The sequence below is a fragment of the Cohnella zeiphila genome (genome assembly GCF_014212055.1).
Lineage (GTDB): Bacteria > Bacillota > Bacilli > Paenibacillales > Paenibacillaceae > Cohnella > Cohnella zeiphila.
Genome location: NZ_JACJVO010000012.1, coordinates 55,452 through 111,221, shown reverse-complemented (window position 1 = coordinate 111,221; position 55,770 = coordinate 55,452). Strand labels below are relative to the sequence as shown.

Below are 55,770 nucleotides of genomic sequence, written 5' to 3'. Positions count from 1 at the left end.
CCGGACTTGCCGCGGTCGTTCTTCTCGGCGCCTTCTTCCATATCGCGCGCAAGGAATACCGGGAGATCGGCGTGAATCTCATCTTCCTGGCATTGGCTGTTTTCGTTGCGATCGGTCGTTTTTAGAAAAAGCAGGCCCGAACCGGAAACCCTAATCTCTGCCGGTCAACAGCCGTCTCCCGAACTGCAGCCGCGCTTCGAGCTCGATCCGGCTTTTGCAATCTTCGCAAAGATGCATTCCTTTCCGATCTCGTTTGATGCGGGCGTAGGCTTGCGTTCCTTCGAAAGCCTCAAACTCTCTTTTGCAACTATAACAGGTTGAATGCTGACGAAATCCGCCGTTAAAGCTCTGCACCGTAATCCCCTCCGTTCGTCACGGCAAGCCCCGATTCTCTTGACGCGACCATCGTGACGCGTTATAACGGAATCAAATCGAAATCGCACACTGTGCTATTTATTTTAATTCAGTGTGCTAAATAAAACAAGGGGCGTTTGCCGTTGCCGAAAATCGTGGACCACGAGCAAATGAGAAAGCGGATCGCCGAATCGGCATGGAGCATTATTGAAGCCAAAGGGATCGAGCATGCGTCCATCCGTGCTGTCGCCGCTGCCGCCGGGCTGTCGCCCGGCGCCTTGCGGCATTATTTTCAAACGCAGGACGAGCTGCTGCTCTTTATCGTGGATTATTATTTAACGAGAGAAGCAGCAGCCAGGGCGGAGGGGCTGGAAATCAGTCCGATTCCGATGAAGGCTGCGAAGGAAGTTCTTTTGGAGCTGCTCCCTATGACGAGGGAGAAACGAACGGGAGTCGGCGTCTGGTGGATCTTCGCCATCCGTTCCCTCACGAGTTCGGCGTTGCAGGCCAAGAAAGACGAGCTCACGGACGGGCTTCACGGCCTGACGAGAGCCGTCCTCGATATTTTGGCCAAGGCGGAGCTTCTTCCCGCTTCGGTAGACGTTGAACTCGAGACGTATCGATTGGCCGCGGTAGTCGAAGGTCTGACGATCCTCGCGTTGCTTCGGTCGGAGATCTACACGACGGAGAACATCGAGCGGATCGTGACCCTCCATATCCGGGAGCTTTGCGCGCGCCAGGGCTGAATACGAAGCGGAGGCGCTTGCTTGCCGCCTCCGCCTCCCGCCGCTTATTCGTATTCCCGCCGCTCCACTAAAAAGAACATATAATCGGTCGGAACCCCGGCATACCCTTGCTGCCTCAGGATCGCGGTTATATGGCCCCGGTGATACGTCCCGTGGTTGACCACATGCCGCAGAATGTCGGAGAAGCGCGTATCGAGACGGCCATACTGCGGGTGCTCGATCGTCATCGCCTTGTCCGGATCGGGCGTACGCCGCAGCAAATCGCGGAACTGGTCGGCTACGCCGGCGAACAGCCGCCGCATCTCGTCCACCGTTCTGCCCTTCGGTTCCTCCTCCCAACCCGGAAGCTTCGGAAAAATGTCCTCGTTCGGAATTTTCGCGAGCACATGCATAAAGAGCTGTTCGAACTTATACATATGCCCGAACGTTTGCGCCACGGACGGGAACACGCTCGTTACCTCCGCATGGAACGCTTCGTTCGGAAGCTGCTCCAGATGCGCGAACAGACGGTCGTTGGCCCAAACGTGATAGTCGTACAACGGATGCGATTGCTGAAGCATGAATCTCACCTTTCCTTCGTCGTCGTATTCCGGCTGCCGCAGCCTTGTCGCTATCGTATACCGGGTTTGTTGACAAACGTTGTCAGGAAAGATCAATCGGGATCGTCTTCGTAATGTTTTGCGATTCCGTACGCCATATCCCGGACCCGGCGCTTCAGTTCCGGCGGCTCCAGAATCCGAACGGCGGTGCCGAACGACATCAGGTAAATCGGAAGGTACTTGTTCATCGTCGGGATGTCCAGCCGAAACCGCGCCTCCCGGTCGGTCCGTTCCGTCAAATAGTGACGCAGGTGCCAATGGCCGCAAACCGCACTCAGCGTGTCGGGCTCCCCCTCCAGGCGGATGACCGTCATCGGCCCGTCCGCCTCCCGTTCCCGCTCGGACTGGTTGCGAAAATAGACGGACGCGGAGAACCCCTCCGGCTGCCGGAACCGCGCTTCGGTCGGCTCCAGCCGGGCGATGCGGTCCACGCGGAACGTCCGCACCGCCTGCGACCGGCGGCAGAACGCGACAGCGTACCATTCGCCGCGGTCATAAGCCAACCCGTACGGATCGACTTCCCGTTCGTCGGGCTGCTCCGCATTCGCTTTGCGATAGGCAATGCGGACCGTTCGCCCGTTCTTCGCCGCCTCCTCCAGGTCTCTGAGCAACGGAACGACCGCGGGCGAGCGCGCCGGAGAGACGACATCCAGGCCGCTCGTCTGGCGGGTCAGATCGCGGCGCTGCTCCTCGTGCAGTCCGTTCTCCACCTTCTTCAACGCGTTCTCCAGCTCCTCCGTATACGGATAACCGGCGCCTTGGGCAAATTTGAACGCGTCCGCCAACGCCCTCAGCTCCACGGAATTGAAGAACAGCGGCGTCTCCTTGAAGCTCTCCAGAATGCGAATCCCGCCGTCATGGCCCGATTCCGCGACGACCGGCACGCCGCTGGCGCATAGGGCGTCGATATACCGATACACGGTCCGGACGCTGATCTCCAAGCTGTCCGCAAGCTGCGCGGCGGTGAGTTTCCTTCCGGATCTCAGCATCCAAAGCATGGACAGCATGTTGTCCCATTTCGCCACCGGGAGCACCTCTTTCCCCGCGAGAATAGAAATGATTTCGTCTTGCACCATTATGTAACCGTATCGGCATCACGTCAAAGAGCGGACACCTTGCGGGTGCCCGCCCGAAGCTCAATGGTTTATTGATTCAAGGAATGCGGTACGTAAAGCTCCTCTAAGCTCGCGACTTCTTCGGGCGCCAATCGGACCGACAGCGCCGATACCGCGTCTTCGAGATGACCGATCTTGGTGGACCCGATAATCGGCGCCGTAACCTCTTCCTTCTGCAGCAGCCATGCAAGAGCAACTTGCGCACGCGGAATGCCCCGTTTCGCGGCGACCTCCGCCACTCTTTCCACCACTTTGCGGACGGCGTCTTCCGTTTTGGCAAAGGCCGCCTTCGCAATCGGATCCTTCTCCGACCGCGCGGTCTTCTCGTCCCAATCCCGGGTTAACCGGCCTGCAGCCATCGGCAGATAGGGAATGACGCCGACTCCTTCGTCTTTGCAAAGGGGGAGCATCTCCCTCTCCTCTTCCCGATAGAGCAGGTTGACCATATTCTGCATGGAGACGAATCGGGTCCAGCCGTTGCGTTCCGCGACGTGCTGAGCTTTCGCGAACTGCCAGGCGAACATGGAGGAGGCTCCGATGTACCGGACCTTGCCGGCCTTGATTAAATCGTGAAGCGTCTCCATCGTCTCTTCGATCGGCGTAGTTTGATCCCAACGGTGGATCTGGTACAGATCGACGTAGTCCGTTCCGAGCCGTCTCAGACTGTTGTCGATTTCGGTCATGATGGCTTTGCGTGACAGTCCCCCGCCGTTCGGACCCGGGCGCATCGGAACGAACACCTTCGTGGCAATGACGACTTCGTCGCGCGGAGCGAAGTCCTTTAACGCGCGTCCGACAATCTCTTCGCTCGTTCCGTCGGAATACATATTGGCGGTATCGAAAAAGTTGATGCCCAATTCAAGCGCCCTTTTAATGATCGGCCTGCTGCTCTCTTCGTTCAGCGACCACGCGAAGAGGCCGCGTTCCGGCACCCCGAAGCTCATGCATCCAAGGCAAAGTTTGGAGACCTCCAAACCCGAACGTCCGAGTTTTACATAATCCATTTGCTGATCACTCCTTTGTATGATGGGAAGGCGCCGAGACCGTTATTACCACGGGAGCGTGCCGAGTGTCGCGTGCGTGAACGCGCCTGTCGGGCCTTCCGGGCCGAGCAGCGCCACGCGCACCGCCTCGCGGGCGCCCTCCTCGACCGTCTCCGTGCCGGCATAGTTGTTAAGGCCCGTCTTGGTGAAGCCCGGGGAGACGGCGTTGACTTTGATTCCCTCCGGCTCCAGCTCGATCGCCATGGCGAGCGTCATCGCGTTGAGAGCCGTCTTGGACGCGGGGTAGACGGGGCCGAAGGTCGAGCGCAAGGGAGCGTCCGGTGCCGCGTTCATCGTCAGCGAGCCGGCGCCGCTCGACACGTTGACGATGCGGGCTCCCCGCGTCTCTCGCAGGAGCGGCAGCATCGCTTGGGTAACGGCGAGAACTCCGAAGACGTTGGTCTCCCAAACCGCGCGTACTTCATCGAGGGACACGTTGCTCGGGCGGGTCAACATCGCATACTCCTCCACGGACATCCCTTGCGAACGTCCGGTATGCGAGATAGCCGCGTTGTTGACGAGTACGTCGAGACGGCCAAGCTCCTGGCGGATGAGCTCCGCCGCGGCGGCGATGGAAGCCGGGTCCGTGACGTCGAGTTGGAGGGCGCGGGCATCCGTTCCGACGCTCTTCGCGGCCTCCTCTCCATTCTCGAAGCTGCGCGACCCGACGAGTACGGTGAAGCCGTGCGCCGCAAGATCCTTCGCGATTTGAAGACCGATTCCTCTGTTGGCTCCGGTGACCAGGGCGACGGGTTTGTCCTGCATCTGAATCCTCTCCTTCTTGCCCGGAAGGGCAGCCTTTATCATAAAGCCTATGGTTGACGTATCAACCTTGGAATCACTTTAACATATTGAAGTTGACACGTCAACCATGTTATGATGCTCCTATGGACAAGAACGAGCTAAACGAAGAGGAAATGCGATTGTGGCATACGTGGAAAGGTTCCTTTCACCGCATCTTCGGGCGCGTCATTAAAGACATGTCCGAGCGGACCGGGCTATCCGAGGGCGATTACGGCATATTGGATCGGCTAGCCCTCTTCGGGAACGGCAGCCTTCGCCAACAGGAATTAGCCGACTCGATGGATTGGGATAAGAGCCGATTGTCGCATCATCTGACGCGGATGGAAAAGCGGGGACTTGTCATGAGGAAGTCACTGGACACGGACCGTGGCGTTCTCGTCATCATCACTTCCGCCGGACAATCGGCCCTGGACGATGCCCGTCCCGTCGCTGCCGCGGCGATACGCAAGCATTTTCTTGATCAATTGACCGATCTGGACGTAGAGTCGATTATGAAGCTGGCGGAAAGAACAAAGGCGAGGCCCGCCGAATAGCGGGACCTCGCCTTTTTCGCCTGCGCGGCGAACCCTTTCGTCATCCGACTTCCGGCGAGCAGGATTCGACACGAAGGTGTCGAATCTTGAACACACGGGCAGAAGGTTAGCTTATGTTGGAAGGCTGGGATGATGATGCCAGGTTCACCGCGCTCTTTGGCCATATCCATGTCCATCGCCGCTGTCGTTCTTCTTCTGGGATATGCGTTCCTGATGACGATCCCTGGACATGGCACCATGTGGGATCTTCCCCGCTTCCACTTTTACGTGATTTCTCCAACGCTCCTCGCCTTGGCCGTCAGCGCCGTTGCAGTTGGCTGGACGGGGATTCGGCTTCGGGATATGAGCGCGCTCATGCTGGCATTGGCGATCTTGTCTTTAAACGGTTTTTTTCTCATTCACGCGCTTTCGACCCCGGGGTTCCTTATTGCGGATCAATACCACTTGGCAGGGGTGGCCTCGCAGGTCGCGATGACAACGTGCGCGTTCTGGATCTTCCTCTCCACCCTGTCATCGGACTCCTCCTTTATTCGCATGGTCTCGAAGTATCGGAGGAGCGTGGTCGTCGGTTGGGTCACCCTGATCATCCTGACGAATGCCATGGCCCTTGCCTACCCTGACATCTCCAACTTCATCCCTCTCGATATTGCGCCATTGAACGGCTTGATGGCGGTTCTCACCGTTCTCCTGTATTTATGGGCGGCCAAGAGGTATTACAAGCAATTTCAAGCCGTCAAATTTCCATTGCAAGCGGCTATCGTATTTGGCTCCGTTCTGCTCTCCATCACCGAATGCGTCATGGTCACAACGATGATGTGGACATTGGCCTGGTGGCTTTATCATGCCGTGCTCGCCGTGTCGGCCTTGATGCTGCTGTTCGGGATCATCGCCCAGTATCGGTCGAACTTATCGGTGACTCAGACCATTCATCAGGCGAAGGGTTATCCGTCTTCGGATCCGCTCCGCATCAGCATCTCCAGCAGCATGCAGCGGCTGATTGCCGCCACGGAAGCCAAAGATGAGTATACGGCCGGCCACAATTACCGCGTCGCCATGTACGGATTGCAGCTGGCCCAAGCCATGGGATTGGACCCCGAACAATTGCGGGCCCTGGCTCGGGGCGGTCTTATTCACGATGTGGGGAAAATACAGACTCCCGGCGAGATCCTGAACAAGCCGGGAAAACTGGATACGCACGAAAGAATCGTGATCGAGCAGCATCCGGTGATCGGTTATGAGATGTGCAAATATATCGGCTTCATGAGCGAAGAGCTGTCCGTCATCCGGCACCATCACGAGAAATGGGACGGAACGGGGTATCCGGATAAGCTGAAAGGCGCCGACATCTCGCTGCTCGCCAGAATTCTTGCCGTTGCGGACGTATACGATGCGTTGACCTCGCGAAGAGCTTATCGCGAGCCCTGGTCTCAAGAACGCGCGCTGCAGGCCATTGCGGAGGGCAGCGGCACCCACTTCGACCCCGATTGCGTCTCCGCCTTTGTTCAGCTTTGTCATCGCGGCGAATTGGCCGTTCCGGAAGCCGGCACGGATGGCTCGACCGGCAGCCAGCGAGCGATTAACGCTGCGCAGGCATAAGATCCGATGATGCCGGCAATGGATGCGGCATAGTCCGATTTATCGACTGGAAGAAGCCGTAAGCAACGGTTGCGAGCGTAACTAGCCCTGAGAGACAATACCAAATCGTATGATTCCGGAAGCTCTCCGGCATTGGAATTCTCCCTGCTATGAACGGCCTCCGTCGGCAGGCTTCGTCATGATTTTGTATACCTTGAAGAACCCGATATTGATATAAAGCAGAATCGGATATTCGATCACGGACCACCAGAGCTTCCATTTGTGGTAATAAAAGTAGCCCGCAAGCAGCGACAAGTATTCAAAGCCGACCAGAAACGCCGTCGCCATTCCGACGTAGAGAACGGAACGTTTCCCATTGTTCCATGGATAAAAGTTGAAAAAAATCAGGATCGCGGATGGAAACAGTCCCAGCATAGGAAGAAGGGAAAGCCAGTCCACCCCTTTCTGGAAGAACCCGTACAGATCATATTTAACATTGACGAACATATCGGTAAGATTTTGAAATACGAGCCCGAACAGAACAACGATAAACATGTCGGTGCGCTTCAAACGCTTCGGCATAAAAAACGCAAAGCCATTGAAAATAACAACGGAACAAAGTAAAAACGCCATCCGCGAATTCACCACCGGCTTACATTTTTACCTGGATCGAGAAATTTATTCGCCGGTCGGCAAATGCATCAATTTATCCGGATTTGCCACGAAATAGAGGTTATCGATTAGCCCATCTTTGATCTTAAAGGAAAGGACCGCCCATCGTTCTCCGTCCTTGTCGATCACGATTCCGGGCACGCCGTTCACCATGGCGATCCGGCAGGCGAAGCTTTCGGGCCATCTGTTGATTAAACCCGCCACGCCGTGGGAGATTCGGACGTGCCCATGAAGAGGCTGCGCGAGCGCCTGGACTTTGCCGCCTCCATCGGTGAAGAGCACCGCGTCGGCCGATAGGAATTTCATGATTTGGGCCGCGCTGCCCGAAGTCAGAGCCGTAATGAATTGTTCGACCAAGCCGGCCGTTTGCCGCGAATCCAAGCCTTCCGAATGACCCGGATCGTCGTTAACGCTTAGGCTTCGCTTGGCCCGATGAAAGATCTGCCGGCAGTTCGCGCTGCTCTTGCCCACGATATCGGCAATCTCTTCATAATCGTACTGCATCGCCTCCCGCAGCAAGAACACGGCCCGCTCCACGTAAGAGAGCTGCTGCAGCAGCAGCAAGTAAGCGGTCGATACCGATTCCTTCTGCAAGTAGGACTGCATCGGATCCGTCTCGTCGCCCGCTGCGGCCACAAGCGGTTCGGGCAGCCAGGTCCCGATGTAGACCTCCCGCTGTTTTTTCGTAGAGCGGAGCAGCTCAAGACACCGGTTGGTGACGATTTTGCACAAATACGCCCTCATATTCTGAACGTGGCCGGAGCCGGATTTGAATACGGTCAGAAAAGCTTCCTGGACAACGTCTTCCGCATCCATGACGCTGCCCAGCATACGATACGCAAGGGAGAACAATAGCGGTTTGTATAAGGAATACAATTGCTCCGTTCTCATGTCTTCCAAGATGACAAACCCCGCTTTCTCCTGTCTTACGCCAGTATGGTCTCCCGCCCGGCCGGACGGGCTGCTTCCAAATCCTTCAACGCGCGCCGCGCCGCGCGTCTTCCGCTTGCCGCCGCGGCATCCGCCAGATTCTCCCCGTGGGTGGCCCATTCTCCCGCCACGTAAAGCCCCGCAATCTCGGGTACGGCCGGTCCCGGAAAACGGTCTTCCCTGCCCAAATTCATAAAGTCGTAAGCTACGGTAATATGAGGGAGGTACTGCCTGGCGACGACTTCCTTCCGCCAGCCCGGTTGAATCAAGTCCAGCGTCTGCTCGAGGAATCGTTCGTCCGCTTTCGCATCCGTTCCGCCGGTACCGTTGCTTTTCGTAATGTTCACCACCGAAGTGCCGTCTTCGCTCAACCGGGTGAACTTGGATTGATTAATGAAGTACACGGGTTGATCCAGACCCAGAACCGCGAAATGATCGGGATTCGAAAGCCGCTTCAGAGAAAGCGTCAAGCTGGCCGCCTCGATGACGCGAGCCTGGTCTCTCCAGCGCAAGACCGAAGGGCAATTCGCATCCCCCAGGAGCCGTGAGGTTACCGCGGGCGGGGTGGCGGCAATCACATGCGCGACGTCCATCTCTTGGCTATCCGTAAATTTGATTTTACGAACGGCTCCATCCTGCTCGATTCCCGCTACGTTTTTTCCTGTGATGATGGAGACGCCCGAGCGCACCGCTTTTTCCTGAAGCTGATCGACCAAGGTTTGCCAGCCGTCCTGAACATAGAGGATGCTGTTCTTCTTGGTCGTGCGCGCGACGGAACGCAGGGCGGGACCGGCCATCTGATGATCGATGGCTTGCGCGTACGAATTAGTCCTAAGCATAGCGTAAATAATATGGCGAGTCATCGGATCGTGGAACTCTTGTTCGACCCAATTCCGCAGACTGATCGGCGGCACGGAATCGGCATCGAATTTGGTCAACGTTTTAAAAAACTTCAGAAACTCCCTCTTGCCGGACCAGCTCAGTTTGCGAGAGAGAATGAACTTAAACATATGGGTGACCTTCTCGTTCCACAGAAAGGATACGTTGGTTCCGGGAGATCCCCCTTCGATTCTGATCCCCAGATCCTGAAAGATCTCGTGCAGGGCCCCACCCTTGATGATGGCATGCGAGCCCAGATCGAAGATCGCCCCGTTTTTCTTGACGGAGACGGCCCGGCCGCCGAGCTGGCCGGACTTCTCGAAGAGGACAATGGATTTCCCTGCCTGCGCCAAGTCAATCGCCGCCACCAATCCCGCGATGCCTCCGCCCACGACTGCCGCATCAAACTTCTTCATCCTCCATACCTTCCTTCGCTGTTTGGTCTCTTCATAAAGTAAGATGGAGGATGCTTGGGATCTGTGACAGGTTTCGTTGAAAACTTTAAAATCTGCTGTTCGAATTCTTCCGTTTCTCTGCCGGCAGGATGGCCTCGATCACGTCCCAATGCTCGGCGATCTTGCCATTCTCCACGCGGAACAGATCGTAGAAAGCGGTATGCCGGCCATCGAAGTGGCCTTCGCTCACCGCAAGCACAAAATCGCCTTGCCCGATAATCCGATGAACATGGGTATATTGAAACTCAACGTTCCGCTCCTTCAGGGCCTGCAAGGCCGCACCGAGACCGGAAAGGCCGTCTGCGATATGCGGACTATGCTGAATGTAGCGATCCCCGTCAAAGTAAGAGGGCAGCAGATCCGGATTCTTGCCACCCAAAATATTCTCGACATAGCTTTGGACATACGCTTTGTTCGCCTCTGTCTTGTCGAGATCCCGAATCGTGTCCGGCCCGTCCGTCATCGTATGATGGCTTGGCGTCCTCTCTACCAGCTCTTGCAGGTTGTCCCAATGCTCGACGATCAGCCCCTGTTCGAAACGGAAAATATCGAAGCCGACTTTGGGGCCGTGAAAATCATAGACGGAATGGAGGGCCACATAATCCCCGTCGAGGAAGGCGCGCTTAACACTTACCTTCGTGCCGATCTCCTTCAAATGATCAAGCGCGCCCAACATAGCCCCGCGGCCGTCGGCCAGCGCCTGGTTGTGCTGAATATACCGATCCGGATGAACATAAGACGTAATCGCTTCGGGATTGCCGCTCTCTAAGCTTTCCAGCACCGCGATTGCCTTTTGGATCAACTCATTTTGATTGTTTCCCGTCATCTGATAATGCCCTCCTCATTTCAAGTTAATGGTCACGAGATAAATAATGAACGTAATGTTGTTTATTTATCTTGCGCTCATTATAATGAGGGCTAATCCCGTGCACAATATTCAATGTTTTTCGATCTGAGGGATATCAGACATCTCGTGACTCTTTGTCGCTTAACGGTTCAAATATCATACGGGGGAACGAAGACCATGAACAAAAAAACCGATTTGAGAGTGCTGCGCACGCAACAATCCATTCGAAAAGCGTTCTATGAGCTGCTTCAGGAAAAGGGCTATGAAGCGATCACGATCCAGGACCTTGCCGATCGGGCGATGATCAATCGCAACACGTTTTATCTTCATCACCAAAGCAAGCCCGACTTATTAAACACATGCATGGACGAGCTGTTGGGCGAAGTAAAGAAGGCGATCGTTCTTTGCCCGATCAACACGAGGCCTTACCGCATTTCGATGCTCGAGACCGTCATGCAAGCGGTGTTGGAGCACGTATCGCGCAACGCCTCTTTTTACCGCGTCATGCTGAATGAGGAGAACCGGATCTATCCGTTTCGGACGAAGCTGGAGACGATCCTCAAAGATAAACTGAATGAGGGACGGAATCCTGCCGAAGAGCCTTCCCCTCCCGAGATATCCAGGGAATTGCTGCTCGAATACCTCGTATCTTCTTTCATGGGAGTCGTCATTTGGTGGGTGAAAAGCGATCTGTCTCTTCCTGCGAGCGACGTCTCGGCCCAGTTTAGCAGAATCGCGGCCTACGGGTATTTGAAGGCTGCCGGCGTCGCCTTAGAGGAAACGCATGCTCTGTAGGCGGAAGGCCGTCGAAGGAATCGGCGGCCTGTTGTTTGTTCATACCCGGGTCAGCTTATCCGGATTTCGCACAACGAAGATCCGGGCAAGCTTTCCGCGTTGGAGTTGGACAAAGAGAGCCCCTACGGCTTCGTCCCCCGAACGGAGAATCAAACCTGTCTCGCCGTTCAGCGGGGCAGCCTCGAAGCGAATATTCTCCCGAACGGTGCTCTTGAACCCGTCGAACAGGAAATGAGCCACGGGAACACGCATATGGACCGGACGAATGGCCGCAATCGCTTTGCCGCCTCCGTCGGAGACGAACATGACGTCTTCGGTCAGCAGGGACAGCATATGATCGACGTTCCCATGCTCGAGGGAGGCGAGGAACCGGCTCACCCATTCTTTATCGACCGCTTCGGCCGCGATCGGCTCCTCCTCGGATATTCCCATCTTGCTCTTGGCCCGGCTCATCAGCTTGCGGCAATTCGCCTCTTGCTTGCCGAGCAATTCGGCGATTTCTGGATAATCGAAATCCAGCGCCTCGCGCAGGACAAACACCGCCCGCTCTGTCGGCGTCAGCCGCTCCATCAGCACGAGCATGCCGTACGACAGCAGATCGCGGCGGACGACCGCCGTCTCGAGCGTATCCGTCTCCTGCGTCCGAATCGGCTCGGGGAGCCAAGGACCGACGTACGTCTCCCTCTTCTTCCGAGCCGACTTCTGCAGATTGAGGCAGTGATTGGTGATCATCTTGCACAAATACGCCTTCGGCTCTTCCAAGCGTTCGGGATGGACGTCGCCCGCCTTCACAAACACGTCCTGTACCGCATCCTCCGCGTCCGCCGCGGATCCCGTCAACTGGTAGGCCAGCGTAAACAGCAGCGCCTTATATTGATCGTACAGTTCCTCCATTGCCGCTTCACCTTTTCTGGGGCGTACTCCGTACCTGTTTCTTTATTTTCCAAAGAAACCCGCATTTACGTCAAGAGCAAGGCGGCCCATTAAGGGGCGGCCCCTCGGTCATGGATCATGACGTTCGGGACAGCCCCTTCTCTCTTAAAGCTTGTTCAATTGATCGATGATTTCCTGAGGCTCCATCCGTATCATGAGGTCCGGAGTCACGTGCGCGCGGCGGACGATCCCTTCTTGATCGATAATAAACGTCCCCGTAATCGGCAGAATCCAGCGGTCGGTTTGGTTGAATTCGGCGAGGTCCATACCAGACTTTGTATAGAGGTTTCGCAGGTAATCCGGCAATTCATACAGCACTCGGTAGCTTTCCGCGACACGGCCGTTCGAGTCGCTCAGCACCTGGAACGTCAGGTTCTCCTTCTCCTTATGGGACAGCGAGTTGTCGGGGCTTTGCAGCGATACGGCCAGCAGTTGGCCGCCAAGCTTCTCGATCTCCGGCAGCAATTGCCGGTAAGCCCGAAGCTGGATATTGCAGAACGGACACCAGCTGCCGCGGTAGAAGGTCAGAACGACCGGTCCTTTCGCAAGCTCGTCATATAGGTTCACTTGCTCTCCGAGCGGGTCGGCCAGCGTAAAATCCGGAGCTTGGTCCCCTTCCTTTAAACCGAACACCATGCCGGACTCCTGCTGCTCCTTGATGTGCCGAAACACCTGCGATTGCACTTCTTCGGGCGCGGTAGCGATAAAGTGTTCCTTCGCTTGATCCAATAACGGTTTGATCGTCATGGTCCAACACTCCCTTTAAGCTGGATTCGTTTACCGCCACTCCACGATCTCGTCGAGAATTTGCCTTGCTTTCGGACGTTTGGGATTGTCTTGCCGATATCCGAAAGCGACCATGCAGGATAAACCGAAATCGTTGCCGTTGATAATCCCTTCACTTTGCAGAATAGCGGTCGCCTGTTTTCTGTCAAAGCCTTCGATGGGACAGGAATCAATGCCGATTTGGGCCGCGGCGGTCATCATGTTCCCCAATGCGATATAGGTTTGTTTGCTGGCCCATTCGAAAAGGAGACGGTCGTTATCTTCGAGGTCCGTTTCGACGAAGGTTTGATAGGAACCCAAAAAATGCGGAATCAACTCTTCCGGGAAATGATGAATGTCGTTCACCATTTTGGCCATATGAGCCGAATCATGCCTTAAGCCTTGTCTGGCCAAGATCACGACAAAGTGGCTGGCGGTAGGCAGCGAACCTTGGGCGCCGGCGGTTACCGGTTTTAATTTTTCGCGAAGCGCCGCATTCTGGATCACGACAAACCTCCAAGGCTCGAGGCCTGCCGAGCTTGGAGACAGTCTTCCTGTCTCCAAGATAAAGCGAAAATCCTCGTCCGAGATCTTTTGGTTAGGGTCGAATGCCCTGCAAGCGTATCTGAACTGATAGGCCTGTAAAATTTCTTGTTTTTTGCTCTCCGTTCCGATCATGCGAAATCAGCCTCCTTATGTGATTTGCACATATAACAAGGCAGGGCTCTGATTTGTGACATCGGAGACGCAAAAAAATTTTGAACGGGCGAATCCGTCAGCCGATGCACTGCCGCGCGCGCAAGAAGGCGATCCGCGCGCGGGCGCGGATCGCCTTCTTTTCCCATCATGCCATTGCGCAAGCCGCTCGCGGCTTCACCCCTTGACCGCTCCGTCCGTAATCCCCTGGATGATCCAGCGCTGGAAGAACGCGAAGATCACGACGATCGGCAGCGACGACAGGATAAGCGAGGCCAGAATGAGCGGCCATTCGCGGCTGTACTTGCCGAAGAACATATTGATCGTCAGCACGAGCGTATAGGCGCGATAGTCGTTGAGCAGCAGCACCGGCAGCAGGAAGTCGTTCCACAGCCAGAGCAGATTGAGCACGACGATCGTAAACGTAATGGGTCCCAGCAGCGGGAAAATAATGAGGAAGAACGCCCTCCACTCGCCGCAGCCGTCCATCAGAGCGGATTCGTCGAGCTCGCGCGGAACGCCCTTGACGAACCCGTGGTAGAGGAAGATCGCCATGTTGACGCCGAGCCCCGCGCAGACGACGCCGAGGCCGAACGGGGAGCCCTGCAGTCCCAGGTCGCGGGCCATCTTCGTCAGCGTGACCATGATCGTCTGGAACGGGATGAGCATCGAGGCGACGAACAGCAGGAAGAGCCCTTGGCTGAGCCGGCCCCGCGTACGGGACAGCTTGTAGCCGGCCAGCGAGCTGAACAGCACGATGCCGACAATGCCGGTCACCGTCACGATGATCGTGTTCAGACCGCTCTTCAGCATATTCGCCTTGCGGAAGGCGTCCGAATAGTTCTCGAAGCGCACGGTCGAAGGCCAGCTCAGCACGGAACGGTAAATCTCGCTTTGGTTTTTAAACGAATTGAGGATCGCCATATAGATCGGAAACAGGAAATAGACGGCCAGCAGCGCGAGAACGAGCCAGGCGGCGGTCGGATAGATTCGTCTGCTCACGCTTCCACCTCGCGTTTCTTCATGACCGTCACTTGAATCATGGTGATGACGAAAATGATCAGAAACAGGATGATCGCCTTCGAGCTGGCGTAGCCATACCGGTTGTTGCCCTGGTAAGCCTCTTCCAGAATGTTCATCGTGATGACCTGCGTTCCCCGGCCGGGCCCTCCGCCCGTTAGCGCATAGACGAGATCGTACACCTTGAACGAGCTGTTCAGCGTCAGGAAAATGCAGATGGTCAGCGCATGGGCGATCAGCGGCATCGTAATATAGCGGAACATGTGAAGAGGCTGGGCCCCGTCGATGATCGCCGCTTCCTTCAGATGCTGGGGAATGCCCTGGATGGCCGACATGTAGATGAGCATCAGCGTCCCGACGCCGCCCCAGACGGAGACGATCAGAAGGGTCCAGAACGAGACGCTCGGTTCTCCCAGCCAGGACAGCCCCAGGAACGACAGTCCCTTATGCTCGGACAGGGCGGGGACGACCTTCGAGAAGACGAACACCCACATGAACGTGCTGATAATGACGCTCAGCATGTTCGGCATGAAGAAGATCGTGCGGAACACGCCTTTCGCCTTCCGTCTGGATTCGATCAGCAGAGCCAGCAGCAGCGCGAGCACATTCTGGAAGACGACGGCGCAGACGACGTACTTGGCCGTGAACCAGATGGCGGAGCGGAAATAATGGTCGTCCCGGATCGCTTCGACGAAATTCCGGAACCCGACGAATCCGTAGGTCTTGTTCAGCCCGTTCCAGTCGGTGAAGCTGTAATACGAGCCCTGCAGCATCGGGATCACCAGGAAAAGAAGGTACAGCGCGAACGCGGGCATCACGAACGACAGCAGCGAGAGGGCGGAACGATAGCGGCGGCTTCTCACGCGGTTAATCATGAAGTTCGCCTCTACTTGTTCGCCGCGTTGGCGTCCTTCCACGTCTTGTCCAGATCCTTGATGACGTCTTCCTTGGACATCTTCTTGTCGTAGTAGGATTGCAGCGCCTTGCCGACTTCGTCCTTGACGGCGGGCGGAATGACGGGATCCTGATACGACAGGCCTTGGTTGATATAGACGTTGGCGTCCTCGACCCACGGGTACGGCTTGAACGTATGATTCTTGGACACCGGGTTGAACTTCAGGCTCTGGTACAGATCGTTCGACGCCTGATCGTCCAGGATGAAGTTGAGCAGATCCGTGGCGACTTCTTTATTCTTGCTGTTCGGCGGAACGGCCAGCGCGGTCGATACCGACACGTCGATCATCGAAGCCTTGGGATCGTCGTTGATCGGCAGCGGGGCGGTGCCGAAATCGGCATCCGGATTCGCCTTCAGGATGGCGTCGGCATCCCAAGTCCCCATGACCCACATCGCCGCCTTGCCGTTGGCGAAGTCTGCCGCTCCGTCGTCGTTGCCGACTTCGAACGCGCGGTCTGTGCCGTTGGCGTTAACCAAATCGATAATGTCGAACATCTCCTGCAGCTCCGAGAAGCTGCCCTGGCCGCTGTTCATCTTGTCGATGAAGTCCGGATGCGACGTGTTGACCAGTCCGCCCACCGTCAGCGGCAGGAACAGCTGCGGAATCCAGTCTTCCTTGTAGCTGAGCAGGAACGGCGTCACTTTATTGTCCTTCAGCTTCTGAACGACGTCCTTCATCTCCGACAGCGTGGAGGGCGGCGTCAGGCCGAGATCGCTGAAAATTTTCTTGTTGTACAGGAATCCCCACGACAGGCTCTCCATCGGCACCGCGAGCACCTTGCCGTCGATCGAGACGAGCGGCTTGATGCCGTCGAGCAGTTTGTCCGCGAACGGCTGATCCGTCATGTCCGTCAGATAGCCGGCTTTATAGAACGAAGGCATATCGTTGACGGCATGCAGGCTGAACACGTCCGGCACGTCGCCCGTCGCAAGGCGCGTCTTCAGAATTTGCGGCGCGTTGTCGGCGCCGGGATATTCGGAGTTGAACGTCACCTCGATGTTCTTGTCCGCCTTCTCCTTCTCCGCGAACTTCTCGAAGTAGCCGTCGAACTGCTCGCGGAACCGGTCGAGCCCGCCCAGAAAAATCTTGAGCTCGACTTTCTTGGGAGCCGCCGAGACGCTCTCTTGGGCGGCCCCGCTCGGGCTGCCGCTCGGACTGCCGCTTGCGCCGCTGCCGGCGCTGTCCGCCGAGCCGCTCGCCTGGTTGCCGTTGTTCCCGCTGCCGCAAGCGGCCGTCAGGCCGAGCGCCGTAATCGCCGCCAGAACGGATAGGGTTTTCTTCATCTTTCGGACCTCCCTTTGATGGTGATAACGCTTACTTCCGAGTATAACGGGAGGCCGGGCGCCGCACATTGGACTGCATTTGCACGTTTTTATGGACAATATTGATATGGACGAGCTTCCGCTCTCCCCTCACTCCTCGCCCGCTTCGCTCTCTCTCGCTTGCGCGGGCGTCATGCCCGTCACTTTTTTGAAGATGCGGTGAAAGTAGGTGAGGTCCGTATAGCCCACCGCCTCCGCCGCTCCCTTGATCGACGCTCCGGACCGGCGCAGAAGCCGCAGCGCTTCCTCGATCCGTCTGGCGATGACGTAATCCATCACCGTCGTCCCCGTCTCCTGCTTGAACGTCCTCGCCAGATGCTCCCTGCTGACGAAGTGGCGGCCCGCGAGCGACTCGAGCGTGATCGGCTCCGCATAGGCACGGTCGATATACTCGCGAATCCGCTCGATATCGATGCGGTTCCTGCTTCTCCGCCACTGCGTCGCCCGCTCCAGAGCGGCGGCGTACGAGAAGGACAGCATGCCGACCCATTCATCCGTCGGCGTGGCATCGGTCACGAAGAAGGTCGCCGCCGTCTCCGGCAGCGCAGGCTCGATATCCGCCTTGGCGGAGAGCTCGTCGAGCAGCAGCATGAAGTGCCGGTAGAGCGAATGGGAGAAGCCCGGGGCCAAGAGGTTCTGCGCGCGCAGCGCCGCCGCCAGCGCCTCGAACCGTTCCCGCACGGCTTCGATCCGCAGCTCCTGGAACGCTCGCGCGATCTGCTCCTTCAAGCCGGTCACGACGCTCATCACGTCCCGGTCCAGCGGCAGCGCGGCATGCAGCCCTCTGGCGGCCCTGAGCTCCGCCACCGCTTTCTCCAGCGCCCGGTTCAGCTCGTCCTTCTGCACCGGCTTCATGATGTACTCGTCCACCTTGGACAGAATCGCCTGCTTCGTGTAGGCAAAGTCGTCGAAGCCGCTGATGACGATCTTGCGGACGAACGGATGGTCTTCGGACAGCCTCCGCAGCAATTCGGCTCCGTCCATGCCGCGCATCTTCATGTCCGTGATGACGATCTCCGGCCGAAGCTCGCCGATGAGCCGAAGACCGCTTAGGCCCTCCTCCGCTTCCTCGATGCGCTCGATGCCGAAGCGCTCCCAATCGGCGAGCCGCTTGATGCTGTCGCGCGTCCAATACTCGTCGTCGATAATGACCGCCTTCATGCCGTAGCCGTCCCCTCCTCGCGCTGCGCCGGCAGCAGCAGCCGGACCGTCGTCCCTGCCTGCTCCGCGCTGGTGACGAACAAACCGTACTCCTCGCCGAGCAGCATCTTGATTCTGGCATTGACGTTGCTCATTCCCATGCCCTCCCCTTCCTTCTCATCGTCCGCTTCCCGGCCGAGCTGCCTGCGAATCTCGCCAAGCCGCGCTTCCCCGATGCCGAACCCGTTGTCCTCGATCTCGATTTGCACTTCGTCCATGACCATCTCCGCCCGAATGACCAGCGACCAGGCGTCCATCTTCCCTTCCAGCCCGTGAATGAAGCAATTCTCCACCAGCGGCTGCAGGGAGAACTTCGGAATCCGGCAGGGAAGACACGCTTCGTCGGCCTCGATGCGGACGGATATCATATGCCCAAATCTCAGCTTCTGGATTTGCAGGTAGCTGCCGACATGCTCCAGTTCGTCCGCCACGGTGACCAGGTCGGATTTCATGCGGATGGCATAGCGGAACAGGTCGCTGATCGCCCGAACGTGATCGTTGATCTCCGGCACGTCCCGAGACAGGGCGATGCCTCCGATCGCCTGGAGGGCGTTATGGAGGAAATGCGGATTGATCTGCGCTTGCATCGCCTTGACCTGCGCCGTCCGCTTCTCGATCTTGGCCTTGTATTCCGTCTGAATGAGATCCTTGATCCGCCCGATCATCGAGTTGAACCGCCGCTCCAGCGTGCCGATCTCGTCGCTGCGCGGCGCCCGCAGGCCGACGTCGAAATTCTGGATCTCGACCGCCTTCATCGACCGCGTCAAGCGGATGATCGGCTTCGTCAGGAAGTACGCCGTCAGGATGGAGGCGGCGATCGCCACAATCGTAAACGCGGCCGCGGTCACCAGGCTGAAGTTCAGCGTCGAGGAGGCGCCCTGCGTCACGTACCGGATCGGAATGAACTTCACGATCCAGACCCGATCCGCCGCCGTCGGCTGGAAGAACAGGAATCCCTTCTTCGAAGCCGCGTAGCCGGAGCCGGCCGGATCGCCGAACGCCGTCTTGAGCGCCTCCGCCTCGATGGTCATGCCGGCGTCGTAAGGACTGTACAGAACGTTCCCGTCCCCGTCCGCCAGAAACACCTCGCTGTTCGATTCCGAATGAATCATTTCGAGCACGCTGTCCATCATCTTCCACCGCACCGTCAGCATGACGCCGCCGAGCACTTCCTGATCCGAGAACCGGTTCATGCTTCGTACGATCGTGAACGTGTTCATCTTGTCGTTCACCAGCCGGTTAATCGTCTGATGTCCGGCCCCGAGCGCCCCCCAGTCGGCGTAAGGCGTCGCGAGCTGCTCCGTCGCGGCGCTCGCATCCTTGTCCGCGTAATACAGGCGGCCTTGAGACTTGAGATACAGCGCCACCCGCGAGATGTTCTTGTTGTTGGCGCTGTAAAGCGACTTCAGCTTGTCGATCGTGTACTGGCTCACGAATTCGGGCGACTCCGGGAGCTGGAGGGCGCCTCCGTTCGCGTTGGGGAACAGATTGCCGTCCAGGAGAAGCGAATACGCGACCGCCTGCAGCTGGTCGATCTTCTCGTCGAAGTATTTGGCCGCCCAATCCATCCGGGATTCGTTCGAACGGACGACCTCGGACGTCAGAGAACGCTTCGTCGTTTGGGTCGCGAACAGCGTGACCAGCGACAGCGGCAGCACCGCGATCAGCACCATAAGCAGCATCAGTTTGTACCTTAGACTCTTCTGAAAAGGGCGCAATAAACCCCGCAACGTTCTCTTGGCCAGCCGCAATGCCATCGCCATATCCCCGCTTCCCCGCGTAATCATATCTCCCTGCCGACAGTTTGAGGCGTCACCCCCCTGGGTGTCAACGCTTTCAAATAAGAAGCGGCGAGAAACGCCGATCTCCTCCACGCGAAATCTTCAAACCCTGAATACGCTCTTTGATGAGCCGATAAAGGGAGAAAATCCGTTTCGCCAAGCGGTTCAAGTAGGGCGGTTGCGTGTTCGGGTGACAGCGGGTGACGGGAAATAGAGGGCGACGGTCGCTAACGAATCCACACGACGCTATTTCGGCAAAATCGAAGGTTGGCCCATTCTAACGAATCTTATAAACTCTTTTTGGCGAAAAAGCGCCTTGCTTCCCGCTCGCTGAGGCAAATAAGGCTTTTCCGGTTCGTTAGAATCCAAATTGGTCTCCACGAAGGCGAATAAGAACGCTACGATTCGTTAGGCCGTCGCCGCAGCCATGCATGCGATCGTCAACTGCCCATTCCCGCGATGCCGCCAGCGCCTCGTTCAAGGCTGCATCCCGCTCCGTCTTTATTAACTGTCAAAAAGAGGCGGGCCGCAGCCGGCCCGCCTCTTTCCTTTGCCGATTCCCCTTACATCCGCGGGGAGAGTCGGCTCTCCATATATCGCTTGATCTCCTGAAGAAGCCCGACGGAAGCGTCGATCTCCACCTTGCGCGTGGAGACACTTTCTACGCTGGACCCGATCGGAATTCCCTTCTCCAGGCCGAATTCGAACAGCTCCTCGAACACCATGCGGGACAGCCGCACGGAATAGTCGAGGATGTCTTGGCAATGAATCAGCTCGTTCTCAAGCCACTTGGGGATGCTGATGCCGAGCCACTTCATGAACGCGAGCGTCTTCTGAGAGCCGCAAGGCGCCAGATTGAACAAGATCGGCGCCATCGGAATGCCGTTCTCGCGGCAATAATAATAATAGTCCGACAGAAAATTTTTGGACGCCTCGACGTCGTAAGTGGCTTGGGAGACGAAGAACGAGCAGCCGCCCTGCTGCTTGGCCGCGACCCGCAGATGTTCGTCTCCCTTGCTCTCGTGCCGTTCGGGAATGACGACGCCGCCGATCTTGAGCCGGCCGTTCAAGGCCATGCCAAGCCGATAGGCATCGGGCAACTTCATCGTCACGGCCTGCTTGCTCGACGATGCCCCCACGAACACCGAGAAGCGATCCTCGTCCGCGTCCGTCCCGATCCACTCCCCGAGCTCTTCCTCGGATTGCTTGCCTACCACCTTGTAAATGATTTTCGGCACTTGCAGCGCGCTTAAGTAATCTTTGCTATATCGGCTCGGATCGATCGTCGACAAATAGGGAAAAGGCCGGTCCTGCTCGGTCCGGTCGGCTTCGTCCTGCACGTCATACAGAATCAAGCCGTCGATCCCGACGTCCTGCAGCCGTTCCACCTGCTTGCCGGCAATCTCGGCGATCTTGTCGGCGGGATAATTTTGCTTCGGAGGCGTCATTCCGTATGTTAAAATGCCGGCTTGCCGATTTGCGATTTTGTGCGTCAGCATGAGCGATGCTCCTTATAACCCCGGGTTGGGATGCGCCCCGGTCCCTTGGAAGGGAACTTGAACTTCATCGCTCATTTTACCACCTTGAACGGATATAGCGCGTATCGAATGTTCTATAGCCGGCTATAGCCTCAGGCTATAACAAAAGATAACCATCAACCATTCGCCGATGGCGATGGCGATGCTGCGGTGTCCGTGGGTGGATCAGGCGCACGGCTCTTGATTGGATGCGGGAGAGGTCGGGTCAGTTTTGTTATATTCGTTTTATTCTTTGAGGCGGTTACGGTGAAAAGTTATGATGTAGCCAAAGACCATTATTTTCTCAGAAGGTCGTGAGGAAATGATCGAGATTACCGTTGAACGGGTACGCCGATTAATCGATAGCCAATTTCCGGAATGGACGAATCTGGAACTAAAGCCCGTGGAAAAGAGCGGCCATGACAACCGCACCTATCGGTTGGGCAACGAGATGACCGTTCGTCTTCCGAGCCATGAACGTTACGCCTCGGCTGTCGAGAAAGAGTTGACGTGGCTTCCTGTTTTCAAGCCACTTCTTTCCTTGCCCATTCCGGTCCCCGTTGCAAAAGGAGAGCCCTCGGACGAATATCCTCTTCCCTGGTCCGTCAACCGGTGGATTGACGGCGACACCGTCACTCCTGACAACATACTCGGCCCAAACGAATTTGCCGAGGAACTTGCGGGATTTTTGAAAGAGTTGGAGGCCATCGACGCAAGCCGCGGCATTCCGGCAGGCGTTCAGAACTTTCACCGAGGGGGAAATCTTGCGGTTTACGATGAGGAGACAAGGTCTGTCATCGAAATGCTATCCAGCCCCTTTGACCAAAAGCTGCTAACGGAAATATGGGGGCTTGCCCTCGCGACAAGATACCAGGCGGCGCCGCTATGGCTGCATGGCGATGTTGCCGTAGGCAATCTGCTCGTGAGGCATGGGCGGCTGTGCGGCGTCATTGATTTCGGAACGATGGGCGTGGGCGACCCTTCGAGCGACCTCGTCATGGCCTGGAACTTTTTTGACGACGAGAGCCGCGAAGTATTCCTGAAACTGATGAATTTCGATGAGGATACCGTTCATCGCGCGCGCGGCTGGGCCTTATGGAAAGCACTCATCACCTATGCTCGAAACAAGAAAGGCTCGGAAGCCTCGAACTGGGGAAAGCGTGTGATCGATACCGTCATCCGAGACTACAAACGCCTTTAAGAGCACTGCGGCATTTGGGATACGGCACACCATACCGGGATACCCCGTTAAATCCGTCTCTAGGCGAAATAGAAAGGCACCCGCGATCGGGTGCCTTCAGATTGTCGAGAAGCCCCGGGCCTGAATCTAGGCCCTATTTCATGATGTCCGCGTTCCCTCGCCAGACGACGACTGCCTCGCCGCAGCTTCGAATCGTTCAGCGGCGGCGTTCTTCACCCGCAGCAGCGTTCCGTCCTCTTGTTCCTCCAACGTATATAGGCCGAACGTGGCCATGTTGTCCCGACGGGGCAGACCGTTCGTGCGGTACGGCCAATCGGCCATATCGAAAAACGGGAACCACGTCACTCCGTATAGTTCCACGCCTTCCCTTACAAGTTCCTCGGAAGCTTGGATCACCTCGTTCAGCCAATCAACGCGTTCCGCCACGGTTCCGTTGTAGCTCGTCTCCGTGATCATGATCGGCTTGCCGTACCGCCGATACAAATCATGAACGATATGCTTCATATCTTCAGCCGTTCCCGGCACGGGAGCGGGAATTTGCTCCTTTAAGATTACACTTTCGTCTATCGAATTCACGGAAAACTGCGGATAGTAGTTTACGCCTATGATATCCGGCTCGATCCGGTTGTCGCGATACCATTCCAAATCCGATTCATGGATATGATGATTCAATGCCCATTCGTATAAAGGATGCCCCGCGGAGATGCGGCCTTGAACGAGCTCCCACATAACGTACCTCAGTTCGTTCCAGAACGCCGCTTCTTTTTCGCATGCAGGTGCGCTCGGCACGAACTTTTTGGACGCTTCGACATGTACCATGACCGATTCCGGCTGCGCCCGCTTCAGCGCCTGAACGGTTCGAACGATGCCCTTGCATAACTGGTTCATCATCAGCGCGAAGCCGAGACGGCCTTGCAGGTAAGGGGGCCAGACGCCGCTCCAGCCGCACCACTCCGCATTGATCCAGGGTTCGTTCAAAGGGGTGTAGAATGGGACGATATGCGCATATCTTGCGGCGAACGCCGCCGCGTAACGGGCCACCAACTCGGGGTAACGGGCGTTCATGAATTCGTTCTTCAGCCACAGAGGCGTACCGTAATGCATCAGATCGACGATCGGTCGCAGCTCCGGGTGGCTTTCGAAATAGGCCATCACCTGATCGGTCCACGACCAATCGTAGACGCCGTCTTCCGGCTCCACGCGATACCAGGGGATTCCATAGCGGATCATGGCCGCGCCCGAATCGCGAACGCGATCCAGATCTTCGCGCCAGAAGCGATAGTGCTGAATCAATTCATATTCGTCAAGCGGCCTTTCGCCGCGAGCGGTCTGACCGATAAACGTATCTTCGATCCCGACCGCCCAGATCCATCGATTGCGGTTAGGCATAGTTGTCTCCTCTCGTCTCCTTACTCCTTAAGCCCTGTGAAGGCCACGCCCTGCACGAAATACTTTTGCGCAAACACGAAAGCGATGACCAACGGAGCGGTCGCGATCGCAGCGCCCGCAGTCAAGATGCCGTACTCGACGACGTGCTGGCCCATGAAGAGCGCCAGTCCCGCCGGGAGTGTCCGCATCCCTTGCGAATTCGTGATAATAAACGGCCACAGCAGATCGTTCCAGTTGTACATGAGGTGGAAGACCGCCAAACTCGCGAGCGCGGGCTTGGCCAGCGGTAGAATGATTTGCGCGTACAGCCGGAATTCGGAGCAGCCGTCCATGCGGGCGGCTTCGTCCAACTCCCTAGGCAAGCCGACGAAAAATTGCCGCAGCATGAAGATTCCGAAAGCATTCGTCGCTCGCGGCACGATCAGCGCGGCGTAGGTGTTGATCCAGCCCCAATCGTTCAGCATGATAAACAGCGGGATCATGGTCACCTGAATCGGAATCATCAGCGCGATGAGCACCAGCACGAAGAGCGAATGGCGTCCGCGGAACTGCAGCCGGGCAAATGCGTAGGCGGCCATCGAATCGAAAAAAAGCGAAATCAGCGTCACGCCGCAGGAGAATAAAACACTGTTTTTAAAAAACAGCAAAAACGGAATTCGATTCCACACGTCGAGATAAGAGGCGAACGTCCAGGTCGATGGAAAAAAGGTTGGCGGAAAGCGCACGATTTCGCTCTCCGGCTTCAATGAAGTCATCAGCATCCAAGCGAAAGGAAACGCGATCGCCACCCCCGCCACGACCAGGAGCAGGTACTGAACGCTTCGCCATGGGGTTACCTTCATGACCTTAGCCCCTCCTAATCGATATCGTTGAAGCGGAACAGCTTAAGCTGCAGCAGCGTAATGAGCAGCACGACGACAAACAGCATCCAGGCGATCGCGGACGCATAGCCCATGTCCAACAGCTCGAAGCCTTGGTGGTAGATGTAGTACACAATCGTCTCCGTGCTGTTCAGCGGCCCTCCGCGCGTCATGACGTATACCTGATCGAATACTTGGAAAGAACCGATGACCGAGATAATGACGACGAACAGCAGCGTCTGGCGCAAGGATGGCAGCGTAATTCGCCAGAATCGCTGCAGCGGGCCGGCTCCGTCCATTCTCGCCGCTTCGTAGAGGGAAGGCGAGATGGATTGCAGCCCCGCCAGCAGAATGACCATATTGAAGCCGACGTTTTTCCAGATCGCCACCATGATGACCGCCGGCATCGCCCATGTCGTGCTTCGCAGCCAATCGTTCGACGGAAGGCCAAGCTCCTTGAACCAATAGGAGAGCAGGCCGATATCGGGATCCAGCAGGAAGCTCCAAATGATCGAGATGATGGCGAACGACGTCAGAACCGGCAAGAAATAAACCGCCTTGAAAGCCCCCATTCCTCTTAGCGGCTCATTGGCGAGAAGCGCAAGTCCAAGCGACAGAACGATACCGAGCGGAACGGAGCCGAGCGTAAAATAAAGCGTCTTGTCTGCCGCGTTCCAGAAACGGCCGTCATGGACCAGCTTGCGATAATTGTCGAGTCCGACGTAGGGATGAGTCGCATCCAATAGGCTCCAGTGATGGAAGCTGAGCCAGAGAGAATTAAGAATCGGCCAGAACACGAACAAAATCAAGATGACCATCGACGGCAACAGAAAAAAGAAGGCCGCCCGCTTCTGCTTGCGGCTGGGTGAGAACCGTCCTTGAACGATATTCATGTTAACCTCCTTGGGGCAGGACTGTAACGCCCGCCCCTTCCTGCAATCATTCGGCTGTTAATCATTACCGTCCAAAATGTCCTGCAGCTGCTTGTTGGCTTGAGCCAGCGCATCCTCCGCCGACGATTTTTGGTTGGTAATCGCCTGAATGGCCGGGATGATGACGTCGGCATCGATTTTGTCGTACTGCTCCAATCCGGGCAGATAGTACTTGGCATTGTTGGATTCGGCCGCGAATTTCGGCACGAACGGATTCTGCTTCAGCCTCTCGTCATCGCCCAGATCGGTTCGCACCGGCGGGAATCCGGTCTCGCCGGACAATTGCGCTTGGGCATCCTTGCTAACCCAGTACTGCATAAACTCGCGGACCGCGTCGATGTGCTTCGTGTTTTTGCCGGCGACAAGCACCGCCGAGCTGGCCAAAGTGACTTCGCCCGCGGGTCCCGCCGGAATCGGCGCCACATCATAGTTGAGTCCCGCGTCCGTATAGCCTGCCGTCGCCCATGGCCCGTTCATCTCCATCGCCGCCTTGCCGGATTGGAACAGCTTGTCGGCTTCGGCCCCGGTCAGGTTGGTTGGCGAGGCGCCTTTGCCGACCACCAGATCGGACCATCTCTTGATCGCCTCCACCGTCTTCGGATCGGTCATCGTGGCGGTCTTGCCATCCGTCGAGACGAAGTCGCCGCCGTTGCCCCATACCAGGATCGGCCACATCGCGATCGTCGCATGATCGGCCAGCGCGATGCCGTACTGCTTGTCGCTGCCGTCCGACTTCGTCGTCTTCTCGATAGCGTCGATCCATTCGTCCCAAGTGGCAGGCGGCTTCTCCGGATCGAGACCCGCCGCCTTGAACAAATCTTTATTATAGTAAAGCAGCAGTGTGGCATTGTTCGCCGGCACCCCAAAGAACTTGCCCTCATACTTCATCACGTTCGCCAACGGTTGCGGGAATATGCCGGGATCGATTCCGTTCCCGTACAGATCGTCCAGCGGCAGGATCAACTGGGACTTGGCGTACTTGGTAATGAGCGACGAATCGAACGCAGCGATATCCGGCCCTTGGCCGGTCGCCAGCGAGGTCGGCAGTTTAGCCAGCAGCGTATCCCACGGAGAAACGTCCATCGTTACCTGAATGTTCGGATGCGTGTCATTGAACTGCTTGACCAGATTCTCGTAGCCCGGACGGTCCGGGCCGGTAAACCCGTTCCAGAACGTCAGGCGAACAGCCTTGCCGTCATCGGATTTGCCGGATGGCGCCTGCGACTGCGACGAATTGGCGCTCTGGCTGTTCTGATCGTTCTGGCCGTTCCCGCCGCATGCCGCCAGCAGCAATGACGCGGCCAGAAGCGAAGCGGATGTTGCGATCCAAGGTTTGCTTGCCATTTGTGCAATCCTCCCTTTATTGAATCGATTCAATTTTTGGGCAAAAAAATTTATTGCGGTTGTCCTCCGCAAGATTCGCGGATAATCAGCCGCGTGGAGACGATGCTGCGCTTCTCCGGCACCTCCCTGTCTTGAAGCACCGCCAGCAGCTTCTCCGCCGCCATCCGGCCGATTTCGCGCATCGGCTGATGAACGGTCGTCAGTTCGGGAGTGACGGCATCGGCCATGTCGATATCGTCGAAGCCGACGACGGACACTTCCTCCGGCACCGCGATGTTCATTCTCTTCAGCTGCTTCAAGGCGCCGATGGCCATCAGATCGTTCCCTGCAAAGATGCCGTCGTACCGAACGTTCGCCGCTCTTAACTCCTCGACCGCGGCGGCACCCGCTTCGCGGGAGAAATCCTTCTCGACGACAAGCGAAGCATCATACAAAATCTGATGATCCGACAAAGCCTGCTTGTAGCCTTCCAGACGATCTACGCTCTCCTGATGATCGAGCGGTCCGGAAATGTGAACGATTCTTCTTCTTCCCAGACCCGCCAAATGGCTGGCCGCCTCGTATGCGCCTCTGAAATCGTCCCGTTCGACGGTCAGCACTTCTTCGTGATGCCATTTGCCCAAGTACACGACCGGAAAGCCGGATTCGACCATACGCAAAATATTGCGATCCTTCAGCGAAGCAGAAGACAGGATGATGCCGTCTACTCTGTTGCTTCTTAAAATTTTGTCATAAGCCTTGGCCTCTTCCTTCTCCGATGGAGTCGTGGAAATCTGCAGGTTGTAGCTATACTCCTCCAACACTTCGGTGATGCCTTCCAGCAGCTTTAGAAAATAGGGATGCGAAAAAACGTGGCTCGACGTATTCGGAATGACGAATGCGATCGTTTCCGTTTTCCTGGATCTCAAGCTGCGACCGACTTCGTTCGGAATATAATTAAGCTTATGCGCCGCCTCCTCTACAAGTTTACGAGTCTTCTCGTTAATCCTCGGATCTCCGGCCAAGGCATACGATACCGTGCCGGTCGAAACCCCGGCCACCTTGGCCACGTCCTTAATCGTAACTTTCCCTTTCCCCATTCCTTGCACCCCGATTCGGCTTGCGGCATTACTCATGTTTTATTATTGAATCGATTCAATTTCATTTCACGGTTTATTATAAAACGTTTCCATTGTCGCGTCAATTCCCTTTTGTTATAGATGAATGGAGAGTAATGGATAGCTTGGGCCGCCTCAGCCGGGTATCGCTTTCTTGCGGAAGCGGCTGGGCGACTCGCCGGCGATTTTTTTGAACACCATGCTGAAATAATTGGAGTTCTCGTAGCCGACCTCGCGGGATATTTCCTGAACCGACAGCCCGGTGGTCAACAGCAGCCGCTTGGCTTCGCCGATGCGCCGCCGGATCATGTAGCTGATCGGGGAATAGCCGGTCTCTTCCTTGAAGATATGCGAGAGATAATGAGGGCTGATATAAAGCTGATTGGCAATCTCGCTTAACGGGATGTCGCGCGTATAGTTCTTGTCGATATATTCCTTGATCCGCAGGCCGATCGAGCCGGGCTTCGGCGCGACCGATCCGCCGCCTCCGCTGTTCGTGATGCGAATGATCAGAATGAGCAGCGAGATCAAGCCGTGCCGGCATACATGCTCGAATCCGAGCACCTGCGAATTCACTTCCTCGAAAATATTGGAGATCAGACTCTCCGCCTGCTTGCTGTACTGCCCCGTTTGAATGACGGGACAAGCGCCTGCCGGCAGAATGCAGCCTTCCTCCACGCCGTGCAAAGCCAAGTCGCCGACGCCGCAAAAATAGGTGACGAGCGGTTTCTCGGGATTGGACCTTTCCTCGTGAACGACGCCCCGGTTATAAATCAACAGATCGCCCTTGCCGGCGATATAGTGATCGTCGCCGATTCGGAAGCTGCCTTCCCCTTCGCTGATGTAAATGATCTCGCTCAAATCGTCATGGGCGTGGCTCGGAAAAATCCAGTCGGGTTCGTTGCTGATCTGTCCGGCGTAATAAAGCAATGGCAGCCGGTCGTCGCGGAAGATCGCCTTCTCCGTGCGCGGAAATTGAATTTGCACCATCGGAACTGGGCCACCTCGCTAGCCGTTTGTAGGTTGCGGGACGGAAAGTTTCGGGGTTGCCGAGCGGCAGCGCCGCCGGCAGGGAAATAGTTGTAAGCGGTTTCTATACGGCGATTTTACCATATGCCTCGCCGTATGTACAGGTAACGCGACGGCCGGGACGGATGGCAAGATAGCTGAGATTTTTCGCAAGATAACCCATTCAGCTAGTCACAAAAGGCGATTATGCTGAATGTAAGCGTTGCATTCAAGCCAACTGTCCTGGAAGGAATGAAGAGCATGTCGGAGCAGACGATCATTCGGGAGACGTTCGAAAAAGGAAAAGGCGTGTTCCGCCTGAAGCCGGTGTTCGTGCCGCGCCGTTTCGGCCGGGCGGGACGGCGGCTCAGGCTGCACCCGGACGATTATTACGCCCTCGGCACGAAGCGCGGCTCGATCAAGGAGCGCTGGTTCTCCTCCGTGATCGCGGCGATGAACGGGCCGCTCGCTTCGCCCGACGAGGGCATGAGCCGCGTGGCCGCCGACGAGGAGGGAACCCGAACGTTCCTGCTGCGCGATGCCGTTCTGGAACTCGGCGCGGCGCTGATCGGGCCCAAGCTGCATGCGCAGTACGGCATGTGGCCGATGTACGCCAAGTTTTTCGATTTCCGTACGCCGCTCTTCCATCATCTCCATCTCGACGAAGCCGCCTCCGCGCTGGTCGGCCGGGCGGGCAAGCCGGAAGCGTACTATTTTCCGCCTCAGCTCAACTCGCATCTCGGCTCGTTCCCGGTAACCTACTTCGGCTACGATCCGGACGTCACGCGAGAGCAGGTTCGGGAACGGCTGCTCGCCTTCGAATGCGGCGACAATCGGATAACGGAGCTGTCGCGGGCCTACCGGATCGAGCTCGGCACAGGCTGGTATACGCCGCCGGGCGTCGTCCATGCGCCGGGCTCGGTGCTGACGTACGAGCCGCAATGGAACAGCGACGTCAATTCGGTCCATGAGAACATCGTCGCGGACGAAGTGTACCCGTATGAATTTCTCGTCGAGAACTGCCCGGAGGAACGCAAGTACGACATCGACTACATCATGAGCCTATTGGACTGGGAAAAGAACGTCGATCCGCATTACAAGCGGCACTACTTCCGGCCGCCGATTGTCTGCCCTCATTCGGACGAACGGCATACGGAGAAGTGGATCGCCTATGGCAACGACTATTTCGGCGCCAAGGAGCTGACGGTCCATCCCGGGCAGACGGTTACGGTCCGCGACGAAGCGGCATACGGGTGCATCGTCGTTCAGGGACACGGCGGCTTCGGCGGTTTTACCGCCGAGTCGGCGGGCATGCTGCGGTTCGGCGCCATGAGCGCGGACGAATTTTTCGTCTCCGAAGAAGCGGCCAAAGCCGGCATCCTCGTGCGGAACGACAGCCGCTGGGAGCCGCTCGTCATGCTGAAGCATTTCGGGCCGAACCATCCTCAGATGCCGAAATCCACCGCGCCCTAAGACGAACCCTACCTACCTGAACGAAAGGACGATGAACGATCGCCATGCAAAATTATGAGCGTAAAAACGAAACGATCCGATCCGCATTTCTGGAGCTGAAGCGGAACCATCCCGAGCGGCTGCGCACCCGTCTGAACCTCTCCTGGAGCAACTGGGGATTCGGCATGGAATCGCTGGAGGACACCGCCAAGCGGCTGAACCGGGCAGGCATTCGCTTTATCGAACTGCACGGCAACCATTACGGACCCGATCTGGGCCACCGGCCCCAAGAGACGATGGAGCTGCTCGCCGCCTACGGCATTCGGGCAGCGGGGGTATGCGGCATGTTTTCCGCGGACAACGACCTGTCCGGCAATCGGGCGGTTCACCGCCAGGCCGCGTTGGACTATCTCCGGAGGGAGATCGAATTCACGGCGGCTGTAGGCGGCTCCTACCTGCTGGTGGTGCCTGCTGCGGTCGGCCGTCCGGGCAAATACGACGACATGGAATTCGACCGCAGCGCGGAGACGCTGCGCCTCGTGGCGGACCGATTCGCGGAGGCGGGCGTTCGGGCGGCGATCGAGCCGATCCGCTCGGCGGAGACTTCCATCGTTCATACGATCGCCGAAGCGAAAGCGTATATCGCCGCTGTCGGTCATCCCGGAATCGCCCACATCAACGGCGACGTCTACCATATGCAGTCGGAAGAGGCGCATATCGGCGAAGCGCTGCTGGAGGCGGGCGACCTGCTCGTGAACCTGCATCTGGCGGACAGCAACCGCGGAGCGCTTGGCGACGGCTCGATGGATCTGGATACGATCATCATGGCGCTGTACGTGCTCGGCTTTAACCGGGAGGGCCGCTATGTGACGCCGGAGCCGCTTGGACCGGGCGGCGACCCGTACCCCGCCATGTACGGCAAACCGGACACGGCAAAGCTGGAGCGTCTGGTGACCCAGTCGGCGAACTATTTTCGGCAAAGGGAAGAAGCGCTGCTCGCCTAAGGCGGGCAATCGCGAAAGGAGGAGATCAGCTTGACGGAATGGAGAAGAAATGTTCACGGCGACATTCATGCGATGGGCAACGGGCGATTGCTCGCATACGCGCGCGGCGCCGATATCGTGCGCGTGTTCGGGCCGCCCTACAGCAGCCCGGCGATGGCCGAGGCAAGCTGGAGCGCCGCAGGCGCGGCGGAGCCTCTCGCCTTCGAGTCGCGCCGGCTTTGCGGCACGAACATCTGGCAGAGCCGCATCCCGGGCGGCGCGGCGGAATGGGAGATGTTCGTCTCGCCGGCGTTGAACGTCTATGCCGTGCGGGCGCGCGCCGACATGCCGTTGCGGCTGGAGCTGCGGCTGCCGAAGCGCTTCGAATGCTGCCCGCTGGCCGGCGTCGGGACCGCGGATGCGGATGCGGCTTATTTGATCGTCAGCCCGATCGATGCCCGGGTGTATACGTATCCGTCGGGCGAGCGGACGTATTTGGCCGTGCTCGGCCGCGGCGTCGTCTCGGCGAGCGTGTCGGAGGACCGGCTGACGCTGGAGTTCGCGCCGGGGGAGATGGAGCTGAGGCTCGTCGGCGGCTCGTCGTATCCCGATCTGGCGGGCGAGACCGAGGCCGCGCAGCGGCTGTCTTATGGGCAGCTGCGGGAATCGGCAAGCGCGTCCGACGCGCTGACGGCGTCGCGCCTGGTGCTGCCGGACGCGTCGCGGACTCCGTTTGCAGACGAGGGCGAACGCATCCGCGAGCTGTGCGAAAGCGTCGCCTTCCTCATCAAAGCCCAGCAGTCGGAGGACGGGGGACTGATGGCCGGGCACAACTACCAGTTGGCCTACGTGCGCGACCAATACGGCACCTGCCGGGGGCTGCTCGCCCTGGGGCTTTACGAGGAAGCAAGGCGCAACCTGGAATTCCGATTCTCCAAATGGCGCCATTTCGGCAATCTGCATAACGCGGAATCGATGGGTCATCACCGCAACCGCCACATTCACGAGAATGACGACGTGGAGCAAACCGCCTATACGATCCTGCAGGCATTCGATTACGCCGAGCAGTCCGGCGATTGGGCGACACTGGAGCGGGTGTTCCCCATGCTCGATTGGTGCTGGAGGGTGCAGCTTCCCCATCTGCATCGCGGAATGCTTCCGTTCAACGGCGACGAGACCTATGTGGCCGGCGGATTTCTGCCCCGCTCCGCGCTGAACGACGGCTCGATGGAAGCGACGCTGCTGTTCCTGGAGGCGGGCCGCCGTCTGCTGCCGCCGGCGCGAAGCCGCGGGCTGTGGAAGCCCGCCGAAGCGGAAGCCTATGAGCGGGTATGGAAGGATACGGCGCTGCGGTTCCGCGGCAACTTTTGGCGAGAAAACGGCTTCATAGCCAATGCGCCGGCGCGGGCGCTGACGGCCGACCTGCCGGCATTCCGGCACGGGGTCTGCGAGGCCAGCCCGCAGGAAGGCTTCTACTTCGGCTGGACGATGCGTACGCCGGAGAACCGCTACCTCTCCCCGGCGCGCGCCGCTTCCATGAAGCTGCCGGCGATGCCGGGCGAACCGCTGCGAATCCATTCGGCCGGCTTGCTGCCAGCCTTCATCGGCTCGAGCGCCGTCGCGGCCGCGGAGCGAGCGGCGGAAGCCCGCTCGGCGCTGGAGCAGTTTGAGCGCCTGGGCTACCTGCCATCGCGCCCCGACAGCAGCCGGTTCGTCGGCTACGACATCGGTCTGCTGCTGTACAATCTGACGGAGCTTGGCCATCCCGCGACGGCGGACGTTCTGCGGCATCTGCTCGATATCGCCGATACGGCAGGCGCTTGGGTCGAGTACTACGACGAGGGGCGGCCGATGGGCACGCGCTGCCGTCCCTGGGAGAGCGGCGTCAATATCGCCGCGATCGCGCATGCCGTGCGAAGCGCCGCGCGCCGGGAAGGGTGACGGCGATGGGGAAGCTGGAGAAGAGAGAAGCGCTGGCCGGCTATCTGTTCATCTTGCCGTGGGTTTGCGGATTTCTTGTCTTCGTTCTGTTCTCTTTGGTGATGGCTTTCTATACGAGTCTGACCGACTGGAACCTGCTGTCGCCGGCGCGCTGGGTCGGCTTCGCCAACTACAACGCGGTGCTGCACGACGATCTGTTCTGGAAATCGCTCCGGGTGACGCTCATTTACGTCTGCACCTCGGTACCGCTTGGCATCGCGCTGGGCTTCTCGATGGCGCTGCTGCTCAATCAGAAGGTGCGGGGATTGTCGTTCTGGCGGCTGGTCTACTATTTCCCGGCGGTGCTCTCGGGCGTGGCCGTCTCGCTGATGTGGATCTGGGTATTCAATCCGGACTTCGGCATTGTCAATCTGGCCCTCTCGCTGTTCGGAATTCCCGGTCCCGGCTGGATCGCCGACACGCATTGGGCGCTTCCCTCCATCGTGGTCATGAGCCTGTGGGGCGCCGGCGGCGGCATGATTATTTATCTGGCCGGCCTGCAGGGCATCCCTACGGAGCTGTACGAGGCGGCGCAGATCGACGGCGCTTCCGTCTGGAAGAAATTCAGCTTTATTACCGTGCCGATGATGACGCCGGTTATTTTCTTCAACCTCATCATGGGCGCGATATCGGGCTTTCAGGTCTTTACCGAGGCGTACGTCATCACCGGCGGCGGCCCGGACAACGCCACGCTCATGTACGGGCTGTACCTCTATATGAACGCATTCAAATACTTCAAGATGGGCTACGCGTCTGCCCTGGCCTGGATCCTGTTCCTGATCATCCTGGCGATCACGTCGCTGCTGTTCGCAACGTCGAGACGATGGGTATTCTACGCGGACGGAGGCGATCGCTCATGACGACGAGCAGGCGCAACCTGTTGTCGCGGATCGTCATCTACGGCATTTTGACCATAGGGGCCGTAATCGTGTGCGCTCCGCTGTGGTGGATGATTACCACCTCGGTCAAACCGCTGGCCGACGTGTTCCTGTTCCCGCCGGAGATCATTCCGTCGCGGTTCCGGTGGGACAATTACGCGGATGTCTTCCGTCTGCTGCCGTTCGGCCGTTATTTTCTGAACACGCTCCTCATTGCCGTCTTCGCCGTCGCGGGCAGCAGCTTCTCGTCCGCGCTGGTCGGCTACGGCTTCGCCAAACTGCGGTTTCCAGGAAGCCAGGCGCTGTTCATGCTGATGCTCGGGACGATCATGATTCCCTATTACACGACTTTGGTACCGCAATTCATCATGTACCGCACGTTCGGCTGGCTCAATACGTACCTGCCGCTGATCGTGCCCTCTTTCTTCGGGACCCCGTTCTACATTTTCCTCTACCGGCAGTTTTTCCGGAACATTCCGAGAGATTACAACGAAGCGGCAATTATCGACGGCTGCGGCTATTGGAGAACGTTCATCCGCGTCATTCTGCCGATGTCGATCCCGGTTGTGAACGTCGTGGCCATCTATGCCTTCAACGGCGTATGGAACGATTTTCTCGGCCCACTCATCTACATCAACTCCGAGAAGCAGCGCACCATCCAGCTCGGCATCAACGCTCTTCGCGGATTGCATACGGTCGAATGGGGGCTGCTGATGGCCGCTTCCGTCATCGCGCTCGTTCCGACCGTGCTGATCTTCTTCTTCCTGCAGCGGAAGATGATTCAAGGCGTCGTCGTCTCGGGCGTCAAAGGCTGACCTGCCGCCGCATGAAGGAGGTGATCGCCCGGCTTGGCAGGGAGGCTGAAGCAGCTTCGCCATAGAAACGGCTTGACCAAACAAACAGGGAGGGTTCTCGGCATGCAAAAGAAAAAAGCGCTTTGGACAGGGTTGGTTCTGCTGCTTGCGGCGGCTTTGACGGCAGCTTGTTCCGACGGCTCCCCTTCGGAGTCGTCCTCCGGCAGCAGCGGCGGCTCCAAGGGGAAGGTGACGATCAGCATGGCGTACACCGGAGATCAGAACGCGCTCGACACGTTGAAAAAGCGGTTGAATCAATATCTGGACCCGTCGCTCAACATCAGCGTCGACGTGACGCTGATTCCGGGCGGCGAATATTGGGATAAAGTATCGACGATGTTCGCTGGAGGAACGCCGCCCGACGTGCTGTTCATGAGCGAACCGTTCAAACAGTACGCGAAGCAAAGCAGCCTGCTGGATTTGACGTCGTATATCGAAGCCAGCCCGACGTTTAACCGGGACGACTTCTATCCGGCCTCCCTAGAATTCTACCAATATAACGGCAAACAATTCGGAGTGCCGCAGGATCTGAACACGTGGGTCATTTTCTATAATGAGGATTTGTTCAAGGAGGCGGGCGTGAAGACGCCTTGGGAGTACTATCAGGAAGGCGACTGGACTTGGGACAATTACCTGGACGTCGCCAAGAAGCTGACCAAGATAAGCGGCGACCGCGTCACCCAATACGGTACCGGCTATCCGGCCATTGCCGGCTGGTCGTACAGCGCCTGGGTATTCGCGGGCGGGGGCAACTACAAGAGCGCCGACGGCAAAACCTCGACGATGTCCGACCCGAAGACGTTGGCCGCGTTCCAATTCACGACCGGGCTGGCGAATCAGTACGAGGTCGCGCCGATGCCGGCGACGGGCGGCGGCACGAACATTACGGGAATGACGTTCGCTACCGGGAAAGTGGCCATGGAAGCGAACGGTTCCTGGAGCATCGGCGGCTACAAGGACATGAAGTTCAAGTGGAACATCGCGCCGATGCCGGTCGTTCCCGGGGTCGATCCGTTGACCAGCTATATTCACAACTCCGGCTTCGCGATCTCCGCCTCGACCAAGCATCCCCAGGAAGCGTGGGCCGTCCTGGAGGCGCTCGTCAAACCGGAATCTTACGCCGACGATGCGGCGTCCAGAGGCATCATTCCGCCGCGCCCGAGCGTGGTCGCATCCGAGAAAATTCTAAACGCCCCCGGCATGCCTTCCAACGCGTCGGTCATTTCCGATATGCTGGCCAAAGGCAAACTGTTCCCGTTTGACGAGACGTACGCCGAGGAAGAGAAAGTGTATACCGACATCGGGAACGAGATTCTGACCAAGAAAGTGACCCCCGAGGACGGCGCGGCGGAGATGGATCGGAAGGTGAACGAGATTCTCGCCAAGCAGTAAGCTGCTCGTGACCGGCGTTCTGGCTTCGAAAGAAGGCTGCCGAGCCGGCAGCCTTCTTCCGGTTATTGGGCGGGAACGCCGGCGGCAACCGGCTGCTGCCAGACTTGAAACTTGTTGCCGTCCGGATCCTTGAAGTTCAGCTGCAGCCCGCAGCCGCCCTCATCGCGAACCGTCTCCTCCGTCCACGCTCCCGACTGCTGCAATAATTGATACATGGAACGAATATCGTCCGTTTCGAAGCAGATCGGAAACATCTCGAACGGCATTCCGTTCTCCGCCCAGCCGGTCGTCATGAAGTGCAACGGATGACCGTTCTCGCAGGGAAGCAGGAACAACCATTGACCGCTGTCCATAATCATGATTGCCCCGCGGCCCGGCTCGATCGGGGAGCGAAGCTTCAATCCGAGCACGCGCTCGTACCATTCCGCCGACGCGGCCACATCTTTCACCGGTAAATATGCACACTCAATGCGCTTTAATAAAGCTTTTTTCGCCATCTTTTCCAGCCTCCTCTTCTTTACGGCACTTTATAAACGAACGGCGTAACCGATTCCATACACGCTCAATAAAAAAAATTCATTCTCTTTCATGCCGATACGACCATAATCAAATTGCCGTCCGGATCCTGGAAGGTAAAATGCACCTTGCCGCCCTCCTGCAGTTGGATTTTCGCGTGCGGATCGATTCATCCCTTGCAACCGGGCCCGTGCCCGCGACAGCCTTATCAAGTTAAATCCATTCCGCGATGGTGATCGTATTCCCGTCCGGGTCGACGACATCGAAATATTTTGAACATGGATCGTTGTCGTACCGCTCGCTCACCTGTACCCCTTCTTCTTTTAATTGGGCATAGAAGGACTCGATATCATCCGTCCTCAATTCAAAAAGGGAGGCCGGCACTCCTTGCCGGGTGAAATGCAACGGAGTCCTTTCCTTTTCTTCATGCAAAAAAACGTTCGGACCTTCATCGCCCAGTTGAATGATCGCATTGGCACCATTCGGGAAACGGATCGGTTCGCGAACTAACTTGCACCCCAAGTGGCTGACATACCACTGTGCCGACACCTTAACGTTTCGGACGGGAAAATTGATGCAAGAGATCCCGACGATTCGTTTGACCACTTTCCGCTCGAAAGCCTCGCCTAATTTTTGTTTGCTCAGCGTCTGCTCCGCCAACTCAAACAACTCCTTTTTTAATTTTTCTTTTGCCCTTCTTAGCCGACTTTCCGCCGCACTGACGGTGAGGTCCAGGAGCTTTGCGATTTCCTTCACGCGAAAGCCGCTCATGAAGTACAGATAAGCGACGACTCTGTATTTCTCGTCAAGTTGCGTTAAAGCCTCCCTAATCTGCCGATCCCGTTCTCTTTGAAAAACTTGTTCTTCCGTGGATTGCTTTGCAAGAAAATGTCCGTCTTCCAGTCTCAGCTCGGGATGTCGCCTGTACCTTCTCCACCAGTCTTCCGCCGTGTTTCGAGTAATGCTCATCAGCCAACTGCCGAATTTCCTTGGCTCCTCAAGCCTGATCAGGTTATACCAAGCTTTAATGAAAACCTCCTGCGCAACGTCCTCGGCATCGTTCGCATGTCCTAACCTGCTTCGAGCAATCGCATAGACGGCATTCGAGTACTTGCCGATCAAGCATCTGAAAGCGTCTATCTCACCTCGCATGGCTTGCAGAATGATCTCTTGGTCATCGTCAGGCATATTCCACCTCGTTCACCTTACAATCAATGGACGTAATTCAATGCGTATTCCGGTCAAAACGATCGAAACTTTTTTACTTCATGATAATAAAAATGGCCTCGCAGCCCAAACACCTTTTTTCCGGATGTTCAGTCTATGAGGCCACGGTTCCCCGCGATGTCTATAACGGCAAGTTACTTTTGAGCATCAAGAACAAACATAGATGCGTCCTGTCCCATGAAGATCTTGCTTCCGGTATAAAAAGTTCGAGATTGAATATCCCGATACCCGATTTTAGTCATCAATCGAGCAAGCTCGACTTGATCGAATCCGTTGTGAACGACCTCCGATACGACGTTTTCGTTTTTGTCGAAATCTACGATGAGTAGATGTCCTCCTTCATTCAGAACGTCGAATAACCTGGATAACACCAATTCAACGTCAGGAAGATGGAGCAGCACCTGAGCCATGAAAATATAGTCGGCGCGTAAATCCGATAAGATTTCCTTTTCAAAATCAAAACATAATGTATCCGCATTTCGAATGTGGGAATCGGTTATTTTTTGCTTGATTTGATTGATCATGTTCGGGGATGTATCCAGAAAAAGCATGGATTGAAACTCGTTTAACAAGTTCATGCCGACCAGACCGGTTCCGCACCCAAAGTCGATCGCATTCTTGCTTTTAGCGTCCGCTACATATTCGCGAATGGCATCCGACGATACCTTGGCAATGTGAATTCTCTCAGGGGTGTCGTACATGCTGGCTATCATTTCGAACTTATCCGTGTTTGCCATTCCGATCTCCCATCTGCCTTATTCAAAAACCAAAACGCTTCAAATCTCTCTTCTTTAGATGCCTCCAAGAAGAGTATCGAGTTGCTCCCAACGCTCCGCAGTGCGAATCATTTCTTCGGCAAAACGGGCAGGGACGATGCTGGACGATTCGAGCGACGGCTGGATCCACCAAAACGATTCGATACACCAGACATACCTGATTGCCCTCAAAAGCGAACCCGGCGGCAGCGGCCGCACACAACGGTAGCCTTCAGCGAAAGCCGCCAGCGCATCCTTACAAAACCCGCTCTCGCCGAGCGCGCCGGACAGGACCGCCCGCCCGAGATCCAGCGCAGGAAACGAGTAGCGTGCCCGGTCGAAATCAACGATGGCTGCCAGAGCGTCTCCTTCAAAAAGCAGGTTATCTGCCCACAGATCGAGGTGGGCCCAACCCGCAGTCAGCGGCGTAAAATCATCGTCTCCAAGCGAATCAACAATTGCCTTCTGTAATCGCAATGCGTTCCGGACGCGCTCGGTCGAATCGCGAGCGGCATCCCAATTTACTTCCCAGGTGCGCTCCATCTCTTCGCGAGACAATCGCCATGCGGGTTCCCCCGGCGGGTCTGCCGCTCCGAGCCCCGATGCCGCCGCGGAATCCCAGACGGTATGCATATCCGCAGCAGCTCGTCCCAGCGAGTGCATCCTACGCTCGCCGATCATGCCGGCCGGCACCATAGCGCCTGGGCAGCAGGTCATGACGGTCATGTACCTTCCGCACGGCAGGATATGCATACAGTGCCCTTCCAGCGTCAACGGCTCGGGACACTGCCCTCCCGACCGATAAAAAAGAAGCTGCAGCTGCAGCGCATTTTCAATCTTGCCGCGAAACTCCGGATCCTGCATCTTATAGCGCCCGGGATGATAGCTTTTGGCGAACAGCCAGCCCTTGTTCGTTTCAACCATCCACTTCTCGTTCTTCAGACCGCGCCTTACACGCTTGGCAGACCTCAATTCAACCGAAAAATGCTTTCTCAGCCATTCCGCGATCTCGTCCAGTAATTGGTCCTCAGTCGTAAACGGCATCTAGAGCCAACCTTTCGGGCGAAATGGAAGGCACCCGTTCGGGTGCCTTCTGAATTCAAGTCGCGACATCGTCGAAATTCCGTAGAAGACGCTGCTCCAACCCTTTTTCGTCTGCTTTCAGCTCTTGCATGATCGGAATGCTCATATCTGTATTGGGGTTGTATTTAAGGCCCCAGTGCATAATGGCGAATATCACCGGAAACAGATCGAGCGCCTTTTGTGTCGGCCGGTACATCGTCTGTGCCCGGTTGGATTCCCCTTCTATTTTAATAAGCAAGCCTGCTTCAACAAGCGATTGGAGCCGCGCGCTCAAAATATTGGTTGAGATGCGCTCTCGCGAAGCAAGAAACTCGCGGTAATGACGCTTGTTATGGATAAGGACGTCACGAAGGATGACCAGGCTCCAGGGATCGCCCCATATGTCTAGCGCATATACAATTGGACAAACGGTGGAAGCTCGTTTTTTCATAACACGATTATACCCTCTGTACTTGCGTTTTGCAATCACTAGCAATCGCAGCCGCATCTTTGTACTTGCATTTCAAAAGTACATGTTCTATACTCTGTGTGGCAGTTAACAGATCCTGGGACGGTGTTTCCTGAATGAATCAAAACTACAGTACTTCTTTTACGGTAGACGAAAGCCCCGAAGAAGTTTTCGCCGCCATCAATAACGTTCGCGGGTGGTGGTCGGAAGAAATCGAGGGCAAGACCGACGAGCTCGGTGAATTTAAGCACCGCTACCAAGACGTTCACCGCTGTACCCTCAACATCACCGAACTTGTTCCGGCTAAGAAGGTTGTTTGGCATGTGACGGACAACTATTTTAGCTTCGTGAAGGACAAGAGCGAGTGGAAGGATACGGACATTGTCTTTGAGATCGCCAAGAAAGGCGACCAAACGGAAGTGCGCTTTACGCACGTAGGCCTCGTCCCCGCGTATGAGTGCTACCAGGTTTGCTCGAACGCCTGGGGTACCCACATCAACGGCAGCCTTCGCGGCTTAATTACCAAAGGAAATGAAAGGAAGATTTCAAATGAACGGAAATCATTTCAGCGTTGTGGAAGCCGGCCTTTTTAGCAATCTGTTGAGCAAATCGAAGGACCCTATCCCGGGCAAGTACTTTCTAAAGGATCGGCTCGGACTAACCGGCATGGAAGTTTCGCTGAACCAACTGCCGGAGGGAGGCTCGATCCCGTTTCACCACACCCATCGCGAGAACGAGGAGCTGTACCTTTTCATTGGCGGCCGCGGCCAGTTTCAAGTCGATGGGCAGATCTTGGAGGTAAAGGAAGGAACGGCTATTCGTGTCTCTCCTGAAGGGGAACGCACGCTTCGCAATAATGGTACCGGCGATTTGTCCTTCGTTGTCATTCAAGCCCAGGCAGGCAGTCTCCGCCAATGGGCGGGGACTGATGGCGTCATACTCGACAAACCGGTCGCCTGGGAGGAATAGGATCGCTTGCCGCAAACGACTTGCGGTGAAATAGAAAGGCACCAATCGGGTGCCTTTCTAGATAAACTACCGACACGTTGTCGACAGTCTGGAGCATCCAAAATCAGCCTTGTTGACGAGAAATCGATACTTTCAGGACCTCTTGAAAACTCATCGGAGGCCGGCCGATCAAATGAGCCAGAGCAGGATCGACTTGCGCGAAGTCACCCTGACGGCTTGCCTGAAACATCCCCATCCGCATATTTACACTCGCTTCCGGCACGCCTTGAGCCCTCATGCGGCCCCGAAACTCTTCGTCCGGCACAACGATTCGACGGATGGTCCGCCCCAAGATCTCGGAAGCGATTGCCGCAATCCCTTCCATGTCAATGGCTTCGGATCCCGTAAGATTGGGAGTCATGCCATCCAATTTCCGATCGCTCAGGATCGCCGCCGCAGCTTCGGCCAAGTCGGAGTGGGCTGTCCAGGCAACCGGACCGTCCTCAGGAGCGATTAATTCCCCTGTTTGCAATGCTCCGCCGATCAACAGGAGTGCCGATTCGGCGTAGTAGCCGTTACGGAGCGACGTGAAGGCAATACCGGAAGCATTCAGCCGTTGTTCGGTAGCCGCATGATGAATCATGGGAGCGAAGGGCGATGTCGGGGAAGAGCCCATGTGACTCGTGTACAGGACCCGACTGGCCCCTGCCTTCTTTGCCGTGTCCATCGCTGTTTGATGCTGCCGAATCCCACGAGGGATATCGGCTTCGCCCAGGATGCCGGTCGAAACGATGAGAACCTGCGACGCCCCCTCAAAAGCGTGGAGCAGACTCTCGGGATCGTCGAAGTCGCCCCGACGCACACGGACTCCGCGCTCCTGCAGATCCTGCGCCTGGCTCGGATCGCGGACGCTGACTCCTATCTGCTCGGCCGGTACACGCTTTAGCAGCTGCTCTGCCACGGCCCGACCCAATTTCCCATTGGCCCCGGTAACGATAATCATGACAACATCTCCTTATCCGCGAACGGGCTTGCCGTTTCTGAATTGCATATTGGGGAAAGAAGCGCCGGCGATCTCGCGTTCCGGTATCGCTGCTTCGATTTCCCCGATCTCGTCTTCCGTCAGATGATGATCAAGCGACTTCAAGGCCTCTTGCAGATGAGCCGGCGATACGGTACCGATGAGCGGGACGATGTCTTCGCCTTTGGATAAAATCCAGGCAAACGCCAGCTGGGACAACGTCATTTGCTTCCTTGCGGCGATCTCGCCCAGTCTCTTGGCCAAGGAAACGTTTTTCTCTATATTCTCTTCAAAAAACAACGGAACGTAGCCGCCTTTGCTCCTTTGGATCCGCTCGTCTGTCCAATGGCCGGCTAGAAGGCCATGAGCCGCCGCCCCAAAAGCAACGACGCCGATCCCTAATTCCCTTGCGGCCGGCAAGATCTCTTTCTCGATGCTCCGGTTAAAAAGCGAATATTCGACTTCCACCAAGCTGATCGGATGCGTGGCATGCGCTCTTCTCAACGTCTCGGCGTCGACCTGGCTGACGCCGATCTGCTTGACATAGCCGGCTTGAACCAGCTCGGCAATGGCGCCGATCGTCTCTTCAACCGGGATCCCCAGATCGATTCTTGCGGGCTGGTAAAGATCGATATAGTCGAGATTGAGCCGTCGGAGCGAATAGGCAAGGTAGTTCTTCACGTGATGGGGAGAGACGTCCAGTCCGTACAAGGACCCGTCCAGCGTATTCAATGCCCCAAACTTCAGCGATATAAAATAATCATCCCTTTTGTACCCCTTCAGCGCTTCGGCGATGACCATCTCGCTTCGGCCTGCACCGTAGAAATCCCCCGTGTTGAGATGATGGACTCCACTCTCGAATGCGGCATGAATGGCGGCAATGCCGGCGCTTTTGACCGCTTCATCGACATTTGACATGTGACCGCAGCCGAGTCCGATTCTGGTAAGCTTCAATCCGTTTTTGGGATCGTTCATCATGACATTCTCCTCCATTTTCTTTCTTAAATTATGTAGCCGTCTACCTATTCGTTTAAAAAAATAAGCAAATGGCACGGCAAAGTTATCGCTTCGACAGCTGATTTTCAACGTTTTCAAATGCGCGGGTCAGCAGAGAAACAAACATCGCTTTTTCGGCATCCGACATCCCTTGAGTGATCAAATCTTCGGATTTCGAGAAGGCATCACTCCTCTCGCTCAGAAATTGTTTGGCTTTGTCCGTAACCTCGATACGGAGGTTGCGGCCGTCGGCAGGGCTGCTGTTGCGCGTGATGAAGCCGGACTTCTCCAGACCGTTCAATAGGTTGGTTACAGACGGACCGCTCAAAGCCATTGTTTTCTCAAGAAACTTTCGGTTGATCTCTTTATGCTCCTCTATGGATTGATGAATATGCGACAGAAGAATCGCTTGCGAGCTGTTCAAGCCATGTTCCTTCAGAAGCTGGTCGATGATTTCCCGAACCTTCTGCGCGATAAGCTTAATGTATAGACTGTAGGGGTACCTATCGAAAATGCTTTGCATAGAGTTCTCCTCAAATTTGTGTAGATGTCTACACTATAGAATCGATCTTTCGTTTTGTCAACTCCGGATGCTTGCGAACATCCCTCGGCTCAAGGGGTATCCTCTTGAACCGGGATATATACGGTAATTTTTAAGTCGGGATAATCCGCGATAGTCAGCGACTGGTGCTCGAACGCGAGTTCGCCGAGCTTGGGGTGATGGAACCTTTTGAGTCCAAGCGGGATGCCCAGCACTTCATGATTTTCCCACCATTCCTTGAACTGTTCGCTCGTCTTCTTAAGCAGGTCGACCAGCTCCTCGAACGCAGGATCGCCGATGTGCTGGCCGTAGCTAGTCCGAAATTGGGCCAGGAGGTTCCGGGCCACGTTCGGCCAATCCGGCAGCAAGCCGGGGTAATCGGGACGGGCGAACATCCGCCACAGACTGTTTCTTTCCAGAACGTTCATCCGGTTAAAGTCGCCGAACAGCTCGCAAGCCGCGTTATTCCAAGCGATCGTGTCCCACCTCGGTCCTCTTACGTAAGCGGGGAAAGGCTCCAATTTATCCAGCATCCGCTGCACGGACGGATCCACGCGATGATCGGGCATCCATTCTTTGACGGGCGGGCGGTGCTCGGCAAGCGTATATAAATGCAGCAGCTCGTACCGGTTCAATTGCAGGGCTTTGCCCAAACTGTCCAGAACCTGGGCAGAGGGCCGGACGTCCCGCCCCTGTTCAAGCCACGTATACCAAATGTTGCTTACCCCGGCCATATCCGCCACTTCTTCGCGGCGAAGCCCTTTGGCCCGGCGACGCGGCGCGCTTTGGATCCCAAGATCGGATGGGGATAAGCGCGATCGGCGCGATTGCAAGAAAGCCCCTAGCTCCTTGCGGCGTTTCAAATCTTCTTCCACTCTCTCTCTCCTCCGATCCAGGTATTATTTTTTATAATCGTATAAACGGTATTCTTACAAAAAAACCTTTCTCGTCTAAGATGGGTCTATAACTTGTCGAGAAGGGTGATTGAAGTGACCAAGACAAATGAAGCGCAGCTTGATCCCCGCAGATGGTGGGCTTTGGCGGTGGTGTTGTCCGCGACATTTATGGCTTTGCTTGATTCTTTTATCGTCAATGTCGCGATTCCCTCCATCCAATCCGATCTAGGGGCAAGCGCCTCGGACATTCAGTTTATTCTTGCGGGCTATACGCTTGCTTATGCCGTTCTGCTGATTACCGGAAGCCGGCTCGGCGATATGTTCGGGCGAAAACGGTTGTTTCTCACGGGGATGTTAGGATTCGTTGTCGCTTCGGCGCTATGCGGCGCCGCTCCCTCCGCGATGTACCTGATTTTGTTTCGCGTGCTTCAGGGCGTAACGTCGGCTGCCATGATGCCGCAAGTGCTCGCCATGATTCAAGTAAGCTTTCCCGACAATGAAAAGGCGAAAGCCATCGGGTTGTACGGTGCGACCATCGGCATCGCCACGGTATCCGGTCAGCTGCTCGGCGGCTACCTGATCAGCCAAAATCTGTTCGGCTTGGGATGGCGCTCCGTGTTTCTCGTGAACGTCCCGATTGGGGCGGCCGCCTTACTCGCCGGTATCCCGCTGCTCCGGGAGTCGCGCAATCCTGCAGCCAGACGCCTGGATCTGACCGGCGCCCTCCTTTTAACGGCAAGTCTGCTGGCGCTTGCATTTCCTCTGGTTCAAGGCCGCGAGGCGGGCTGGCCCTTATGGTCGATCCTCTTGCTTGCCTGCTTCCCGGTATGTTTGACACTGTTTATTATATATGAGCGCAAAATTCTTGAAAATGGAAGACCTCCGCTGCTCGCCCCTTCGCTTTTCCGCGATCGTTCCTTTCGTCTTGGCATATCGCTCATTCTCGTCTTTTATGCGATCGCTTCGGCGCTTTTCTTCACGCTAGCCGTTATGCTGCAGCAGGGCTTCGGTTACTCTGCTTTGACTTCGGGGTTAACCTATTTGCCGCTGGGAATCGGCTTCTTCCTCGCCTCTCTGGCATCGCCAAAGCTCATGAGCAAGTTCGGACCGGCTGTTCTATTCGTCGGAGCCATTCTTACGGCAGGCGGCATAGGCTACACCTTGGAAATTGTCCATCATTACGGCGGTCATCTGGTTTGGAATGCGCTTTGGCCGAGTTTATTCGTCGTCGGCGTCGGGCAAGGCATCTGCGCGGCGCCGCTCATCGGAACCATTCTATCCAAGGTCCGTCAGGAGAATATAGGGGCGGCCTCCGGTGTTCTGACGACCGCGACCCAACTCAGCACCGCGCTTGGCGTATGTTTTGTCGGAATCTTCTTCTATCGGGCTTTGGATATGTCCCATTCGCCTGACGCTCCTGCCCGTTACGCACACGCCTTTACCGTCGCGCTGGAATTTGTACTGATCTTGTCCGCGATCTATGCGTTCCTGCTCGCCTTCTTAATGAGAGCGGGACAGCGGCGGCAACCGGAGAAAGCTGCCCGTGCTTCCGGGCTGAAGGGCTGATTCGTATGGCCGGCTACCTGAATCAAATACGTTTCAATGATATCCCTGTATCGAATCTGGAGTTTTCGCTTGAATGGTATCATTCCTATCTTGGATTTGATGTTCAATATAAGAATGACGAAATCGGAATTCTTAGTTTGGAGCGCGGTCCTGTATTAATCCTAACCGGATCAGATTACAGGTCGTCTTCGGGGAAGCTAAGCATGGAAGGGAAGGCCGTTCCGATCATCGGGTTCGAGACCCAGGAGATTGATAAGCTGTATCGTTGCCTTCGTTCAAAAGGCGTTGCGGTTACCGCCATTCGCGATGAGGACATCGGCCGCTTCTTCGGACTGATGGACCCTGATGGAAACATGTACTCTGTCCTGAATAGTCATTCCGAACGCCTTGCCAGAGCCAGGTGATACGGCACCGCAAGCGGTCTCCCTGCGACAGGATGGCCGCTTGCGGCTGCTTGTATTTTCGTAAATAGGTACTACATGACCGGTCGGATGACCAATTCATTCACATCGACGTCAGCCGGCTGCCCGATGGCATAAGCGATTGCGCGGGCGATGGCCGAAGCGGGCAGCGCAGTGCGCCGGAATTCTTTCATCCGCTCTCTCGCCCCGTTGTCCGTTATGCTGTCGGCCAGCTCGGACTCCGTGACGCCCGGCGAGACGAGGGTTACGCGGATGCCTTGTCCGGCAACCTCTTGCCGCAACCCATCGGTAATAGCCCGCACGGCATACTTGGTCGCGCTATATACGGATGCCATCGGGGATACAGCGTAGGCTGCGATAGACGCTACATTGACGAATTGCCCGAATCCTTGCTCTTTCATGACCGGAAGCCCGGCGGCAATGCCGTGAAGAACGCCGCGGATATTAACGTCGATCATCCGGTCCCATTCTTCGATCTTCAAGGCTGCCAAAGGCGATAGCGGCATGATGCCGGCATTATTCACGATAGCGTCCAGACGTCCGAAACGGTTCATTGCCAATTCAACGATGGTCCGCATCTGAGTGAGTTCCGTCACGTCGAGCTGTTGAACGGCAACGGAACCGCCCTCCTGGCGGATGGCCGATGCCAGAGCCTCAAGCTTTTCCAAGCGCCTGGCCCCGATCACCACGTGCGCCCCCCCGCGCGCGAGTTCACGGGCTGTTGCTTCGCCAATTCCGCTGCTTGCTCCCGTAATGATAACCGTTTTGCCATATCGTGCAGTCATTATGCTTTGCTCCTCCCTCATGGAAAATGGCTCCATACAGCCGATCGGCCGGATTCATCAAGTTGCGAAATAATGCTCCCGATCCAGGTCGGAAAGGAGTGACGGTTGCACAGGCCGCCATCCGAAGCGCTCCCGTGTCAGAGCGCTTGATGCCGGGATGTCCGCCGAAACAAAGTGCGTCAACCAACCGAAGTGGGCGGCTGCCTCCTCGGGCGACTTGCTGCTCACCGGAACACCTAATCGACGGCCGATTACGCCGGCGATCTCGCGGATCGGCACCCCCTCGTCGCCAATCGCATGCAGCCGCGTACCCGCCGGTGCCGCCTCAAGCGCCAGCCGGTAAAGACGTGCGGCATCCAATCGGTGCACGGCAGGCCAGCGGTTAGCGCCGTCGCCCACATAGGCCGAGACGCCCGTGCGGCGGGCGAGATCGATCAACGCCGGAACAAACCAGCGATCGCCATCGCCATGTACCGAGTGCGGAAGTCGCACCACCGACGCTCGCACCCCATGCTGCGCCATTGAAAGTGCTGCCTCTTCCGATGCGGCGCGGTGCTTCACTGCGGAATGAGGATCGGGAGCATCTTCTTCGGTCCCGAGGCGGCCCGGCGCGAGGTGCCCGATTACGGAGGTGACGATGAGGGGGCGGCCGGATTCCGCAAGCGCGGTACCGAGCGTCTCTACCGCGAGCTTGTCTGCCGCACCGGAGGACGCAAGGTTCGAGAAATCGTGAATAAAGGCGGTGTGTATGACACCATCCGAGGCAGCGGCTCCGCTTCTGAGGCTGTCCGGATTATCAAGAGAGCCGCGGTGAACTGCCGCTCCCGCCGCGGCAAGCATCGCTGCGGACTTATCCGAGCGGGCAAGGCCAAGCACCTCATGCCCTGCTTCAATCAGTTCGCGCACGATGGCGGAGCCGACGAACCCGGACGCTCCTGTGACAAAAACACGCATAATGAAGTCCTCCTTAAGCTGTAAAATAGGAGAGCCGGCGAACACCAACGGCGCAAATCCATAATCAACGCCGCCAGCCCTAAGGCTAGACTCATTTTATATTGGATTTCGCCCGGATGTTTGCCTGTTCCGCGTCCTTTCTTGCCTAATCCGCCAAGAGTAAAAACAAAAACCCGCTTCGCCTTATGGCCGCGGGTTACAGTTTGATCCATGCCTTATTTTCTTCAACGTAATCTGGCGATGTCTCTCTTTGGCGGGCTGCCGAAAAAGCGGCTGTAATCCCGGTTAAATTGAGAGGCGCTCACATACCCTACCAGCCGGCATGCGGTGGTCGCATCCGTTGAATCGGAGACCATCAGACGTCTCGCTTCATGAAGGCGCAGCGCTTTCTGGTACTGCAGCGGGCTCATCGATGTGACGGACTTAAAATGCTCGCGGAACGAAGACTCGCTCATGTGCACCAGCTCGGCCAAGTCCGCAATCTTCATCTGCCGGGAGAAGTTGTCGCGAAGCCAAGCAATGGCCTTCGCCATTCGCTGCACGCCGGAATCCGCAATACCCATTTCAGCGGCGTGAACGCCGATCGGGCTGCGCAGTACTCGGATCAAAATCTCTTCCACCACGAGCGGGGCAACCCATTCAGCATCGCCTGGACTCGACAGGCAATCCACCAGCCTCCTCACCGCGTCCATGATGCCGGGGTCGGCGCTCGCGACGTAACCCGAGCTCCGTTGACGAGCCGGCGGCAAGCCCTGGGGATACACTTTCAAGACCAGCTCGGCAATCTTCTGCGGGTTGAGCTCCAGCCTGACGCCGAGGATCGGTTCGGAATAGCTGGCTTGAACGGCCTTTATCGCGATCGGCAGGGCAACGGGAAACAGGAGCATTTGCGACCTGCCGAACGGAAAGATCTCCTGCCCCATCGTGACGGTCTTCGCCCCCTGTGCAGTAATTAATAAAGAAGGCAAGTAAAAGGTCTTGACGTAGTCCGTGTTTGTTCGTGAAAAGCGACTGACATATAAACCGGGGATGCGCTGGCTAAAGACGCCGTCATGCGGAGCATGGGCATAGATCAAGCGTGCCAGCCGGGCTGTTATTGCGTCAAGCGATCCCTCGACGTTCCTGGCCGCCGTTGAAACCTCATGTTCATCAGGCATCCTCATCATTTGAAGACAACCCCCGTGTATTTGTGGATCTTAATCCAATTATAACTTGCATACCGCTGCTAAGCTTGTCGATTCAGCCGGCGACAATCTGCCGTCTTCCATCCGATATACTCTATCGCAATATTCAAGCATCCGCTCATCGTGCGTAACCATAATTGCCGCTTTCCGACGCGACTTTACCTCATGCGCGATCATACTGACCACTTCATGCGCACGCTTAGTATCCAGGCTAGCCGTAGGCTCATCCGCCAAGATGACGTTGGGATTGTTTATTAAAGCTCGCGCGACAGCCGTACGTTGTTTCTCCCCGCCCGACAGTTCTTCCGGGAAGCTCTTCAACTTGGAGCCGAGCCCCAGTTCTTCCAGCAGATTAACGGCAAATGTTTTATCCTCGGCTCTAACCTTTCCCGACATCTTCTTGACTAAGAGCAATTGGTCAAAAACGTTCAAATAGGGGACGAGATTAGACGACTGCATAATAAACCCGATTTCCTTCAATCTTACATTAGAAAGTTCTTTATCGGAAAGCTTAGATAGAAGATGTCCATTTAAGTTGACTTCTCCTTCAGAAGCTTTGAGCAGTGCTCCCGCAATTGATAAAAAAGTGCTCTTACCCGACCCGGATGGTCCGACAACAGCAACAAACTCCCCGAACTCCACCGAGATAGATACTCGTTCAAGCGCGGATATCCGGTTGCTTCCCTCTGCATAATACTTAGTGACGTTGTTGATCTGCAAACCTGTTGGCATTATTCAACCCTCCCGAGCGCCTTCAGCGGATCGATTTTGGTTATTTTTCGAACCGAGACTAATGAACTGAGCACTGCTATGACAAGAAGGATGATCGAATACTCGATAACGAGGTTCGTCTCCAGCTTGAACGGCATCCCCTTCGGCATGACCGCAGCTGTCCCGTAAGTGAGTAAAACGCCGGCAACGATACTCGTTAGCGATAGGACAAGGACTTGAGAGACAATCGCTTTGCTCAAAAAGCCGTTTCTTGCCCCGATTGCTTTCATAATGCCGAATTGATTTGTTTTCTGCATCGTAATGACATAAAAGAAGACACCAAGCACGAATGCGGAAATCGCGAGCAAAAAGGCCAGCATCATCATAATGGAGCCGTTCTCTTCCTTGTACCCCGGCATGCCATGAATCGCTGCTCCGCGTGTCACTGTATCTATATTGGAGAGCTTGCTGCTAATAACGGAAGGATCGATATGCCTGCCTTGCAACATAATCGCGTTTACCGGACCCGCAATTCCCTTATCCGATCCCGGCGCGGCAAAAGCAATCTTCCGCCATTCGGACATCGGAACAAAAACAGCTGTAAGGTGGTTGTAGGTCTGGTTGTCAACGAATCCGATAATCGTCAATGCTTGTGTCGACCCGTCCAATTGAAAAGTGTCCCCGAGTTTAAATCCATCATCCTTCATCGTCTTGTTTACAATAACGCCTGTTGGATTTTCCGAAGATAATCCTTCGCCTTCAATTACGGCAGGCTCTAGGAAGCTGCCGGGGAGAATGCCTAAGACCGCGATATCGACCTTATCTTCATTCTTTGTGTTATTGCCTTTCATGGCCGTAGCCATCGTACTTCCCATAGGCGATGCGGCAGTTACATTTGGCAATTTCTCTGCTTCCGCCACCAATTGGTCAGACAACAAGGACTTGCCCATGGTCGACTGCGACCCTTGTTCGAATATGACATAATCGGCTTTCATGTTCTGGAAGGCTGACGCCGCAAGCGTCGACAAACCATTGCCCAAACCCGACAGAATGAATACTAACCAGGCAACCAAGACAAAAATAATGACGATCATTAAAAATTTCATCTTGCTATGCATTAATTCCTTCAAAGCCAAAAACATGCTCTTCAACTCCTCGCTTCGAAATATGACACTTGTGTCATTTTCGTGATAAGCCATACTTTTGCTCTCCACCTATTAAACAATATATATGACACAAATGTCAAATTGAAAATGGAGGGCACTACCTTTGCGCTCCTCCCATCCACATTTGAAACAATAGTTTACTCCATTGGGGAGTAGGGACGTTTATCATGTTGGGGGTGTTAATGAGGTTGGAAAAGCCACCGACCAGTACGGGAAGCGGGATGTCTTCTCTGATATTTTTTTCCTGTTGCGCTTTTTGGAAGAGACGCGTGAGCTGAACTTTCAGCGTAGTATGAGCTTGCTTGACAAAATCAAGATCCCGACTTGCAGCCGCCGAATTTTTTACATTGATTTTATGAGCATCGCCTAACAGCTGATGCAGCTCGGATTCTTCAACATATACGGTAAGCAGCTCCTGAAGGGCTTGCATCGGGCTGGTCTCATCGATTGCCGAAGCCTTTTCGATGACGCTTGTGATTACGCGCTTCATACAGGCAGCGACGATTTCTTCTTTATTCGCATAATACTGATAAATTGTACTTCGGGCACCGGGTAAATGCTGCGAAAGCAACTTGAGATGAAACCCGTCATACCCATGTTCAAGCACTAACCTTTTGGTTATGTCCAGTAGTTCCGATTCCGTATAGGATTGCTTTCTGCCCATCGCAGCTTCTCCTTTCAGCAGTTCAAGAGAGTATAATAACTTCCGATTTCAGATATCAGTCTAACATATCTATTAGAAATTGCAGCAACAATTACGGTAGCCTCGTCTTCAATGGCCGCAACTCCTGGCGCATCATGGAGCTTACCAGAAATCCGCCCTCACCGCACCGCCGGGATACCCGTAGTTTCGGAGCACGTGGAGAAAAAACGCTCAATCGAACCGGCTTGCCGGGTCGCTTGGGCGTTTAATCGGGTTTGGATAACGCTTTGCGGTTGGCCGCTTGGGGCGGCTGTTCGTACCAATGGTTCTTGATCAATATATTCATTCCGTCTTCGGCGACTTTGGCGTCTCTTGCGATGCAGGCGGCATAGTGAGGGGCAAGATCGCGCCGCATGCCCGTGGCCATCCCCGTTCCGTAGTAAGTCATGGCCGCCGCGATCAAGAATCCTCCGTGGACCATCATCAACTTGTCCGAAAACGGAGCAATCTGAGAATCCGTCACATGAGTATCGTAAGTGACGGCGGAATCCAGATAGTCGTCGTGCAGAACGCCGCTCCATAGCTCGATATGCTTCGCCGCCAAATCGATCGTTCTTGCCATATGCGCACGGACCTCTTGCGATTCCGCCGTTTGGCTAAAGCCGATCGCCAACGTTTTTAACATGATGCTTTTTCTCAGGTTCGCGTAAATGCTCGTTATCTCCATGACATTCAACGGACGCTGTTCTCCGATCCAGCCGGCCAAGTAAGACTGTTTTTCGGCATATTCGAACGTATCCGGGGTCGGGATCTGCGGAAAATGATCGTAGATGCCGAGGTTCTGCATCAGTTCCAATGTTTTATTGTACAAATCGACTGTTAACGTATAAGCGTCTATGTTGAATTGGCGCACCTGCGGGCTTTCCGAAACCGTAAGAGCCAGAGAATAGCCGGATAGACCGTGGATCGTCAAGACATGAAGATAGAACAAGTGATAGTGGTCGGTGAACAACCTTGGCGCATTTAAATTAACGTCATTCTCATTGAAACCGTCCGGAACGGGGAATCGGATCTCTTGAAAAATACGCGCGATTTGCTTCACGTTATGTTCGGATACTTGCAAGGCCAGTTCGTGTACCTTGCGAATATTCGGGTCCTCGATAATTTGCAGGGCATATTTATTCATACAGACCGCCAAGCTATTGCTCATATACGATGTCCACAAATTGGAAACCCCTGCCGACACTAATCGATTGTCTCCGATCAAGTCGCTCGCTCCCGTTCGGCATAGAATTTTTTTCCATAGTATGGTCTCCAAAACCGCCATATCCTATTCAAGCCGTGTCGTTAAACGGTGCGCTGGCAACAAAAGAAGCCACCGGGTAAGGTGGCTTTTCATGCTAGCTTCAATATTCTCCTTTAATGACGAAGAACGAACCTCGGATGGTCCCGGCCAGCTTGGACTTCTGTCTGGCGAATTTGAACTTCTTCTCTTCCAACTCCCGAGGTACTTCCATCCCCTCGGATAGCTTAAATCCGACGGCCCGCTTCTTAGGGTCATCGATCGTATACAAGACATTGACCGAAAGACCATCCTCATAAAAGACGTAGGTCCAATCAATATTATCCACCTGAAAACGCGACGTCTCTAAAGGTTTGGCCGCAAACTCGATCCCGCGTTCTTCCTTCAAAATCCGGTTCACGTAATCCAGTGTTTCCTGGCTATCGCTGGCCGGAACGACCGTAAATTCGTGCTTGTATTTGTTCATGAAGTAACGGGCTTCATTCGCGCGCAACCCAGCCAGCGCTTCTGCTACCGGTGAAGATTCCAGACCAGCCGTAGACACATTTTGAAAATCAACGATCGTTGACATCCTCATTCCTCCTTCTGATCTCGTTTACTTCTCCACAACCGGAATCCACATTTCGCCATATACGAGGCCGTCACGCTGCCCCATCTCAACCGTTGCATTGGGCCCGCCGACATAGGCGTAATGATCGGTTGCCGGCAAGGCTTGACCAAAGGCGATGCCGGTAAGCATACTGCCGAGCTCTTCGGCCGACTTCCCTTCCCCTTTTACGACGAGGTATTGTCCTTTAGGGAATTGGATCACTCTGTGTTCTTCCGGGATCGAAGAATCCGTCATGACGCCGGCGTAATACATCATCTTGTGATTTACCGCTTCGTTTACGGCAAAAATATAGTCGTTCGCAGCGACGGCCTTTAAGGCGTCAAGCCTTCCATCCTGCTCCACGGACCGCCAAAAGCTTTCCTTCTCCTTGTTCATGCCGGCATAATCCGTGTAATCGCTCTTCAGCTCCGTGCCGATCCCAAGAACGATAAAGCTGTCTTTTTCCTCAAAGGTATACGTTGCCATCATCCCAGCTCCTTTTTTTGAATGGATCCATTGATTTGTTTATTTGCTGATGGGTTTATCATAACCACAAACCATGTCAAAATATGATACTGTTTAGAGGGCCCTATGAAAAAAGCGGAACGGAGATAGCGGCAACGACAAGCCTATCATTTCGTTAAGATGTTCAGCAGCCGATCGACTTCCTGCGTCCAGTCGGCTCCTATCGCCTTCGCATCTTGAAGCATAAGTCCAGTCACGACCGAAAGAAATAGAATCAACCGTTTGTAAGGATCGCCCTCTGCGAATTGTCCTTCTTGTTGCCCTTGGACGAATATCGGGATCAACAGTTTGATCGTCTCTTGGGGGGAATACCGCTCGATCGCTTCCTTCGCCCTGTGCGGAACTCCTTCCGACGTCTGCGCTTGTTGAACAAGCAGGAAATAATGCTTGTGGTTCTCATCCAGCATTTGAAGCGTAAATGTCCTCAGTTGCTCTAGAGGCGATCCCGGTAACTGTCGAATATTTCGGATGGCGCCCTGGGATTCCTCGACCGCCTCTTCCACGAGCAAAGCGAAAATCTCGTCCTTGGAATCGAAATAGCGGTACGATAACCCTTGGCTTATACCGGCTTCCTCCGCGATCAT

Annotated in this window: 58 protein-coding genes (2 of these 58 running past the window's edge); 16 read left to right on the top strand and 42 right to left on the bottom strand. The window is 55.9% G+C overall.

Annotated features, from left to right (window positions below; all coding sequences use genetic code 11):
• A protein-coding gene (locus H7C18_RS11270) for a DoxX family protein (RefSeq protein ID WP_185129157.1) crosses the window boundary here: on the top strand, positions 1–125 show its 3' portion. It extends 229 nt beyond the left edge of the window; only the last 125 of its 354 coding nucleotides appear in the window; its start codon lies beyond the left edge, outside the window; the stop codon is at positions 123–125.
• A 372-nt stretch (positions 126–497) separates the two neighbouring features.
• Positions 498–1,100 carry a TetR/AcrR family transcriptional regulator gene (locus H7C18_RS11265; RefSeq protein WP_185129156.1) on the top strand — a complete coding sequence of 201 codons (603 nt, stop codon included), beginning with the start codon at positions 498–500 and terminating at the stop codon, positions 1,098–1,100.
• Positions 1,101–1,144: 44 nt separating this feature from the next.
• Here H7C18_RS11265 and H7C18_RS11260 read toward each other — a convergent pair whose 3' ends face one another.
• The 4 genes from H7C18_RS11260 to H7C18_RS11245 form a co-directional block, all read right to left on the bottom strand.
• Positions 1,145–1,660: a DinB family protein gene (locus H7C18_RS11260; RefSeq protein ID WP_185129155.1), complete on the bottom strand. Its 516-nt coding sequence runs from the start codon at positions 1,658–1,660 to the stop codon at positions 1,145–1,147.
• A 92-nt stretch (positions 1,661–1,752) separates the two neighbouring features.
• Positions 1,753–2,724 (bottom strand): WYL domain-containing protein, encoded by a 972-nt coding sequence (locus H7C18_RS11255; RefSeq protein ID WP_185129154.1) that lies wholly within the window; start codon positions 2,722–2,724, stop codon positions 1,753–1,755.
• A gap of 119 nt (positions 2,725–2,843) precedes the next feature.
• Positions 2,844–3,818, bottom strand: coding sequence for an aldo/keto reductase (locus H7C18_RS11250; RefSeq protein ID WP_185129153.1), 975 nt, complete (start codon positions 3,816–3,818; stop codon positions 2,844–2,846).
• 45 nt (positions 3,819–3,863) lie between these two features.
• A complete protein-coding gene (locus tag H7C18_RS11245) occupies positions 3,864–4,622 on the bottom strand; it encodes an SDR family NAD(P)-dependent oxidoreductase (RefSeq protein ID WP_185129152.1) in 759 nt (252 codons plus the stop codon).
• 152 nt (positions 4,623–4,774) lie between these two features.
• Between H7C18_RS11245 and H7C18_RS11240 the strand changes: the two genes are divergently transcribed.
• Together H7C18_RS11240 and H7C18_RS11235 are read left to right on the top strand one after the other, a co-directional pair.
• Positions 4,775–5,194, top strand: a complete 420-nt coding sequence (locus tag H7C18_RS11240; RefSeq protein ID WP_238357648.1) for a MarR family winged helix-turn-helix transcriptional regulator — start codon at positions 4,775–4,777, stop codon at positions 5,192–5,194.
• 132 nt (positions 5,195–5,326) lie between these two features.
• Positions 5,327–6,790, top strand: a complete 1,464-nt coding sequence (locus H7C18_RS11235; RefSeq protein ID WP_185129150.1) for an HD-GYP domain-containing protein — start codon at positions 5,327–5,329, stop codon at positions 6,788–6,790.
• Positions 6,791–6,937: 147 nt separating this feature from the next.
• Here H7C18_RS11235 and H7C18_RS11230 read toward each other — a convergent pair whose 3' ends face one another.
• From H7C18_RS11230 to H7C18_RS11215, 4 genes are all read right to left on the bottom strand, one after another.
• Positions 6,938–7,324 (bottom strand): CBO0543 family protein, encoded by a 387-nt coding sequence (locus H7C18_RS11230; RefSeq protein WP_185129149.1) that lies wholly within the window; start codon positions 7,322–7,324, stop codon positions 6,938–6,940.
• 123 nt (positions 7,325–7,447) lie between these two features.
• Positions 7,448–8,332: an RNA polymerase sigma-70 factor gene (locus tag H7C18_RS11225; RefSeq protein ID WP_185129256.1), complete on the bottom strand. Its 885-nt coding sequence runs from the start codon at positions 8,330–8,332 to the stop codon at positions 7,448–7,450.
• Between the two features lie 35 nt (positions 8,333–8,367).
• Positions 8,368–9,666, bottom strand: coding sequence for a phytoene desaturase family protein (locus H7C18_RS11220; RefSeq protein WP_185129148.1), 1,299 nt, complete (start codon positions 9,664–9,666; stop codon positions 8,368–8,370).
• Between the two features lie 85 nt (positions 9,667–9,751).
• Positions 9,752–10,531, bottom strand: coding sequence for a nuclear transport factor 2 family protein (locus H7C18_RS11215; RefSeq protein WP_185129147.1), 780 nt, complete (start codon positions 10,529–10,531; stop codon positions 9,752–9,754).
• A 198-nt stretch (positions 10,532–10,729) separates the two neighbouring features.
• Here H7C18_RS11215 and H7C18_RS11210 point away from each other — a divergent pair, with 198 nt between their 5' ends.
• Positions 10,730–11,347: a TetR/AcrR family transcriptional regulator gene (locus H7C18_RS11210; protein ID WP_185129146.1), complete on the top strand. Its 618-nt coding sequence runs from the start codon at positions 10,730–10,732 to the stop codon at positions 11,345–11,347.
• A 39-nt stretch (positions 11,348–11,386) separates the two neighbouring features.
• Here H7C18_RS11210 and sigJ read toward each other — a convergent pair whose 3' ends face one another.
• From sigJ to H7C18_RS11165, 9 genes are all read right to left on the bottom strand, one after another.
• Positions 11,387–12,241 carry an RNA polymerase sigma factor SigJ gene (gene sigJ, locus H7C18_RS11205; RefSeq protein ID WP_185129145.1) on the bottom strand — a complete coding sequence of 285 codons (855 nt, stop codon included), beginning with the start codon at positions 12,239–12,241 and terminating at the stop codon, positions 11,387–11,389.
• 144 nt (positions 12,242–12,385) lie between these two features.
• Positions 12,386–13,027, bottom strand: a complete 642-nt coding sequence (locus H7C18_RS11200; protein ID WP_185129144.1) for a peroxiredoxin-like family protein — start codon at positions 13,025–13,027, stop codon at positions 12,386–12,388.
• Positions 13,028–13,057: 30 nt separating this feature from the next.
• On the bottom strand, positions 13,058–13,723 hold the full coding sequence (locus H7C18_RS11195; RefSeq protein WP_185129143.1) for an NAD(P)H-dependent oxidoreductase: 666 nt from the start codon (positions 13,721–13,723) through the stop codon (positions 13,058–13,060).
• Positions 13,724–13,918: 195 nt separating this feature from the next.
• Positions 13,919–14,743, bottom strand: a complete 825-nt coding sequence (locus H7C18_RS11190) for a carbohydrate ABC transporter permease (protein ID WP_420481852.1) — start codon at positions 14,741–14,743, stop codon at positions 13,919–13,921.
• The gene (locus H7C18_RS11185; protein WP_185129142.1) at positions 14,740–15,636 is read right to left on the bottom strand and encodes a carbohydrate ABC transporter permease; all 897 of its coding nucleotides are present in this window, start codon (positions 15,634–15,636) and stop codon (positions 14,740–14,742) included. The genes H7C18_RS11190 and H7C18_RS11185 overlap by 4 nt, the downstream gene beginning before the upstream one ends.
• Positions 15,637–15,647: 11 nt before the next feature.
• Positions 15,648–17,000: an ABC transporter substrate-binding protein gene (locus H7C18_RS11180; protein WP_185129141.1), complete on the bottom strand. Its 1,353-nt coding sequence runs from the start codon at positions 16,998–17,000 to the stop codon at positions 15,648–15,650.
• Positions 17,001–17,129: 129 nt separating this feature from the next.
• The gene (locus H7C18_RS11175) at positions 17,130–18,200 is read right to left on the bottom strand and encodes a response regulator transcription factor (RefSeq protein ID WP_185129140.1); all 1,071 of its coding nucleotides are present in this window, start codon (positions 18,198–18,200) and stop codon (positions 17,130–17,132) included.
• Positions 18,197–20,002, bottom strand: a complete 1,806-nt coding sequence (locus H7C18_RS11170; RefSeq protein WP_185129139.1) for a sensor histidine kinase — start codon at positions 20,000–20,002, stop codon at positions 18,197–18,199. Before H7C18_RS11170 ends, H7C18_RS11175 begins: the two co-directional genes overlap by 4 nt.
• A gap of 581 nt (positions 20,003–20,583) precedes the next feature.
• Positions 20,584–21,519, bottom strand: coding sequence for a methylenetetrahydrofolate reductase (locus H7C18_RS11165; RefSeq protein ID WP_185129138.1), 936 nt, complete (start codon positions 21,517–21,519; stop codon positions 20,584–20,586).
• A gap of 340 nt (positions 21,520–21,859) precedes the next feature.
• Between H7C18_RS11165 and H7C18_RS11160 the strand changes: the two genes are divergently transcribed.
• On the top strand, positions 21,860–22,738 hold the full coding sequence (locus tag H7C18_RS11160) for an aminoglycoside phosphotransferase family protein (protein WP_185129137.1): 879 nt from the start codon (positions 21,860–21,862) through the stop codon (positions 22,736–22,738).
• A gap of 138 nt (positions 22,739–22,876) precedes the next feature.
• Here the strand turns inward: H7C18_RS11160 and H7C18_RS11155 are convergent, their stop codons facing one another.
• The 6 genes from H7C18_RS11155 to H7C18_RS11130 form a co-directional block, all read right to left on the bottom strand.
• Positions 22,877–24,127 (bottom strand): family 1 glycosylhydrolase, encoded by a 1,251-nt coding sequence (locus H7C18_RS11155; RefSeq protein WP_185129136.1) that lies wholly within the window; start codon positions 24,125–24,127, stop codon positions 22,877–22,879.
• Between the two features lie 20 nt (positions 24,128–24,147).
• Positions 24,148–24,969 carry a carbohydrate ABC transporter permease gene (locus tag H7C18_RS11150; RefSeq protein ID WP_185129135.1) on the bottom strand — a complete coding sequence of 274 codons (822 nt, stop codon included), beginning with the start codon at positions 24,967–24,969 and terminating at the stop codon, positions 24,148–24,150.
• A 14-nt stretch (positions 24,970–24,983) separates the two neighbouring features.
• Positions 24,984–25,880 carry a carbohydrate ABC transporter permease gene (locus H7C18_RS11145; protein WP_185129134.1) on the bottom strand — a complete coding sequence of 299 codons (897 nt, stop codon included), beginning with the start codon at positions 25,878–25,880 and terminating at the stop codon, positions 24,984–24,986.
• Between the two features lie 57 nt (positions 25,881–25,937).
• Positions 25,938–27,263: an ABC transporter substrate-binding protein gene (locus H7C18_RS11140; protein WP_185129133.1), complete on the bottom strand. Its 1,326-nt coding sequence runs from the start codon at positions 27,261–27,263 to the stop codon at positions 25,938–25,940.
• 50 nt (positions 27,264–27,313) lie between these two features.
• A complete protein-coding gene (locus H7C18_RS11135; RefSeq protein ID WP_185129132.1) occupies positions 27,314–28,342 on the bottom strand; it encodes a LacI family DNA-binding transcriptional regulator in 1,029 nt (342 codons plus the stop codon).
• Positions 28,343–28,495: 153 nt separating this feature from the next.
• Positions 28,496–29,350: an AraC family transcriptional regulator gene (locus H7C18_RS11130; protein WP_185129131.1), complete on the bottom strand. Its 855-nt coding sequence runs from the start codon at positions 29,348–29,350 to the stop codon at positions 28,496–28,498.
• Positions 29,351–29,629: 279 nt separating this feature from the next.
• On the opposite strand from H7C18_RS11130, the gene H7C18_RS11125 reads away from it, so the two are divergent.
• The 6 genes from H7C18_RS11125 (at position 29,630) to H7C18_RS11100 (ending at position 36,907) form a co-directional block, all read left to right on the top strand.
• Positions 29,630–30,841 (top strand): cupin domain-containing protein, encoded by a 1,212-nt coding sequence (locus tag H7C18_RS11125; protein WP_185129130.1) that lies wholly within the window; start codon positions 29,630–29,632, stop codon positions 30,839–30,841.
• 44 nt (positions 30,842–30,885) lie between these two features.
• Entirely contained in the window at positions 30,886–31,824 is a 939-nt protein-coding gene (locus tag H7C18_RS11120; protein ID WP_185129129.1) for a sugar phosphate isomerase/epimerase family protein, read from the top strand.
• A gap of 30 nt (positions 31,825–31,854) precedes the next feature.
• Positions 31,855–33,744, top strand: coding sequence for a hypothetical protein (locus H7C18_RS11115; protein WP_185129128.1), 1,890 nt, complete (start codon positions 31,855–31,857; stop codon positions 33,742–33,744).
• 5 nt (positions 33,745–33,749) lie between these two features.
• Positions 33,750–34,643: a carbohydrate ABC transporter permease gene (locus H7C18_RS11110; RefSeq protein WP_185129127.1), complete on the top strand. Its 894-nt coding sequence runs from the start codon at positions 33,750–33,752 to the stop codon at positions 34,641–34,643.
• Positions 34,640–35,476: a carbohydrate ABC transporter permease gene (locus tag H7C18_RS11105; RefSeq protein ID WP_185129126.1), complete on the top strand. Its 837-nt coding sequence runs from the start codon at positions 34,640–34,642 to the stop codon at positions 35,474–35,476. Before H7C18_RS11110 ends, H7C18_RS11105 begins: the two co-directional genes overlap by 4 nt.
• 102 nt (positions 35,477–35,578) lie before the next feature.
• Complete coding sequence (locus H7C18_RS11100) at positions 35,579–36,907, top strand: ABC transporter substrate-binding protein (RefSeq protein WP_185129125.1); 1,329 nt, start codon at positions 35,579–35,581, stop codon at positions 36,905–36,907.
• 62 nt (positions 36,908–36,969) lie between these two features.
• Here H7C18_RS11100 and H7C18_RS11095 read toward each other — a convergent pair whose 3' ends face one another.
• The 5 genes from H7C18_RS11095 to H7C18_RS11075 all read right to left on the bottom strand — a co-directional run bounded on the left by H7C18_RS11095 (position 36,970) and on the right by H7C18_RS11075 (position 40,918).
• A complete protein-coding gene (locus tag H7C18_RS11095) occupies positions 36,970–37,404 on the bottom strand; it encodes a VOC family protein (RefSeq protein WP_185129124.1) in 435 nt (144 codons plus the stop codon).
• Between the two features lie 232 nt (positions 37,405–37,636).
• On the bottom strand, positions 37,637–38,611 hold the full coding sequence (locus H7C18_RS11090) for a sigma-70 family RNA polymerase sigma factor (protein WP_185129123.1): 975 nt from the start codon (positions 38,609–38,611) through the stop codon (positions 37,637–37,639).
• A gap of 173 nt (positions 38,612–38,784) precedes the next feature.
• A complete protein-coding gene (locus tag H7C18_RS11085; RefSeq protein WP_185129122.1) occupies positions 38,785–39,387 on the bottom strand; it encodes a class I SAM-dependent methyltransferase in 603 nt (200 codons plus the stop codon).
• A 54-nt stretch (positions 39,388–39,441) separates the two neighbouring features.
• The gene (locus tag H7C18_RS11080) at positions 39,442–40,449 is read right to left on the bottom strand and encodes a phosphotransferase (RefSeq protein WP_185129121.1); all 1,008 of its coding nucleotides are present in this window, start codon (positions 40,447–40,449) and stop codon (positions 39,442–39,444) included.
• 55 nt (positions 40,450–40,504) lie between these two features.
• Entirely contained in the window at positions 40,505–40,918 is a 414-nt protein-coding gene (locus tag H7C18_RS11075) for a winged helix-turn-helix transcriptional regulator (RefSeq protein ID WP_185129120.1), read from the bottom strand.
• A gap of 134 nt (positions 40,919–41,052) precedes the next feature.
• Between H7C18_RS11075 and H7C18_RS11070 the strand changes: the two genes are divergently transcribed.
• Together H7C18_RS11070 and H7C18_RS11065 are read left to right on the top strand one after the other, a co-directional pair.
• Positions 41,053–41,529 carry an SRPBCC family protein gene (locus H7C18_RS11070; RefSeq protein WP_185129119.1) on the top strand — a complete coding sequence of 159 codons (477 nt, stop codon included), beginning with the start codon at positions 41,053–41,055 and terminating at the stop codon, positions 41,527–41,529.
• Complete coding sequence (locus H7C18_RS11065) at positions 41,486–41,905, top strand: cupin domain-containing protein (RefSeq protein ID WP_185129118.1); 420 nt, start codon at positions 41,486–41,488, stop codon at positions 41,903–41,905. Before H7C18_RS11070 ends, H7C18_RS11065 begins: the two co-directional genes overlap by 44 nt.
• Before the next feature lie 103 nt (positions 41,906–42,008).
• On the opposite strand, the gene H7C18_RS11060 is transcribed toward H7C18_RS11065, so the two are convergent.
• The 4 genes from H7C18_RS11060 to H7C18_RS11045 form a co-directional block, all read right to left on the bottom strand.
• Positions 42,009–42,887: an SDR family oxidoreductase gene (locus tag H7C18_RS11060; RefSeq protein ID WP_185129117.1), complete on the bottom strand. Its 879-nt coding sequence runs from the start codon at positions 42,885–42,887 to the stop codon at positions 42,009–42,011.
• 12 nt (positions 42,888–42,899) lie between these two features.
• Positions 42,900–43,880 (bottom strand): aldo/keto reductase, encoded by a 981-nt coding sequence (locus H7C18_RS11055; RefSeq protein ID WP_185129116.1) that lies wholly within the window; start codon positions 43,878–43,880, stop codon positions 42,900–42,902.
• An 85-nt stretch (positions 43,881–43,965) separates the two neighbouring features.
• Positions 43,966–44,424 (bottom strand): MarR family winged helix-turn-helix transcriptional regulator, encoded by a 459-nt coding sequence (locus tag H7C18_RS11050; RefSeq protein WP_185129115.1) that lies wholly within the window; start codon positions 44,422–44,424, stop codon positions 43,966–43,968.
• Positions 44,425–44,513: 89 nt separating this feature from the next.
• Complete coding sequence (locus H7C18_RS11045) at positions 44,514–45,317, bottom strand: MmyB family transcriptional regulator (protein WP_202887015.1); 804 nt, start codon at positions 45,315–45,317, stop codon at positions 44,514–44,516.
• A 114-nt stretch (positions 45,318–45,431) separates the two neighbouring features.
• On the opposite strand from H7C18_RS11045, the gene H7C18_RS11040 reads away from it, so the two are divergent.
• Both H7C18_RS11040 and H7C18_RS11035 read left to right on the top strand, forming a co-directional pair.
• Positions 45,432–46,904 (top strand): DHA2 family efflux MFS transporter permease subunit, encoded by a 1,473-nt coding sequence (locus H7C18_RS11040; protein ID WP_185129114.1) that lies wholly within the window; start codon positions 45,432–45,434, stop codon positions 46,902–46,904.
• A 5-nt stretch (positions 46,905–46,909) separates the two neighbouring features.
• Positions 46,910–47,308, top strand: coding sequence for a VOC family protein (locus H7C18_RS11035; protein ID WP_185129113.1), 399 nt, complete (start codon positions 46,910–46,912; stop codon positions 47,306–47,308).
• A 71-nt stretch (positions 47,309–47,379) separates the two neighbouring features.
• Here H7C18_RS11035 and H7C18_RS11030 read toward each other — a convergent pair whose 3' ends face one another.
• The 10 genes from H7C18_RS11030 to H7C18_RS10985 form a co-directional block, all read right to left on the bottom strand.
• Positions 47,380–48,132 carry an SDR family oxidoreductase gene (locus tag H7C18_RS11030; protein ID WP_420481851.1) on the bottom strand — a complete coding sequence of 251 codons (753 nt, stop codon included), beginning with the start codon at positions 48,130–48,132 and terminating at the stop codon, positions 47,380–47,382.
• 36 nt (positions 48,133–48,168) lie between these two features.
• Positions 48,169–49,065 carry an SDR family oxidoreductase gene (locus H7C18_RS11025; RefSeq protein WP_185129112.1) on the bottom strand — a complete coding sequence of 299 codons (897 nt, stop codon included), beginning with the start codon at positions 49,063–49,065 and terminating at the stop codon, positions 48,169–48,171.
• 224 nt (positions 49,066–49,289) lie between these two features.
• Positions 49,290–50,231 carry an AraC family transcriptional regulator gene (locus H7C18_RS11020; RefSeq protein WP_337913311.1) on the bottom strand — a complete coding sequence of 314 codons (942 nt, stop codon included), beginning with the start codon at positions 50,229–50,231 and terminating at the stop codon, positions 49,290–49,292.
• Between the two features lie 39 nt (positions 50,232–50,270).
• Entirely contained in the window at positions 50,271–50,981 is a 711-nt protein-coding gene (locus H7C18_RS11015; protein ID WP_185129111.1) for an ABC transporter ATP-binding protein, read from the bottom strand.
• The gene (locus tag H7C18_RS11010) at positions 50,981–52,102 is read right to left on the bottom strand and encodes an ABC transporter permease (RefSeq protein ID WP_185129110.1); all 1,122 of its coding nucleotides are present in this window, start codon (positions 52,100–52,102) and stop codon (positions 50,981–50,983) included. Before H7C18_RS11010 ends, H7C18_RS11015 begins: the two co-directional genes overlap by 1 nt.
• 121 nt (positions 52,103–52,223) lie before the next feature.
• Positions 52,224–52,790, bottom strand: a complete 567-nt coding sequence (locus H7C18_RS11005) for a TetR/AcrR family transcriptional regulator (protein WP_185129109.1) — start codon at positions 52,788–52,790, stop codon at positions 52,224–52,226.
• 244 nt (positions 52,791–53,034) lie between these two features.
• Positions 53,035–54,096 (bottom strand): DUF3231 family protein, encoded by a 1,062-nt coding sequence (locus H7C18_RS11000; protein WP_273386503.1) that lies wholly within the window; start codon positions 54,094–54,096, stop codon positions 53,035–53,037.
• 79 nt (positions 54,097–54,175) lie between these two features.
• A complete protein-coding gene (locus tag H7C18_RS10995) occupies positions 54,176–54,643 on the bottom strand; it encodes a phage tail protein (RefSeq protein ID WP_185129107.1) in 468 nt (155 codons plus the stop codon).
• Positions 54,644–54,667: 24 nt separating this feature from the next.
• Entirely contained in the window at positions 54,668–55,147 is a 480-nt protein-coding gene (locus tag H7C18_RS10990; protein ID WP_185129106.1) for a GyrI-like domain-containing protein, read from the bottom strand.
• Between the two features lie 146 nt (positions 55,148–55,293).
• On the bottom strand, positions 55,294–55,770 hold the 3' portion of the coding sequence (locus tag H7C18_RS10985; RefSeq protein ID WP_185129105.1) for a TetR/AcrR family transcriptional regulator. 117 nt of this gene lie beyond the right edge of the window; 477 of the gene's 594 nt are visible here — the last part of the coding sequence; its start codon lies beyond the right edge, outside the window — the gene reads right to left on this strand; it ends in the stop codon at positions 55,294–55,296.

What these genes read in the sequence shown, in the direction of transcription:
- H7C18_RS11105 (WP_185129126.1), top strand. Translation starts at nt 34,640, where the DNA reads ATGACGACGAGCAGGCGCAACCTGTTGTCGCGGATCGTCATCTACGGC.
- H7C18_RS11235 (WP_185129150.1), top strand. Translation starts at nt 5,327, where the DNA reads ATGATGCCAGGTTCACCGCGCTCTTTGGCCATATCCATGTCCATCGCC.
- H7C18_RS11160 (WP_185129137.1), top strand. Translation starts at nt 21,860, where the DNA reads ATGATCGAGATTACCGTTGAACGGGTACGCCGATTAATCGATAGCCAA.
- H7C18_RS11250 (WP_185129153.1), bottom strand. Translation starts at nt 3,818, where the DNA reads ATGGATTATGTAAAACTCGGACGTTCGGGTTTGGAGGTCTCCAAACTT.
- H7C18_RS11020 (WP_337913311.1), bottom strand. Translation starts at nt 50,231, where the DNA reads ATGATGAGGATGCCTGATGAACATGAGGTTTCAACGGCGGCCAGGAAC.
- H7C18_RS11220 (WP_185129148.1), bottom strand. Translation starts at nt 9,666, where the DNA reads ATGAAGAAGTTTGATGCGGCAGTCGTGGGCGGAGGCATCGCGGGATTG.
- H7C18_RS11170 (WP_185129139.1), bottom strand. Translation starts at nt 20,002, where the DNA reads ATGGCGATGGCATTGCGGCTGGCCAAGAGAACGTTGCGGGGTTTATTG.
- H7C18_RS11210 (WP_185129146.1), top strand. Translation starts at nt 10,730, where the DNA reads ATGAACAAAAAAACCGATTTGAGAGTGCTGCGCACGCAACAATCCATT.
- H7C18_RS11165 (WP_185129138.1), bottom strand. Translation starts at nt 21,519, where the DNA reads ATGCTGACGCACAAAATCGCAAATCGGCAAGCCGGCATTTTAACATAC.
- H7C18_RS11200 (WP_185129144.1), bottom strand. Translation starts at nt 13,027, where the DNA reads ATGACGATCAAACCGTTATTGGATCAAGCGAAGGAACACTTTATCGCT.
- H7C18_RS11150 (WP_185129135.1), bottom strand. Translation starts at nt 24,969, where the DNA reads ATGAAGGTAACCCCATGGCGAAGCGTTCAGTACCTGCTCCTGGTCGTG.
- H7C18_RS11125 (WP_185129130.1), top strand. Translation starts at nt 29,630, where the DNA reads ATGTCGGAGCAGACGATCATTCGGGAGACGTTCGAAAAAGGAAAAGGC.
- H7C18_RS11035 (WP_185129113.1), top strand. Translation starts at nt 46,910, where the DNA reads ATGGCCGGCTACCTGAATCAAATACGTTTCAATGATATCCCTGTATCG.
- H7C18_RS11050 (WP_185129115.1), bottom strand. Translation starts at nt 44,424, where the DNA reads ATGCAAAGCATTTTCGATAGGTACCCCTACAGTCTATACATTAAGCTT.
- H7C18_RS11155 (WP_185129136.1), bottom strand. Translation starts at nt 24,127, where the DNA reads ATGCCTAACCGCAATCGATGGATCTGGGCGGTCGGGATCGAAGATACG.
- H7C18_RS11240 (WP_238357648.1), top strand. Translation starts at nt 4,775, where the DNA reads ATGCGATTGTGGCATACGTGGAAAGGTTCCTTTCACCGCATCTTCGGG.
- H7C18_RS11180 (WP_185129141.1), bottom strand. Translation starts at nt 17,000, where the DNA reads ATGAAGAAAACCCTATCCGTTCTGGCGGCGATTACGGCGCTCGGCCTG.
- H7C18_RS11120 (WP_185129129.1), top strand. Translation starts at nt 30,886, where the DNA reads ATGCAAAATTATGAGCGTAAAAACGAAACGATCCGATCCGCATTTCTG.
- H7C18_RS11185 (WP_185129142.1), bottom strand. Translation starts at nt 15,636, where the DNA reads ATGATTAACCGCGTGAGAAGCCGCCGCTATCGTTCCGCCCTCTCGCTG.
- H7C18_RS11095 (WP_185129124.1), bottom strand. Translation starts at nt 37,404, where the DNA reads ATGGCGAAAAAAGCTTTATTAAAGCGCATTGAGTGTGCATATTTACCG.
- H7C18_RS11140 (WP_185129133.1), bottom strand. Translation starts at nt 27,263, where the DNA reads ATGGCAAGCAAACCTTGGATCGCAACATCCGCTTCGCTTCTGGCCGCG.
- H7C18_RS10995 (WP_185129107.1), bottom strand. Translation starts at nt 54,643, where the DNA reads ATGTCAACGATCGTTGATTTTCAAAATGTGTCTACGGCTGGTCTGGAA.
- H7C18_RS11175 (WP_185129140.1), bottom strand. Translation starts at nt 18,200, where the DNA reads ATGAAGGCGGTCATTATCGACGACGAGTATTGGACGCGCGACAGCATC.
- H7C18_RS11245 (WP_185129152.1), bottom strand. Translation starts at nt 4,622, where the DNA reads ATGCAGGACAAACCCGTCGCCCTGGTCACCGGAGCCAACAGAGGAATC.
- H7C18_RS11070 (WP_185129119.1), top strand. Translation starts at nt 41,053, where the DNA reads ATGAATCAAAACTACAGTACTTCTTTTACGGTAGACGAAAGCCCCGAA.
- H7C18_RS11025 (WP_185129112.1), bottom strand. Translation starts at nt 49,065, where the DNA reads ATGCGTGTTTTTGTCACAGGAGCGTCCGGGTTCGTCGGCTCCGCCATC.
- H7C18_RS11065 (WP_185129118.1), top strand. Translation starts at nt 41,486, where the DNA reads ATGAACGGAAATCATTTCAGCGTTGTGGAAGCCGGCCTTTTTAGCAAT.
- H7C18_RS11110 (WP_185129127.1), top strand. Translation starts at nt 33,750, where the DNA reads ATGGGGAAGCTGGAGAAGAGAGAAGCGCTGGCCGGCTATCTGTTCATC.
- H7C18_RS11005 (WP_185129109.1), bottom strand. Translation starts at nt 52,790, where the DNA reads ATGGGCAGAAAGCAATCCTATACGGAATCGGAACTACTGGACATAACC.
- H7C18_RS11195 (WP_185129143.1), bottom strand. Translation starts at nt 13,723, where the DNA reads ATGATCGGAACGGAGAGCAAAAAACAAGAAATTTTACAGGCCTATCAG.
- H7C18_RS11135 (WP_185129132.1), bottom strand. Translation starts at nt 28,342, where the DNA reads ATGGGGAAAGGGAAAGTTACGATTAAGGACGTGGCCAAGGTGGCCGGG.
- H7C18_RS11130 (WP_185129131.1), bottom strand. Translation starts at nt 29,350, where the DNA reads ATGGTGCAAATTCAATTTCCGCGCACGGAGAAGGCGATCTTCCGCGAC.
- H7C18_RS11225 (WP_185129256.1), bottom strand. Translation starts at nt 8,332, where the DNA reads ATGAGAACGGAGCAATTGTATTCCTTATACAAACCGCTATTGTTCTCC.
- H7C18_RS11015 (WP_185129111.1), bottom strand. Translation starts at nt 50,981, where the DNA reads ATGCCAACAGGTTTGCAGATCAACAACGTCACTAAGTATTATGCAGAG.
- H7C18_RS10990 (WP_185129106.1), bottom strand. Translation starts at nt 55,147, where the DNA reads ATGGCAACGTATACCTTTGAGGAAAAAGACAGCTTTATCGTTCTTGGG.
- H7C18_RS11090 (WP_185129123.1), bottom strand. Translation starts at nt 38,611, where the DNA reads ATGCCTGACGATGACCAAGAGATCATTCTGCAAGCCATGCGAGGTGAG.
- H7C18_RS11100 (WP_185129125.1), top strand. Translation starts at nt 35,579, where the DNA reads ATGCAAAAGAAAAAAGCGCTTTGGACAGGGTTGGTTCTGCTGCTTGCG.
- H7C18_RS11230 (WP_185129149.1), bottom strand. Translation starts at nt 7,324, where the DNA reads ATGTTTATCGTTGTTCTGTTCGGGCTCGTATTTCAAAATCTTACCGAT.
- H7C18_RS11145 (WP_185129134.1), bottom strand. Translation starts at nt 25,880, where the DNA reads ATGAATATCGTTCAAGGACGGTTCTCACCCAGCCGCAAGCAGAAGCGG.
- H7C18_RS11075 (WP_185129120.1), bottom strand. Translation starts at nt 40,918, where the DNA reads ATGAAAAAACGAGCTTCCACCGTTTGTCCAATTGTATATGCGCTAGAC.
- H7C18_RS11260 (WP_185129155.1), bottom strand. Translation starts at nt 1,660, where the DNA reads ATGCTTCAGCAATCGCATCCGTTGTACGACTATCACGTTTGGGCCAAC.
- H7C18_RS11010 (WP_185129110.1), bottom strand. Translation starts at nt 52,102, where the DNA reads ATGTTTTTGGCTTTGAAGGAATTAATGCATAGCAAGATGAAATTTTTA.
- H7C18_RS11215 (WP_185129147.1), bottom strand. Translation starts at nt 10,531, where the DNA reads ATGACGGGAAACAATCAAAATGAGTTGATCCAAAAGGCAATCGCGGTG.
- sigJ (WP_185129145.1), bottom strand. Translation starts at nt 12,241, where the DNA reads ATGGAGGAACTGTACGATCAATATAAGGCGCTGCTGTTTACGCTGGCC.
- H7C18_RS11085 (WP_185129122.1), bottom strand. Translation starts at nt 39,387, where the DNA reads ATGGCAAACACGGATAAGTTCGAAATGATAGCCAGCATGTACGACACC.
- H7C18_RS11060 (WP_185129117.1), bottom strand. Translation starts at nt 42,887, where the DNA reads ATGATTATCGTTACCGGGGCCAATGGGAAATTGGGTCGGGCCGTGGCA.
- H7C18_RS11055 (WP_185129116.1), bottom strand. Translation starts at nt 43,880, where the DNA reads ATGAACGATCCCAAAAACGGATTGAAGCTTACCAGAATCGGACTCGGC.
- H7C18_RS11030 (WP_420481851.1), bottom strand. Translation starts at nt 48,132, where the DNA reads ATGAGGGAGGAGCAAAGCATAATGACTGCACGATATGGCAAAACGGTT.
- H7C18_RS11000 (WP_273386503.1), bottom strand. Translation starts at nt 54,096, where the DNA reads ATGGCGGTTTTGGAGACCATACTATGGAAAAAAATTCTATGCCGAACG.
- H7C18_RS11080 (WP_185129121.1), bottom strand. Translation starts at nt 40,449, where the DNA reads ATGCCGTTTACGACTGAGGACCAATTACTGGACGAGATCGCGGAATGG.